The organism is Belliella alkalica (assembly GCF_022549785.1).
In the GTDB taxonomy this organism is placed as follows: Bacteria; Bacteroidota; Bacteroidia; order Cytophagales; family Cyclobacteriaceae; genus Belliella; species Belliella alkalica.
This window is the reverse complement of record NZ_JAKZGO010000027.1, coordinates 1-43,903: the sequence shown is the minus strand read 5'-3', so window position 1 is coordinate 43,903 and position 43,903 is coordinate 1. Positions and strand designations below refer to the sequence as shown.

36 protein-coding genes are annotated in these 43,903 nt (G+C 35.0%); 20 read left to right on the top strand and 16 right to left on the bottom strand.

Annotated features, from left to right (window positions below):
- Window positions 1-198: 198 nt before the first annotated feature.
- Together MM213_RS19380 and MM213_RS19375 are read right to left on the bottom strand one after the other, a co-directional pair.
- The gene (locus tag MM213_RS19380; protein WP_241414541.1) at window positions 199-897 is read right to left on the bottom strand and encodes an SOS response-associated peptidase; all 699 of its coding nucleotides are present in this window, start codon (window positions 895-897) and stop codon (window positions 199-201) included.
- 21 nt (window positions 898-918) lie between these two features.
- Window positions 919-1,878, bottom strand: coding sequence for a YheT family hydrolase (locus MM213_RS19375; RefSeq protein ID WP_241414540.1), 960 nt, complete (start codon window positions 1,876-1,878; stop codon window positions 919-921).
- A 123-nt stretch (window positions 1,879-2,001) separates the two neighbouring features.
- Between MM213_RS19375 and MM213_RS19370 the strand changes: the two genes are divergently transcribed.
- The 6 genes from MM213_RS19370 to MM213_RS19345 all read left to right on the top strand — a co-directional run bounded on the left by MM213_RS19370 (window position 2,002) and on the right by MM213_RS19345 (window position 7,305).
- Window positions 2,002-3,717, top strand: coding sequence for a pyruvate dehydrogenase complex dihydrolipoamide acetyltransferase (locus tag MM213_RS19370; RefSeq protein WP_241414539.1), 1,716 nt, complete (start codon window positions 2,002-2,004; stop codon window positions 3,715-3,717).
- 228 nt (window positions 3,718-3,945) lie between these two features.
- Window positions 3,946-4,488 carry an ATP-dependent protease subunit HslV gene (hslV, locus tag MM213_RS19365; protein WP_241273614.1) on the top strand — a complete coding sequence of 181 codons (543 nt, stop codon included), beginning with the start codon at window positions 3,946-3,948 and terminating at the stop codon, window positions 4,486-4,488.
- A 135-nt stretch (window positions 4,489-4,623) separates the two neighbouring features.
- Window positions 4,624-4,857 carry a hypothetical protein gene (locus MM213_RS19360; RefSeq protein WP_241414538.1) on the top strand — a complete coding sequence of 78 codons (234 nt, stop codon included), beginning with the start codon at window positions 4,624-4,626 and terminating at the stop codon, window positions 4,855-4,857.
- A complete protein-coding gene (locus MM213_RS19355; protein ID WP_241414537.1) occupies window positions 4,858-5,154 on the top strand; it encodes a type II toxin-antitoxin system RelE/ParE family toxin in 297 nt (98 codons plus the stop codon).
- Between the two features lie 155 nt (window positions 5,155-5,309).
- On the top strand, window positions 5,310-5,975 hold the full coding sequence (locus MM213_RS19350) for a TetR family transcriptional regulator C-terminal domain-containing protein (RefSeq protein ID WP_241414536.1): 666 nt from the start codon (window positions 5,310-5,312) through the stop codon (window positions 5,973-5,975).
- 10 nt (window positions 5,976-5,985) lie between these two features.
- Window positions 5,986-7,305 (top strand): ABC1 kinase family protein, encoded by a 1,320-nt coding sequence (locus MM213_RS19345; protein WP_241414535.1) that lies wholly within the window; start codon window positions 5,986-5,988, stop codon window positions 7,303-7,305.
- A gap of 215 nt (window positions 7,306-7,520) precedes the next feature.
- Here MM213_RS19345 and MM213_RS19340 read toward each other — a convergent pair whose 3' ends face one another.
- From MM213_RS19340 to MM213_RS19325, 4 genes are all read right to left on the bottom strand, one after another.
- A complete protein-coding gene (locus tag MM213_RS19340) occupies window positions 7,521-8,162 on the bottom strand; it encodes a hypothetical protein (protein ID WP_241414534.1) in 642 nt (213 codons plus the stop codon).
- A gap of 125 nt (window positions 8,163-8,287) precedes the next feature.
- Entirely contained in the window at window positions 8,288-9,016 is a 729-nt protein-coding gene (locus MM213_RS19335; protein WP_241414533.1) for a carboxypeptidase-like regulatory domain-containing protein, read from the bottom strand.
- A 33-nt stretch (window positions 9,017-9,049) separates the two neighbouring features.
- The gene (locus MM213_RS19330) at window positions 9,050-9,523 is read right to left on the bottom strand and encodes a carboxypeptidase-like regulatory domain-containing protein (protein WP_241414532.1); all 474 of its coding nucleotides are present in this window, start codon (window positions 9,521-9,523) and stop codon (window positions 9,050-9,052) included.
- Window positions 9,524-9,940: 417 nt separating this feature from the next.
- Window positions 9,941-11,032 (bottom strand): PQQ-dependent sugar dehydrogenase, encoded by a 1,092-nt coding sequence (locus MM213_RS19325; protein ID WP_439647572.1) that lies wholly within the window; start codon window positions 11,030-11,032, stop codon window positions 9,941-9,943.
- A 124-nt stretch (window positions 11,033-11,156) separates the two neighbouring features.
- Between MM213_RS19325 and abc-f the strand changes: the two genes are divergently transcribed.
- Together abc-f and MM213_RS19315 are read left to right on the top strand one after the other, a co-directional pair.
- Complete coding sequence (abc-f, locus tag MM213_RS19320; protein WP_241414530.1) at window positions 11,157-13,085, top strand: ribosomal protection-like ABC-F family protein; 1,929 nt, start codon at window positions 11,157-11,159, stop codon at window positions 13,083-13,085.
- 222 nt (window positions 13,086-13,307) lie between these two features.
- A complete protein-coding gene (locus MM213_RS19315) occupies window positions 13,308-14,576 on the top strand; it encodes a type IX secretion system plug protein (protein WP_241414529.1) in 1,269 nt (422 codons plus the stop codon).
- 514 nt (window positions 14,577-15,090) lie between these two features.
- Here MM213_RS19315 and cas6 read toward each other — a convergent pair.
- The 5 genes from cas6 to MM213_RS19290 form a co-directional block, all read right to left on the bottom strand.
- A complete protein-coding gene (gene cas6 / locus MM213_RS19310; RefSeq protein ID WP_241273605.1) occupies window positions 15,091-15,966 on the bottom strand; it encodes a CRISPR-associated endoribonuclease Cas6 in 876 nt (291 codons plus the stop codon).
- A gap of 105 nt (window positions 15,967-16,071) precedes the next feature.
- On the bottom strand, window positions 16,072-17,169 hold the full coding sequence (gene ychF / locus MM213_RS19305) for a redox-regulated ATPase YchF (RefSeq protein WP_241414528.1): 1,098 nt from the start codon (window positions 17,167-17,169) through the stop codon (window positions 16,072-16,074).
- Between the two features lie 10 nt (window positions 17,170-17,179).
- Window positions 17,180-18,262: an AI-2E family transporter gene (locus MM213_RS19300; RefSeq protein WP_241414527.1), complete on the bottom strand. Its 1,083-nt coding sequence runs from the start codon at window positions 18,260-18,262 to the stop codon at window positions 17,180-17,182.
- A gap of 122 nt (window positions 18,263-18,384) precedes the next feature.
- Window positions 18,385-18,714: a DUF3276 family protein gene (locus MM213_RS19295; protein WP_241414543.1), complete on the bottom strand. Its 330-nt coding sequence runs from the start codon at window positions 18,712-18,714 to the stop codon at window positions 18,385-18,387.
- Between the two features lie 179 nt (window positions 18,715-18,893).
- On the bottom strand, window positions 18,894-19,241 hold the full coding sequence (locus tag MM213_RS19290) for a 4Fe-4S binding protein (protein ID WP_241414526.1): 348 nt from the start codon (window positions 19,239-19,241) through the stop codon (window positions 18,894-18,896).
- Window positions 19,242-19,394: 153 nt separating this feature from the next.
- On the opposite strand from MM213_RS19290, the gene MM213_RS19285 reads away from it, so the two are divergent.
- Window positions 19,395-20,408, top strand: a complete 1,014-nt coding sequence (locus MM213_RS19285) for an acyl-CoA reductase (protein WP_241414525.1) — start codon at window positions 19,395-19,397, stop codon at window positions 20,406-20,408.
- On the opposite strand, the gene MM213_RS19280 is transcribed toward MM213_RS19285, so the two are convergent.
- Window positions 20,403-22,172 (bottom strand): sensor histidine kinase, encoded by a 1,770-nt coding sequence (locus tag MM213_RS19280; protein ID WP_241414524.1) that lies wholly within the window; start codon window positions 22,170-22,172, stop codon window positions 20,403-20,405. The two genes, MM213_RS19285 and MM213_RS19280, sit on opposite strands and share 6 nt — an antisense overlap.
- Window positions 22,173-22,309: 137 nt before the next feature.
- Here MM213_RS19280 and MM213_RS19275 point away from each other — a divergent pair, with 137 nt between their 5' ends.
- From MM213_RS19275 to MM213_RS19260, 4 genes are all read left to right on the top strand, one after another.
- Window positions 22,310-23,608 (top strand): TIGR00366 family protein, encoded by a 1,299-nt coding sequence (locus tag MM213_RS19275; RefSeq protein ID WP_241414523.1) that lies wholly within the window; start codon window positions 22,310-22,312, stop codon window positions 23,606-23,608.
- A 328-nt stretch (window positions 23,609-23,936) separates the two neighbouring features.
- A complete protein-coding gene (locus MM213_RS19270; RefSeq protein ID WP_241414522.1) occupies window positions 23,937-26,198 on the top strand; it encodes an aconitate hydratase in 2,262 nt (753 codons plus the stop codon).
- A gap of 93 nt (window positions 26,199-26,291) precedes the next feature.
- On the top strand, window positions 26,292-27,515 hold the full coding sequence (locus MM213_RS19265; RefSeq protein ID WP_241414521.1) for a porin: 1,224 nt from the start codon (window positions 26,292-26,294) through the stop codon (window positions 27,513-27,515).
- A gap of 137 nt (window positions 27,516-27,652) precedes the next feature.
- The gene (locus tag MM213_RS19260; protein WP_241414520.1) at window positions 27,653-30,610 is read left to right on the top strand and encodes a PAS domain-containing hybrid sensor histidine kinase/response regulator; all 2,958 of its coding nucleotides are present in this window, start codon (window positions 27,653-27,655) and stop codon (window positions 30,608-30,610) included.
- Between the two features lies 1 nt (window position 30,611).
- On the opposite strand, the gene MM213_RS19255 is transcribed toward MM213_RS19260, so the two are convergent.
- Window positions 30,612-31,562: a tetratricopeptide repeat protein gene (locus MM213_RS19255; RefSeq protein WP_241414519.1), complete on the bottom strand. Its 951-nt coding sequence runs from the start codon at window positions 31,560-31,562 to the stop codon at window positions 30,612-30,614.
- The gene (locus tag MM213_RS19250) at window positions 31,537-32,619 is read right to left on the bottom strand and encodes an AI-2E family transporter (protein WP_241414518.1); all 1,083 of its coding nucleotides are present in this window, start codon (window positions 32,617-32,619) and stop codon (window positions 31,537-31,539) included. Before MM213_RS19250 ends, MM213_RS19255 begins: the two co-directional genes overlap by 26 nt.
- A 113-nt stretch (window positions 32,620-32,732) precedes the next feature.
- Here MM213_RS19250 and MM213_RS19245 point away from each other — a divergent pair, with 113 nt between their 5' ends.
- The gene (locus tag MM213_RS19245; RefSeq protein WP_241414517.1) at window positions 32,733-33,737 is read left to right on the top strand and encodes a cation diffusion facilitator family transporter; all 1,005 of its coding nucleotides are present in this window, start codon (window positions 32,733-32,735) and stop codon (window positions 33,735-33,737) included.
- 357 nt (window positions 33,738-34,094) lie between these two features.
- On the opposite strand, the gene MM213_RS19240 is transcribed toward MM213_RS19245, so the two are convergent.
- Both MM213_RS19240 and MM213_RS19235 read right to left on the bottom strand, forming a co-directional pair.
- Window positions 34,095-36,122, bottom strand: a complete 2,028-nt coding sequence (locus MM213_RS19240) for a M3 family metallopeptidase (RefSeq protein ID WP_241414516.1) — start codon at window positions 36,120-36,122, stop codon at window positions 34,095-34,097.
- A gap of 77 nt (window positions 36,123-36,199) precedes the next feature.
- Window positions 36,200-36,847: a sulfate ABC transporter permease gene (locus tag MM213_RS19235; RefSeq protein WP_241414515.1), complete on the bottom strand. Its 648-nt coding sequence runs from the start codon at window positions 36,845-36,847 to the stop codon at window positions 36,200-36,202.
- An 80-nt stretch (window positions 36,848-36,927) separates the two neighbouring features.
- On the opposite strand from MM213_RS19235, the gene MM213_RS19230 reads away from it, so the two are divergent.
- From MM213_RS19230 to MM213_RS19205, 6 genes are all read left to right on the top strand, one after another.
- A complete protein-coding gene (locus tag MM213_RS19230; RefSeq protein ID WP_241414542.1) occupies window positions 36,928-38,130 on the top strand; it encodes a tetratricopeptide repeat protein in 1,203 nt (400 codons plus the stop codon).
- 211 nt (window positions 38,131-38,341) lie between these two features.
- Window positions 38,342-38,824, top strand: coding sequence for an Lrp/AsnC family transcriptional regulator (locus MM213_RS19225; RefSeq protein ID WP_241273591.1), 483 nt, complete (start codon window positions 38,342-38,344; stop codon window positions 38,822-38,824).
- Window positions 38,825-38,895: 71 nt separating this feature from the next.
- Window positions 38,896-39,435, top strand: a complete 540-nt coding sequence (locus MM213_RS19220; RefSeq protein WP_241414514.1) for an NUDIX domain-containing protein — start codon at window positions 38,896-38,898, stop codon at window positions 39,433-39,435.
- Window positions 39,436-39,463: 28 nt separating this feature from the next.
- Complete coding sequence (locus MM213_RS19215) at window positions 39,464-40,810, top strand: MATE family efflux transporter (RefSeq protein WP_241414513.1); 1,347 nt, start codon at window positions 39,464-39,466, stop codon at window positions 40,808-40,810.
- A 435-nt stretch (window positions 40,811-41,245) separates the two neighbouring features.
- Entirely contained in the window at window positions 41,246-41,797 is a 552-nt protein-coding gene (locus MM213_RS19210) for an acyl-CoA thioesterase (RefSeq protein WP_241414512.1), read from the top strand.
- Window positions 41,798-41,800: 3 nt separating this feature from the next.
- Window positions 41,801-43,153 carry a M24 family metallopeptidase gene (locus tag MM213_RS19205; RefSeq protein WP_241414511.1) on the top strand — a complete coding sequence of 451 codons (1,353 nt, stop codon included), beginning with the start codon at window positions 41,801-41,803 and terminating at the stop codon, window positions 43,151-43,153.
- The last annotated feature ends 750 nt before the right edge of the window (window positions 43,154-43,903 follow it).

Genomic DNA, 43,903 nt, shown 5'->3' with positions numbered 1-43,903 from the left:
ATATTTCTCGTTTAATCGGTAAATATTCTACAGCAACTTGTTTCTATGGTATAGGTCAAAGTTATCTATACTACTGCGCAAAAGCTATCGCAGCTGATTGAAATGAATTAAAATTTTGTTATAAATGGATCCTGTTAAAAAGCAATTATACAGATACAATTTTTAGTAATCAATATTTCAAATGCATTATATTTATCGCTAACCGAAAAGGGTATAGTTCCCAAACTGATCCATGGGTGATGTTTTCTTTAGGACTGAAGGTGTGTCATTATTGACTTGATTAACCAGTGGAGATACTGAGTAAGTTATCATTTCTGTAGCTTTGTAGGGAATTAACATATCTATCAATTCTTCCTCTGTAGTGTATGGGTCTAGCCACTTTTTTTCATCTTCTTTTTTAAGAATCACTGGCATTCTATCATGAACATCTTTCACTAAGCCATTAGCTTCTGTTGTCAATATCAGAAATGTGTGGTTGGATTCCCCTTTGTCATTCTCAAACTCTTCCCATATTCCTGCAAATGCAAAAAGACTTTCATCCGATAAGGTAAATCTGTAAGGAGTTTTAGTTTTTTTTCCAACTTTTTTCCATTCAAAAAAGCCATCCGCTGGGATAAGACATCTTCTTTTCTCAAAAGACGACTTAAAAGATATTTTTTGGTTAACGCTTTCTGCTCGGGCATTGATGAGCTTTTGGGAGACAGGTTTATTCTTCGCAAAATCAGGAGTGATTCCCCAATAAAAAAACGAGAACCCTTTTGGACTTTCTGATGTCAATACTGGAAGTAGCTGGGTGGGCGCTATATTGAATCGTGGTTTGAAATCTCCTAACATTTCTGCCTGAAATCTTTCTTCTAGCTCTATTTTACTTTTACTGAGTGAGTATCTTCCGCACATGGATTTGATATTTTGATAAATTTAAAGATCTGTATTCATAAATTCAAATGCCCTCTTTTCTGACCAATATATTTCTGAACGATTTCTAGGGCTAAATCCAACATGGCCTCCATGTTTCGGGAATTCCATCCAAATGTTTGGCAAGGACTTTCCCTTATTCACAGGGAAACATTTTTCACTTAAGAATGGATCGTTTTGTGCATTCAATATCAATGTGGGGATTTCTATTTGGTCTATGAAATAAAGGGATGAATTTTTTTCATAATAATCATGGGCGTCCTTAAAACCGTGTATCGGACCTGTGAAAAAATCATCAAAATCTTTTAATGTTTTAATTTTTCTCAATAGACCAACAGGGATTTCATCTGGAAAAACGAGTGATTTTTTGATGATTTTTTCCTTTAAGGTATTCAGAAACCTTTTTGAATAGACGATGTTTTCTCTCGAAGAAATTTTCGTACAAGAACTTTCTAAGTGCAAAGGGACAGAGATAGCCACAGATTTTTTCAACTTTGGATTTCTAGCTCTTTTTTCACCCAGATACTTGAGTGTAAGATTTCCACCTAGACTAAATCCTACCAAATAGATTTCATCATATGATGTAGCAGCATGATCTATCACAGTATCAAGATCATAGGTCGCTCCAGAGTGGTAGAATATTGGTTTGTGGTTCATTTCTTCACTACATCCACGAAAATTCCAATTCACTACATCAAAACCTTTTCCGTAAAATTGATTTGCCATTCCCAACATATATGGTCTTTTACTATTTCCTTCAAGACCATGACTAATTATCACAAGTTTTTTACTTCCTTTTCTTAACCAATCCAAGTCCAAGAAATCACCATCTAGCGTCGCAATCCTTTCTCTTTCAAAAGGTAACGAAATCGCACTTCTAAATAAACCAGGAATGATTGTTTGCAAATGTCCGTTGAATAACCATTTGGGATTAATGTAATCTATCTCTTTAATAAGGGGCATTTTTGTCTCTTCTCGATAATTTGATTTTTCTAATCATGAAAATACTATTATTAAATTTGAATAAAGACAATTTAAGAACTATTTTTGACCTGCTTAAAAATTGACTAGGATACTAAAAAGCTTATGGCCGAAATAATAAGAATGCCCAAGATGAGTGACACCATGGAAGAAGGGGTGATCGCAGCGTGGTTGAAGAAAGTAGGAGATGAAGTGAAACCAGGTGATATTTTAGCTGAAGTGGAGACTGACAAAGCTACTATGGAACTTGAATCTTACGAAGAGGGAGTTTTGCTTCACATTGGTGTGGAAGAAAAAGACGCAGTACCTGTAAATGGTGTGATTGCGATAATTGGTGAAAAGGGAGAAAACATTGACGATTTGCTAAAAGAGGCAAAAGGTGAAGGTGGTTCTTCTTCATCTCCAAAAGAAGATAAGAAAGAAGACAAAGAAGAAGAAGTCAAGGAGAAGGACGAAAAGAATGGGAAAGAAGACTCCAAAACTGAGGATAATTCAAAAGGGGAGAAGATAGATACTTCCGATATCAATGCTCAGGTGATCACAATGCCTAAAATGTCTGACACGATGACAGAAGGTGTGATTGCAACATGGTTGAAGAAAGTAGGTGACGAAATCAAGGCTGGAGATATCATTGCCGAAGTAGAGACTGACAAAGCTACAATGGAGCTTGAGTCTTACGACGATGGTATTTTGTTGCATATAGGTGTTGAAGCTGGTGAAGCAGTAGAGATTGATGGAGTGATCGCTGTAATAGGTGAAAAAGGAGCTGATTTTGAGACATTGATCAAAGCCCATAGTTCTAAGGGAAGTGATTCTAAGGAAGCTCCAAAGGAGGAAAAGAAAGAAGAAAAAGCTCCAGAAAAGAAAACTGAAGAAAAGAAATCAGAGGATAAAAAATCAGAAGAGCCGACTAAATCCAGTACTTCGGATAGCAATGGTTCTGATGATGGAAGATTGAAGGCATCTCCACTAGCCAAAAAATTAGCGTCTGAAAAAGGTGTTGACATCAAATTAGTGAAAGGTTCTGGTGAAGGTGGAAGAATAGTTAAAAGAGACGTAGAGAGTTTCGATCCAGCTTCTGTCAAGGCACCAACACAAGAAAAAGCAACTACCACTGCTGCAGCACCTGCTATAGGTCAAGAATCTTTCAAAGAAGAGAAAGTTTCCCAAATGCGTAAAGTGATTGCAAAAAGATTGGCTGAAAGTAAGTTTAATGCACCTCATTTCTACCTTACCATGGAAATCAACATGGATAAGGCCATAGAAGCAAGAAAAAGCATGAATGAAGTCTCTCCAGTGAAAATTTCTTTCAACGATATGGTGATCAAAGCGGCAGCTGCGGCTTTGCGCCAGCATCCAAAAGTGAATTCTTCATGGTTGGGAGATAAGATCAGGTACAATGATCATATCCATATCGGTATGGCTGTGGCTGTAGAAGAAGGTCTATTGGTGCCAGTGATCAGGTTTGCCGATAGTAAGTCTCTTTCACAGATTTCCAATGAAGCAAAATCTCTTGGAGGAAAAGCTAAAACCAAAGAATTGCAACCAAAGGATTGGGAAGGCAATACCTTTACGATCTCTAATTTGGGGATGTTTGGAATCGACGAATTTACTGCGATAATCAATCCGCCAGATGCATGTATCATGGCAGTAGGAGGGATCAAAGAAACCGTAATTGTGAAAAATGGCCAAATGGTAATAGGCAATCTTATGAAGGTAACATTGTCATGTGATCATAGAGTAGTGGATGGAGCTGTAGGTTCAGCATTCCTTCAGACTTTCAAAGGTCTATTGGAAGATCCAGTGAGAATACTGATCTAATCGATAAAAATTTAATATGTCAAAAAGTCCTGTTTCGCAGGACTTTTTGGTTTTTGTATAGTTATTGAATAAAAAGGATTAGAAATATAATTGAAATAAAGTTGAAATAAGATTGCTGCAAAATTGATAAACCACCTATTAGGAACGGTTTACATTTTTAATACAGAAAACATGTATTTTGGTTTTCTAATCTTAAATCTTACGTCTAGTGTCTTACATCTAAAAAAAATGGAAAAATTAAAATCAACCACCGTAGTGGCAATCAAGCATAACGGAGAAGTAGTGATCGGTGCAGATGGTCAAGCTACTTTGGGAAATACAATTGCAAAAAGCAGTGTCAATAAAATCAGAAGACTTCAAGGAGGAAAGATTGTGACAGGATTTGCAGGATCTACAGCAGATGCATTTACGCTTTTAGAAAAGTTTGAAGAGAAGCTTGGAGCTTTTGGGAATAATATGAAAAGAGCTGCAGTGGAACTTGCCAAAGAATGGAGAACAGACAGAATGCTTTCCAAACTCGAAGCGATGATGATAGTAGCAGACTCTCAGGATATATTGATTATTTCAGGGACAGGAGATGTTATTGAGCCTGATATGGAAATAGCCACGATAGGTTCAGGAAGCATGTATGCGCAGTCTGCGGCTAGAGCTTTGAAGAAGTTTGCTCCACAGCTGACGGCTGAAGAAATGGTAAGGGAAAGTCTTGGGATAGCTGCAGATGTCTGTATCTATACCAATCACAATTTGGTGGTGGAGAAAGTAATTGGTTAATGTTTTTTAGTTCTTTTGGGGAAAACATCACTTGTTTTTCTCAAAAGAACGGATGTTTTTAAATTTCTGAAGGAAATAAATGAAATAAACCTAACCAAAAAATCATTAACTTTAAGGATAATAATACCCTAAGAGATGGATATTGCAATCAAGTATAAAATCATATCTGAAATCATCAAGAGTAATGATGAGCGAGTTTTGAATGAGGTGAAATCACTTTTAAACATTGAAGATGAAGTGGATTTTTGGCAAGAATTGAGTGCCGATGACAAAAAGGCAATTAATGAGGGGTTGGAGCAGTTGGAAAAAGGCCAATTTGTTTCCCATGAATCAGTCCGTGATGAGATAAGAAGAAAATTCAATTTTTAGATGAAACTACCGATCCGATATTCCCTTCGGGCGAAACATGAAGAGATAGAGTTGCTGGAATATATTTCTCTGAAATTCAGTCTTGATAAAGCAAAGGAAATTTATTTGAAAATCGAAACTACATTAGAGCAAATATCGAAATCTCCAGAAATTTATCGAGAATCTAGTAGGAAAAAAGGATTGAGGAAATGTGTGTTTAGCAGACAAACGAGTATTTATTATCGAATTAAGGAAGATTACATAGAGATAGTGAGCTTTAGGCCCAATCGCATTGACCCTAAGAGTTACAAGCTTTAAAATGCGAAATGAAATCTGGAATGACAAAGTTTAATTTTCAATATCGCTTCTTAACCGTACTTTACAATTTCAGATAATCAAATTCATTTATTTTATCTTTTATTTTAAACCTAGAGTGTCTTTTTCGGGTTAACATGATAGCAAATAAAAGCATCATGGAAAAAACAACCGCTAAGAAAACTACAAAAATAGATATCAAAGGTAAAATTGTATCGGGCTACGTTAATCATGTTTTGGAACATGGGTACGAACCTGTATCTGTTTTCAAATTTGCAAAGGATCTTAAGATGAAGGAGGAAGATTTTTATAATTACTTCACTTCTTTTGACTCGATCAAAACTGCGGTTTGGTCACAGTTGTTTGAGGCTACTGTAGAAAGTATAGAATCTCAGGAAGTTTATAGAGAGTACTCTGCAAGAGAGAAATTGCTAAGCTTTTTGTTTACATGGATCGAGGAATTGAAGAAAAACAGATCTTACCTTTTGTCTTTGTACGGCAGCAAAAAGGATATCAAAAGTCTTTTACCCACCGAAGTGAAAATCTTCAAATCAAAATTTAAAGATTTTGCCAACGAGATTATTTTGGAAGGTAAAGAAACCGAAGAAATTGCAAGCAGACCAATTTTGAGTGATCGCTATGACGATGCGTTGTGGTTTCAGGTTTGGTTTGTATTTCAATTTTGGCTGAATGATACATCCCCAGCTTTTGAGAAAACAGATGCAGCCATTGAGAAATCAGTGAATTTAGCATTTGATCTGATGGGAAAAAGCGCATTGGACACGTTTATAGATTTTGCAAAATTCATGTATCAAAACAAGTAATCTAGGAATTATGGAGAGTAAGGTAAAAGAGCAGCAAAGTATTCCTACATCAAAGGTACAGAGAGCGGCAAAGTTTATTAGTACAGGCGCCAAAGTAGGTGGTAATTATGTAAAGCATTATGCAAAAAAAGTTGTGAACCCTTCAATGACAAAGGAGGAGCTTCATAATAACAATGCAAATGATATTTATAACTCATTGAGTGAACTGAAGGGTTCGGCGCTAAAAGTGGCTCAAATGATGTCTATGGATAAGAATATCCTTCCAAGAGCATATCAGGATAAATTTACAATGGCACAATACAGTGCCCCACCATTATCTTACCCGCTTGTAGTAAAGACTTTCCAAAAGTATTTTGGCAAGACGCCAGAGTCAATTTTCGATACTTTCACCAAATCTGCTGTAAATGCAGCTTCCATTGGGCAAGTACATCAAGCTACACAAAATGGTAAGAAATTGGCAGTAAAAATCCAATATCCTGGAGTGGCTGACTCAGTAAGTTCCGATCTGAAATTAGTACGCCCATTTGCATTGAGATTACTAAATATGAATGAAAAGGAACTAGATCATTACATGGAAGAGGTTGAGGAAAAACTGCTCGAAGAGACAGATTACACCTTGGAGGTAAAGCGCTCAAAGGAAATTTCCAAAGCCTGTTCTCATATCAAAGATCTAAATTTCCCGGATTATTATGAGGAGTTCAGTGCAGAGCGAGTGATTACGATGGATTGGATCGATGGTAAGCATATCAAAGAATGGCTTGAAACCAATCCTTCTCAAGAAGATAAAAACAGAATAGGTCAAGCCTTGTGGGACTTTTACCACCATCAAGTTCATAACCTAATGCAAGTGCATGCAGATCCCCATCCTGGGAATTTTATTATCCAGAATGATGGAAAATTAGGTATCATAGATTTTGGTTGTGTTAAAGTGATTCCAGAGGATTTCTATAAAGGTTATTTTTCATTGATCAAAAGAGAATTGTTGATCAACGAAGATGAACTCAATGAAATTTTCTATGGATTGGAATTTATCAGTGATAAGGATACTCCTGAAGAAAAGATTTATTTCAAAGGTGTGTTTAAGGAAATGATTTCTCTTTTGGGGAAACCTTTCCACGTCGAAACCTTTGATTTTGCCAACAATGAATATTTTGAGCAGATATTCAAACTGGGTGATAGGATTTCCAATGATAAGATGTTCAGAAAATCAAGACAAGCTAGAGGTTCGAGACATGGTCTTTATATAAATAGAACCTATTTTGGAGTTTATAATTTACTTAACCAGCTGGAAGCGAATATTGTCACCACAAAACCTGAATGGTTAGAGTAGGAATTTGAATATTGGAATTTAAAAAACATGATTATCCGTAATCATGCCACTAATTAATTAAACGATTGTTTTTTGGCAAACTGATACTAATAGATATTGGATATTTATTGATATTAGTTCGAAATCACAGTTTAATTCAATTATTTAGATTCTACTGGTATGAAAATAGATATACATATTAAAAAATAAAAGGCGACCATTTTAGGTCGCCTTTTTTAATTCACCAATCCTTCTTTTCTTAATTCTTTTTTCAATGCATCCACATATTCTCTAGCAAATCCACTGATATCGTCAGGATTCAATGTTCTTGATTGTGCGGACCAAAGCAATTTTAGGGATTCTGAATCATACAGATTTGTTTCCATAAAATATTTTTTGTCAGTTGTATAATATCCCTGATTCCATCCAGCACCATGCCAGTGATTAAAGTATCCTCCAAAATTTCCATAATAACCGAACCTGCCCATTGGAGCAAAACCAGGGCCGATTGGGCCACCTTGAACGTAACGTTCTTCTTCTTCTACATCGATCAATGTGATCGTTAGAATAGCTTCAGAATTATTGGTTTGCATTGCTTCAAGGATTTGATCCTTACTTGGTTCGCTGGAATCAAAGAAGTCAGGAGAAAGTACGTCCAAGCTTTTTGTTGTAACAACAGCACGGTTTTGTAGCCTTGAAGCAAATTCATTTTCTAGGTTTTGCCGTATTTGCAAATCTTCTGACAATGCTGCTATAAATATATTGGAGTAATTTGTTTTCGCTTCATCAGCTTTCCAACTTGCGGTAACTTGAGTGGTGGGTGAGCATCCCCAAAGCATAATTATACTTATTAGGGCAATCATTATTGACTTTTTCATGGTAGTAGTTAATTGATTAAACAAATGTTTTTTCAATAGTGCTACTCAAAAAAGTGCAAACCCTATTCCAAAATGTAACTTTGGAAGGAAAATAGAGTAATAATTGGAATTAGTAGGAGAGTGGTTTATATTTTTTTTTTCCAGAACTGCCACCATCTTTTTCTGTTTTGTATTATGATAATCTCGCCAATCAATTCCTCTTTGGATTCCTCCATTTCAAAGTCTTGAAATACTGGGAGTTGATCTTTTTTAAATTTCATTGAAATAGTTTCATAACCAATGAAACGAACTTCTATTTCATTTTTTTTTCTTTTCAAGTCATTTGGGATATCAATTTTAAACTTTCCTTCAATACTTGATGTGGTTCCTACTTGTGTGTTTTTAAGCAAAATCACTGCTCCAGGTATTGGCTCTCTTGTAATTGCATCAATTACTTTACCTGAAATAAAGCTTTCTGAATTATTATTTTTTAGAACTTGAAAATCTATCCTGAGCAATTCTTGAGAAGTCTGTCCTATAGTATAATTTTTATCTTGAGGAATTTGATTTTTGGCGTTGATTTTATCAGTCCCAGTAAATAGAAATAATCCTGTTATTACTTTAAATGCTAAAGAGTGCTTATATGTTCTCGCTGCATCGAAAAGATGACTTTTATGATGTTTGTTTATTTTCCCACAAACTTTTTGATTGCTTTTGTTCATGTATTTAAGAATTTCTTCATTCGATAAATTTGTAAAATCGAGTACTGTCGTTTTACATTTTGAACAAAATCCACCATTTTCATTGATAGAAAGAGAATCCCATTTTTTATCACAGGGGTTCTTGATTGATATTTTTAGATTTTTATTCGCCACAATTATTGAATTTTTGTCACATTCTAAAAATCTTTATCTTTTTACTTTCTTTTTATTAAATTGATCAGGAACAGCTAGATTAAATTCCCCATTTTTACTAGTAACAGTTCCAACAACAGATTTTTGAATTAGTATAGCGACACCTTGAAGGGTTTTTTTTGAATGGCTATCTACAACTATACCTTGAATTTGACTTTCCGTATTGTTATTTTTAAGTACTTGAAATTCTAAATTGTCATAATTTTGATTTATTATGAAGCTATTGGTATGTGTAAATTGATTTTTTGCAATTGATTTTTTAGATCCCACAAACAAAAAAAATCCTGCTAAAATTATAAAAGTTAGAGAATGTCTGTAAGTCCTTACCACATCATAAAAAAGATTGTTTTGATGTTTGCTTAATCTTTTACAAACCTCTTGATTTCTAGCTTTTTCATCCAAAGAAAAAGAATCATATATTTTATCAAAAGGCTTCTTTCTGAGTATTTTGACGTTTCTATTGTCCATATTTTTTTAATTTTTGTTAGTATTTCCTCCTGAAATTATTTGATACTTTTTTTATTGATTTCTCTTTATTTCCGTTAGCCATTCAATTGCCTCCCGATAAAGATGCGGAACAGGCTTTTCAGGGCAAACATATAATTGAATTCTTTTTAGACACCGGGTCATGACCCGAAGCTTGGATCATAAGTCCCTCCAGGGCATGTTCTCGGTTCTTGATTCTCTTTTCACACTCTTGTCTCAAACACTAGCCTCTCGTTTCTCTGACTCTCGCTTCTCGTCTCTCTTGCTTCTTGTCAGAGATTCCTCTCATTTCCCATATCTCACATCCTAATCCCTCAATAACCTAATTTACTGATAGATTTCTATCAAGAAATCATTGTCGTTCTAAATCTTAATTCTTCAATCTACATTCTATAATCATCACTTCTTATAACTGATCCTATAGATACAATTAGACATGTCATCAGACACCAAGATGCTTCCATCAGCGAGTTGAAGCACATCCACTGGTCTTCCCCAGACTTCTTGGGAATCTTTATCCAGCCAACCTTCAGCAAAGACTTCTTCTTTCACAACTTTATTTTGGCCATTAATAGTTATGTGTGTTAGTTGATACCCTACTTTCTTGCTTCTATTCCATGATCCATGTTTGGCTACAATGATATTATTTCTGAATTTTTCAGGAAATTGTGAACCAGTGTAAAAGCGCATTCCCAAAGGAGCAGTATGTGCACCCAGCTTTGCAGCAGGGGCAGTATAAGCATTTTTTTCTTTTCCTTTATTTCCAAATTCAGGATCTTTGACATCTCCTGCATGCCAATATGGATAGCCAAAGTGCATTCCTTTTTGTGGAGCATGGTTAAGTTCGCAATCAGGGATATCATCACCCATCATATCACGCCCATTATCTGTAAACCATAATTCTTTTGTGACAGGATGCCAATCAAAACCTACCGAATTACGGACACCTTTTGCAAATATCTCTGGCTTGATGGAAGCTGAATTCACATCGATTCTTGTGATGCTGGCAAATATTTCATCTGGTTCACAAATGTTACATGGTGCTCCAACAGGGACATATAATTTCCCATCAGGCCCAAATGCGATAAATTTCCAACCATGATGTGCTTTGTCGGGAAATTGGTCAAAAATCACCTCTGAACTTGGGTTTGAGAGGTTTTTTTCAATGTTTTTGAATCGATGAATTTTGCTCACTTCAGCCACATATAAATCTCCATCTTTGAAAGCAACTCCATTTGGCATTCTAAGTCCTTTTGCCAAAATGAATTTTTCATCGGCCTTTCCATCTTTGTTATTATCCCTGAGTGCATATACTTTGTCTCCCTGTCTATTTCCTACGAACACGGTTCCGTTATCACCCAAAGCCAGAGACCTTGCATTAGGGACATCCTCAGCCCACACCGAAATTTCAAAATTTGGAGGCAGTTTTATGGTTTCTAATTGGATATAATTATTTTTATTTTGACCATTACAAGCTATGGAAATCATCATAGCAAGTAGGAGAGGGATGTTTTTGAGCATGGTTAGTTGATTTGCTTTGATATTAAATATCATCATTTTCTTTAAATTTTCCAGCATCTTTCTATATCAATGGTAGATTGCCTATTTTTGCGCCATGTTATCTATCAATAATCTTTCGTATTTCATCGGAGGCAGGGCACTCTACGAAAATGCTTCTCTACATATAAAACCAAAAGACAAAATAGGACTAGTTGGTCTCAATGGGACAGGCAAGTCAACTTTGCTAAAAATCATCAATGGTGACTATCAACCTTCCTCAGGCGAAATTCAAAAAGCCAAGGATTGTACCATCGGTTTTTTGAACCAAGATTTGCTCTCTTACCAATCTGAAGACTCAATTTTGGATGTAGCTTTGGAAGCATTTAAAGATACTTTGAAGTTACAAGAGGAAATTGATGCTGTTCTAAAGCTTATGGAAACAGATTATTCTGATGATGTAATCAATAGACTGGCTAAGCTTCAGGATCAATTTGAAGCCAATGAAGGCTACACAATCAAAGCAAAAGCTGAAGAAGTCTTGGAAGGAATAGGTTTCAATACAAAGGATTTGCAGAGACCACTTAAGACTTTTTCTGGAGGTTGGAGAATGCGTGTGATGCTCGCTAAGCTTCTTTTGGAAAAGCCTTCTCTATTGATGCTTGATGAACCTACCAACCACTTGGATTTACCTTCTATTCAATGGGTAGAAAATTATTTAAAAACTTACGAGGGTGCGGTGATTGTTGTATCTCACGATCAGGATTTTTTAGATAATTGTATAGAATCCACTGTAGAGGTTTCGCATGGTAGCTTGACTCTTTATTCTGGAAATTATTCATTCTATAAAGAGGAGAAAAAGGAAAGAATGGAAATCCAGCAAAATGCTTATGAAAACCAACAGCAAATGATCAAACAGACGGAAAAGTTCATTGAGCGTTTCCGTGCCAAAGCCACTAAGTCTAATCAGGTGCAATCCCGTGTCAAAGCACTGGATCGGTTGGATAGGGTAAATGAAGTTGTTGATGATAATATTTCTGTGAATTTCAAATTCAAATTTTCCCAGAAATCAGGGAGAGAATTAGTTTCCTTGGAAAATGTCTCCAAATCTTATGGAGATTTAGTCATTTTGAAAAATTCTACCGCAAGAATTGAGAGAGGTGATAAAATAGCACTGATAGGTGCCAATGGAAAAGGAAAGTCAACTTTGTTAAGAATTGTGGATGGTACCGAACCGATAGAAGGAAAGCGAGAACATGGTTTCAATGTAATCAAGTCCTTTTATGCGCAGCATCAATTGGAGGCTTTGAATGTCAACAATGAAATTCTTCAGGAAATGGGTCAAGCAGGCTCAAAGAAGACAGAACAAGAGTTAAGAGGTGTTTTGGGTTGCTTTTTGTTCTCAAATGATGATGTATTTAAAAAAATCAAGGTTCTGTCAGGAGGCGAAAAATCAAGAGTAGCCCTAGCAAAAACCTTAATTTCAGAAGCAAATTTTCTGCTTCTCGATGAGCCTACCAACCATTTGGATATGCAATCTGTCAATATATTGATCCAAGCTTTGGAACAATATGAGGGTACATTTATCACTGTTTCCCATGATAGGCATTTTATAAAAGGTGTGGCAAACAAGATTTGGTACATTGAAAACCATGAAATAAAAGAGTACTTAGGGACGTATCAAGAGTATGTGGACTGGAAAGAAAAGCAGGAAGCTACCAGCTTACCAAAACAAGTGAAAGTTGATGCTCCAAAGGTCGAACCAAAGAAACGTGAAGTTAGCAGTCCTGAATCCAATCTCCTAAAAAAGGAGTTGAAGAAAAAAGAACAGGAATTGGAGAAAATCGAAATTGAAATATCCAAGCTTGAAGCTATGAAATTAGCTTTGGAAGCCGAAATGGCCAAGCCGGAAGTATACTCAGATATTGAAAAATTAGAGAAGTTGAATCAGGAGTATACCAATCTGAAATCAAGAGAAGCTTCTCAAAATAAAGACTGGGAATATTTGGTTGAAGCGATCGAAGATCTTCAGGAGCAAGTTTCATGATAGAATTTTTTCATATCAAGACAATGTGTTGGATCGAGAATAAAACGTAATTGAAAATTTTATTTAATGCCAAATTCCTGTTCTGGAGTTTGGCATTATATTTTCCTATATACTTTACAATTATTATATTTTCCTGATTTTTGTCAAGAAACAAACAAATGTTTACATTGGATAAAACTGTAAAGAAGATGTAATCAATAGATTAAATTAAATAAACAGAAGATGCTAAAAAAAATCCTACTATTCACTTTTTTAATTGTTTCAATCTCACAAGCGATAGCACAAGATGTTTTGGTTGACAAAGTATTCGAAGAAAACATTCAGTCGGTTAGGCTTTTCCCTCAAACACAAGACTTTGGTAGCCAAATGAGTTCGCCTGCGATCTCTTTGCAAGCTGCGACGCCACTATTGTTGTCATTTGATGATATTGCTTATGATCCTGATATGTATTCCGCCAGGATTATCCACTGTGATATGGATTGGACACCATCCGATTTGAAGGAGAATGATTATTTGGATCAATTTAATGAGTTCAATGTCAACGATTACAGTTATTCCATAGATACAAGGATTCCGTATATACATTTTAATTTTGTATTGCCGCGCGTAACCAAAAGTGGCAACTATGTAGTGCAAGTATATCGAGCAAGAGATACAAATCAGACGATTCTTACGAAGAGGTTTATGGTTTTTGATAATTCCATACAAATAGGAGCAAAGGTCGTACCTCCTAGTCAAACGGAATTTAGGAGAAAACAACAGCAGATAAATTTAAATATCAACTATAAGGCAAGGGAAGTCTTGGATCCCAGAAATAGCCTAAAGGTATTGATTCGTCAAAATCAAAGATGGGATAATGTAAAGACAGATCTTGTTCCAACGATGGTTCGAGAGGATTTGAAGTCTATGGAGTATCAACTTTTTGATGGGACAAATGCTTTTTTTGCAGGAAATGAATTTAGATTTGTAGATCTACGCTATGTCCGCGCAAGAGGTAATAATGTGGCGAAGATTGAAATGGAAGAAGATGCAGTATTTGCCGAGGTCTTGACTGAGAAAGCTAGGCCTACTGCTGTCTATTCCCAATACATGGATCTAAATGGTCAGTATGCCATTTTTAATTTCGAGAGACAAAATCATGACTTGGAAGGAGAGTATATTTTGGCTACGTTCAACCTTGCTTCAGAAGGGATAAAAGAAACCCCGTATTTGATTGGAAGTCTTACAAATTGGGGGTTCCATCCTGATGCAAAAATGGAGTTGAATTCAAAGACAAAAACCTATCAGACAACTTTATTATTGAAGCAGGGGTGGTATGATTATCAATTTGGATATTTGACAGAGGAAGGGTGGAACATGTCACCAATAGAAGGAGACCATTTTGAGACAGAAAATGAATACGAAGTTTTTGTTTACTTTAGAGATGTAGGCTCTAGGTATGACGAATTGGTAGGATACGTCAATGTCAATCCCAATAAAAGGAGACTTTGAATAGAAAATTCAAGACGCAAGAGTCAAGACTTGAGACACAAGATGCAAGTAACGAGTTTCTACAACTACGTCACCTCGACGACAGGAGAGGTCTCGTCCCTATTGGAAACTGGAAAGTTATAATTGAAGTTGGGGTGTGGTATTCAGTATTAGATTTCGCCCTTTAGTCGAAATGACTTCCCTATAAAAAGAGAGGTTAAGTAAAAAAAAGTGTTAACTAATTTCAGGACGTGACAAAGACTTGAAATTCAAGACATCAATATTCATTCAACCACGAAGTGCCTGCCTGCTGCAGGCAGGGTTAAACTTTAAATAGCTCCGTATGAAATGCGGGGGAATGAAGATGATGGAGAGGAACCCACAACCCCAAATTGGTTGAACTCCTCCAATTGAAGGCAAAAGTGTCAATTAATTTCAGGACGTGATAGGTTTTAGAATTTAATGTGTTATTCTGGATTTTTACCTCAACAAAAAAAATAGCCCAATCGATTGATTGGGCTATTTAAGTTAGCAATTAAGCTTCTTCGGTTCCTTGTTCTCCTTCTCCTTCTTGAGGTTTTACTCTTTCTTGAGCTTTGTAAGGAATAAATCCTTCTCTCTTGAATTTGTAAGGTTCAGTTCTTTGGTTATGACCGTGGTTTGCTAAGTCTAGCATTCCAAAGCCCTTGTGGGTGAAAGCACCCAAGCCACATTTGAACACGAAATCCTGTACTTCTGGAGCAGCATATAATGTGAAAGGAAGTGTATATCCTCTTACTTCATACTTGACATCCATGTCGTAAACAGAATAGATTCTAGCAAATTTCTTTTGCTGTTCTCTTAGCTTATTTACATAGTTCATATCAGGAACGACTTGAAACTTGTAGAACGATTCCATCTGCTCTTGGGAATACCAACCTGATCTTTCCATTCTGGTCAAAGTAGATTCATAAAGCAGATCAGAAAATTCATCTGAATCTGGATTGATAAATCTTTTACCTGACTCGTCATTGAATGATGGGGTCAATAGTACCAAAGGAGAGATACAAACGAACTTGTTTGAAGTCTCTAATTCTGGCTCTGTCTCTTGCTCCGTGTATTCAGGAGAGATAACAAGATTTCCAAGCTCAATTTTCGGAGTTGCAAATACTTGCTCAAGTAGATAGTCAATAAATTCTTCATTGGGTGATGAAAGCACTAGAGTGACTAAGCTCGAGTAATAATGTAATCCGCTTCTACTTACTTTAGTCTGACCTTTTAGGCCAGAGAAGTTGAAGTAATTGTAGTTGAAAAACTCCTCACGTCCACCTTTTACGATAAGACCCTTGAGAAATTGCGCCAGAATGTACTGGTGGTGAAATGGTAAATAAGCACCTTTGTTTTTTAACGAAAATATTAATCTTATTCTCACAGTTTTTAAAAATAAAATTGAAACAATTAATTAATTTGACTTGATATTATAATTGTATTTTAATTACGGGTTCTTGCAAAAGTACAAATTTTTTTCAAAGTTTTATCATACATTGAACCTAAAATGCATAATATCACCATCTTGGACTATATATTCTTTTCCTTCAATAGCGATTTTACCATTTTCCCGACATGCAGCTTCTGTTTTAAACTTTTCATATTCAGGTAGTTTGATGACTTCAGCCTTGATAAAACCTCTTTCGAAGTCAGTATGAATCACACCAGCTGCTTGAGGCGCTTTCCAACCTTTTTTTATCGTCCAAGCCCTAACTTCTTGTACTCCTGCCGTAAAATAGGTGATTAAATTAAGCAAAGAGTAAGCTCCTGCTATCAATCTGTTCAATCCGCTTTCTTCCAGTCCATATTCTGAAAGAAACATTGCTTTCTCATCTGCATCTTCAAACTCTGCAATTTGAGCCTCCAACGCTGCACACAAAATGATTACTTCCGCATTTTCTTCTTTGACATCTTCTTTCAGTTTTTCAACAAACTCATTTCCTGTCAAGATACTTTCCTCGTCAACATTGGCGACATATAGTACAGGTTTTATAGTCAAAAGATGCAAGTCTCTCACAGCTTCCAAATCTTCTTTTTCTACGTCAACAGCCCGGGCGTTTTTTCCCCCTACCAGTGCATTTTTGAAAAGCATCAATGTTTCCAATTCTTTTCTAGCTTTGGCATCTCCTGATTTTGCGATTTTTTCAACCTTCTGGATTTTCTTTTCTACAGACTCCAAATCTTTCAATTGAAGCTCTGTATCAATCACTTCTTTGTCAAATACAGGATCTACACCACCAGCTACATGCACAATGTTGTCATCATTGAAACATCTGATTACGTGAATAATTGCATCAACTTCTCTGATGTTTGCCAAAAATTTATTGCCAAGTCCCTCACCTTTACTAGCTCCTTTTACAAGTCCCGCAATATCCACAAATTCAATCACAGTAGGCAATACCCGTTGTGGAGAAACAAGGTTTTCGAGAATTTGAAGTCTTCTGTCGGGAACTGTTACGACGCCAACATTTGGTTCGATTGTACAGAAAGGGAAATTTGCTGCTTCTGCTTTTGCACTTGATAAAGCATTGAATAGGGTTGATTTTCCAACATTGGGTAGTCCAACGATGCCACACTGTAAAGCCATTATGAATTTTTTATAATTTAAATATTTTATATGCTTTATACCCTTTGTAGAATTCCATGATGGCTACTCTAAATACGGTATAAACTGGTATTGCGAAGATCATTCCGGGAATACCGGCGATTTTTGCTCCCGCAAAGATAACAACAAAAATCTCAAGTGGATGCGCTTTTACAGATTTAGAAAAAATCAAAGGCTGTAAAATGATGTTGTCAGTCAATTGAACTACCGAAAAAACTGATAATACCTTGATGATGAACAATGTGACATCTGTTGATTCTCCAAAACTTGAAGTAGTTAACCCAACTATAACACCAAATGTAGCCCCCAAAATTGGACCGGCATATGGAATTAAATTGGCAACTGCTGCAAAAAAAGCTATTGTCAAGGCATACTCAATTCCCAAAATTGATAAACCTACTGATGCAATGGTAAAGATTGCTGACATCTGTATCAGTAATCCTATCAAATAGTAGGATAGCAACATTTCAATTTTATTGAATGTAGATACATAAAGTTCAAAATATGAATTAGGTACCAAATTAATGATATTTCTCCTGAGTAATCCGTTTTCGAGTAGTAGGAAAAAAGTAATAAAGGTGATTGCCATTACTCCAACCAATATGCTGCTTGTAGTATTTAAGACAGTATTTACAAAACCTTGGATGTTAATTATATTAAAATTTGAAATCAAATTTTCTCTTACTTGTTTTATCAAAAACCCTGGTTCACTATTGATCAATTGATATCTTATGAGTAAATCTTCAACTTTACCCGCAGGATTCTGAATCTGTTCATACAGAAACTCCAAATCATACGTGGCAATAACTTGAATTTGTGTGCTTATTAATGGTACAAATAAAAGCCCAACGATAACAATGAAATTTACGATCACAAAAAAGGAAACGATAATTGCAAACCACCTAGGGATATGCCTTCCCATCAGATGTATGGAATTTATTCTGTTTGTTAGGGGACGTAAAACTGCGGATAAGATTATCGAAAAAATGATGTAGAATGCAATATTAGAAAAGTACCAACCTATTATAAACAATAGAATGGTAAAAAATGAAACATAAATGAATACTTTTTTCATGGATCAAAATAAAAAAGAGAAAGAAACAAATGAAAGATGAGGGTGCATCTTCCTAATATAAACAATTTAATTGTTTATTGTTAGTTTCTTTCTCGGTTATGATTTGAGTGTTCAGAAGAGGATTAATCCCACTTCAGTTCATCATCATATTCTGATTCTGTCTCTTGCTCATCAAACTGAGAGAAATCAAAATCAGGTAAAAGGTCATTTTTCACATGATCTACAGCACCTTGCAAAGCTTCGATAAACTTCCCGAAATCTTCTTTGTAAAGGAAAATCTTGTGTTTTTCAAAAGTGAATGATTCACCATTCATTCTTCTTTTACTTTCTGTGATGGTAAGATAATAATCGTTTGATCTGGTTGATTTTACATCAAAGAAGTAGGTTCTCTTACCAGCCTTTACTCTCTTAGAGAAGATCTCTTCTCTGTCATTTCCTCTGTTGTCTTCCACAGCCCTAAGTTTTTGTTGTTTGTATTTAGGAATTAAATCAAGAGGCAAGATAAATGAATTCATCATAGAAATTCAATAGCTAAAACAGTTTTTTTAGATAACATGCTGATTTTTATCTATAAACTGTTAAAAATCAATTGAATCTGCCCAAAATCAAAAAAGAGGATCTAGTCCTCTTTTTATTCTCCATGCATGAAAACTTTCTTTTCAAGTAGTGTTTCCTCAGATTCACGGTGGTCAGGATCATCTACGCAGCAATCAACAGGACAAACTGCTGCACATTGCGGCTCTTCGTGAAAACCTGTACATTCAGTACATTTTTCAGTAACGATGTAATAAAATTCATCTGATACTGGCTCTTGTTTCTCAGTAGCATCTACTACCGAACCATCTGGTAGTGTGACTTCCTTTAATGTTGTACCACCTGCCCAGGTCCATTCAATTCCACCTTCATATATTGCTGTATTCGGACATTCTGGTTCACATGCACCACAATTGATGCATTCATCCGTAATCATTATTGCCATGGCTTACTTTTGTTTTTTATTATTATCATTCAAAATTAATACGCAAATAACATAACCACCAAAAAAAAGTTGTCATGCTAAATAATTTATATTTAATCTAACTAAGATTTTTTTCTCTTAAATAAGATAACTTTGCGCTTCAAAGATAGTGAAATGACATTAGAAGAAAGAATTTTAGCCTTCGATCAATTAGGAAAAAGAATAATTAATCTCGAATCTCAGGAGTTTGAAGCTTTGGCGTGGAGAGTTGAGAATAATAATAGCTGGTTTACTGCCGAACATACAAAGTCCGCTTTAGATGGGCTAGTGGTTTTTTTGGATCTAGAGAATCTTCATAAATGGCTTCAAAAATATCCAATCGATGAAATTCAGTCGCAAAAAGAAGTAGGGATTCTTATGGCAGGTAATATTCCAGCAGTTGGTTTTCATGATTTTTTATGTGTTTTGATTTCTGGTCATAAAGCTGCCGTAAAGCTTAGCTCTTCAGATTCTGTTTTGATTAAATGGCTTGCAAATGAACTGATTGCAATTCAGCCGTTGTTTGAGAATTTCATAAGTTTTGAGGAAATGCTCAAGCATAAAGATGCCTATATTGCTACAGGAAGTGATAATTCAGCTAGGTACTTTAATTATTACTTTGGGAAATATCCTAGTATAATTAGAAAAAACAGGACTTCCATTGCTGTTTTGGATGGAAGTGAAAAAACTGAAGATTTTGTTGCTTTGGCTAAAGATATATTCCAATATTTTGGATTGGGTTGTAGAAATGTGTCAAAAATTTATGTGCCTAATAAAAATATTTTAATTGATTTTTTGGATGCAATAGATGGCTTTCAGATCATAGCTAGCAACCATAAATATATCAATAATTATGACTACAATAAGTCTATTTACTTGGTGAATGGTGAACACCATTTAGATAATGGATTTCTTTTGTTGAAGGAAAGCAAGGATTTGGTTTCTCCAATTTCAGTTTTGTATTTTGAAATTTATGATAATTTGGATTCGTTGAATTCAGATCTTTCGTTGATTAAAGATAAAATCCAATGCATAGTAAGTAAAGATGCTTGGTATCTTGGAAGCTCAGGCTTTGGGAAAGCGCAGAATCCTGACCTTGATGATTATGCAGATGGAATTGATACATTGAAATTCTTGACAGAACTATAATTTAACTTTCTCACTGAAAAGTGGCAAAGAAAATTCAAACTTACTTCCTTGATTCAATTCACTTTCTATAATTAAAACACCACCGTTTTTTTTGATGTAGTCTCTCACGAGAATCAAACCTAAGCCAGTCCCTGTTTCATTTCTCAGCCCTGTGGTGGTAAAACTTAATCCTTTTTCAAGTTTTTCTAGATTTTCTTTAGCTATACCTGCACCTGTGTCGATGATTTTCACTTCTACTTCATTTTCTTTTTGGGTAGCTTGTATGGCAATCAAATCACCGTTATTCGAAAATTTCAATGCATTGCTGATTAAATTTCTAATGACGAGATCTATCATATGCTTATCAGCATATACTAAGAGATCATTTTCTACCTTAATTTCAAATTCAATATTTTTTTCTTTTGCCAAATTTTCGAAGAGCAAATATTGTTGGTTTATAAGATTTGTGAGGTTAAACTTTTTCTTATCGACATACTCTCCCTTTAGTTGGGTAGAAGTCCAGGCTAATAAATTTTCCAGCAGGAGGGAGACAGAGTCCATGTTTTTTGAAACTTCTGGTAGAATGTTGATGAATTCTTCTTGGCTTATAGTACCATCAGCTGTCAGTTTGATCAATTCTCTTACTCCCAAAATTGGTCCTTTCAGATCGTGAGAAATAATTGAGAATAATTTGTCTTTTAGATTATTTAATTTTTGAAGCTCTTCAGTTTGTTCCATCAATTTCTCTTTGATGTTTTTTTCTTCAGTTACATCATCAAACTGAAGTAGTAAACCACTGAAAATGCTCTGTTTATTAAATAAAGGAATGAATTTGATGTTAAAATTCCTTTGTGTAAATGAAAAGTGCATACGTAAATCAATTACACATTTTTTTTGGGCATTTGCTCTGTTGATTATTTCTTCATAATCACAAAAAATTGTATTTATCGACTTGCCTATCAGATTTTTTTTGGGTTTGCCCAATATCCTCAACATGGATGGGTTGAAATCTATAACCCTATTCTTTGGATCAAGCACCATTATACCTGTGGTCATTGCATAAATTACACGGTCTCTTGCTATAGGTTTGATATCAAAAAGGTCAAATTTCAAGAGTCCAATGCCTATTATGATATATAGAAACAAAAAGGAGTAGGGAGTCAAATCAATGTGCTCAAAAGGCCTGTAACCTAGAAGGTACATCATATTGATAACCCATGGAAAAAGACCACTTGCGATGATGACATAAGTTTGATTTTGAAAGATTGGCTCTGTGTTTTTAAATCTTTTGAACAAAATAATATTCCCAAGTGCTAAGGCTATGTAGAAATAGATCGTGTGAACATAATACCAAAAGCCAGGGGTGATTTTTAATAAAGGGAAGGGGCCATCAAAAGAGACTTCTACATTTGCATAATGCATGTTGTGATATTCATTTGTGAATACCATAATATAAGTTGTCAATGGAATTACAGAAATCAAGAAAAACACATTTTTTGTCTGCCATTTTTCTAATCCTGAATATTTGAAGCAGAACCATAACCAAGATGCTGGAACCAATGATATACCGATGTATTCGATTTTTATCCAAAAAAGCATAGATTCTAATGAAGTACTCGCAAGTTCAAAGCCATATGCTATCGACCAAGTTGAAACAAATAGCATCGTAAATGCAAACCATCTTATATAATCGTTCAGCCTAAAAATAATTATTGAAGATAAGACCGTTACAATCAGACCAGAAATCAGGAGAGTTAAAGAAAAAACATTGAAGTCTAGGTTCATTTATTCTTAATAGAATTATATAATTCTTTTTAGGGGCTAATTTACGATAATTTTTTATTGTTAGTTTTAATTTTAATTTTTAAGATTATTTATCATTCAATAATTTCTTTTAACTTTTAGCTAAAAATAATCAGACCTTGAACAATTCACTGAAAACATCTTTATCTCCAACATTTGTAATAGCGCTGATTCTAAGTCTGATCGTACTTGTACTAGCGGTAGGATTCACCCAACCGCAAGAATTTTCGACAATTTCATATACTTTAGAAGTTTTGAAATTTTGGCAAAAAGGATTTTGGGGGTTACTAGAGTTTACTTTGCAAATGGTGCTTATTCTTGTTTTTGGGCATACTTTAGCGATATCAAAGCCTGTAAATAGGCTTTTGATAAAGATATCAAAAAAAGTAAAAACTAATACGCAAGCTGTGCTGATTACTGGTATTACAGCAATGGTTGGAGGTTATATCAATTGGGGTTTTGGACTAATTCTCGGAGCCGTTTTAGCTAGGGAAATAGGAAACAGAGCAAGAGATTCTGGGTTACAGATCAACTATCCCTTAGTCGCAGCTTCAGGCTACTTGGGAATGCTGGTCTGGCATGGAGGACTTTCTGGTTCTGCACCTTTGAAAGTAGCCGAAACGGGACATTTTCTCCAAGATCAAATCGGAATCATATCAATTGGAGACACAATCTTTTCCAAATCCAATTTACTGATTAATTTAATTCTTGTAATTGTGATTGGAATAGTCCTTTTGATTCTCTCCAAAAGAAAAGTTCAGAAACTGTTTTATCCAATCAAAACTGAAAATAATGTTTCAGCAAATGGCAAAGATAGTTTAGGTCTATTCCTAGGTTTATTTATTTTACTGCTGGGGATTTCTGATTTTTTTCTCTCTCCTCAAGCATTGGTTTTTTTTGATTTGAACTATGTGAATTTTATGCTTTTTGGCGCTGGATTGCTACTTTTCAAAAGTCTTTCTTCATATATTGAAGCTATAAAAATCGCATTGAGCGGAGCCGTAGAAATAATTTTGCAATTCCCTTTCTATGCTGGGATATTAGGTGTCTTGCAGTTTTCCGGCCTTTTGGTTTTATTTTCAGAGTGGATGATCGGTGTTTCGACAGGAGAGACATTTCCTTTACTTTCGTTTGTGAGTGCAGGATTGGTGAACCTTTTCATTCCATCGGGTGGTGGCCAATGGGCTATTCAGGGTCCAATTATAATGGATGCGGCCGTAAAATTGGGACTCAAGCCAGCCAATTTGGTGATGGCATTTTCCTATGGGGATCAGATTAGCAATATGCTCCAGCCATTTTGGGCTTTACCACTTTTGTCAATAACTGGGGTTGCTGCAAAAGAAATTCTACGCTATACTTTTTTCTTCTTTTTAGCAGCATTGATTGTTTTTGGTGTTGCTGTTTTCTTTTTATTGTAATTTTCCTTGATGATGATTTTAGAAAGCCTGTCTAGATTATAGCTTTGAAAAGCTGTAAAGTAGCTTAAATGATCACCTAAATTTCAAAGGATTTTTTGCACCAAAAATCAGAAATTAAGGCTTTACAGTGTTGAGTTGAATCAAGTAGATTATTTTAAACATTGGACTTTTATTTCCTGAAATTAAAGGATAGTCTAATTTAACCCTTTTTTATAGTCTATATAAATTACCAACTCTAATTTCATTTTGCTTCTATTTTTGCCCTAATTTTTTATCTTTGCGATCGATTTAAATAAACCTTATCAACACTCTAAACCATACATTTCCAATGGCATTTGATATAGAAATGATTAAGGCGGTCTATGACAAATATCCTTCAAGGATAGCAGCTGCTAGAAAAGCGGTAGGAAGACCTCTTACATTGACAGAAAAAATATTATACGCTCATCTCTCTGAGGGTGAGCCAAAATCAGCTTATGAAAGAGGAGTTTCCTATGTTGATTTTCAGCCAGATAGAGTTGCTATGCAAGATGCAACAGCTCAAATGGCACTTTTGCAGTTTATGCAAGCTGGACGGGATCAAGTAGCAGTACCTTCTACTGTACATTGTGACCACTTGATACAAGCTGAAGTCGGAGCAGTAGCTGATTTGACAAAGGCAAAAGACAAAAACAGAGAGGTTTATGAATTTTTATCCTCCGTTTCGAATAAATACGGTATAGGTTTCTGGAAGCCAGGAGCTGGAATTATCCACCAAGTAGTACTTGAGAATTATGCTTTCCCAGGAGGCATGATGATCGGTACTGATTCACATACACCAAATGCAGGTGGACTTGGAATGATCGCAATAGGTGTAGGTGGTGCAGATGCATGTGATGTGATGGCGGGTCTACCTTGGGAGCTGAAGTTTCCGAAATTGATCGGTGTGAAGTTGACAGGTAAATTGTCTGGATGGACTTCAGCGAAAGATGTAATTTTAAAAGTGGCTGGTATTCTAACTGTTAAAGGTGGTACTGGAGCTATTGTTGAATATTTTGGTGAAGGAGCAAATTCCCTTTCTGCAACAGGAAAAGGAACAATTTGTAACATGGGTGCTGAGATCGGTGCGACAACATCTATTTTTGGTTATGATGAAAAAACAGCAGCATATCTAAATGGAACTGACAGAGCAGATATCGTTAGCTTAGCAGATGGTATCAAAGAATATTTGAATGGAGATGATGAAGTGTATGCAAACCCTGAGAAATATTTTGACCAAGTAATTGAGATTAATCTTTCTGAATTGGAGCCGCATGTCAATGGTCCATTTACACCAGATTTGGCTTGGCCATTGTCTAAATTTGCTGCTGCAGTGAAAGAAAATGGATGGCCTGCAAAATTGGAGGTAGGTCTGATCGGTTCTTGTACTAACTCTTCTTATGAGGATATTTCCCGTGCAGCTTCATTGGCACAGCAAGCAGTAGACAAGAAGTTGGTAGCAAAGTCTGAATATACAATCACACCAGGTTCTGAGCAAGTAAGATTTACTGTAGAAAGAGATGGTTTCTTAAGTATTTTTGATCAAATGGGTGGTGTAGTATTGGCGAATGCTTGTGGCCCTTGTATTGGTCAGTGGGCTAGACATGGTGCAGAAAAGCAGGAGAAAAATTCAATCATCACTTCTTTCAATAGAAATTTTGCAAAGAGAGCTGATGGAAATCCAAATACACATTCATTTGTAGCTTCTCCAGAGATCGTAACCGCTATGGCCATTGCGGGTGATTTGACTTTCAACCCAATGACTGACTCTCTTACAAACGAAGAAGGTGTACAAGTGAAGCTTGAAGAGCCATCTGGCTTGGAACTTCCTACAAAAGGTTTTGCTGTAGAAGATGCAGGATACCAAGCACCGGCGGAAAAAGGATCTGAAGTGAGTGTAATTGTAGATGTCAATTCTGAAAGACTTCAACTATTGGAGCCATTTGCTCCTTGGGAAGGTACCGATTTGACTGGTTTGAAACTTTTGATCAAAGCTAAAGGAAAGTGTACTACTGATCACATTTCTATGGCTGGTCCTTGGTTGAGATTTAGAGGTCACTTGGATAATATTTCCAACAATATGTTGATTGGTGCTGTAAACTACTTCAACGAAGAGACTAACAAAGTTAAAAACCAACTTAACGGCGAATATGGTGAAGTACCTTATGTACAGAGACAATACAAGCAATTTGGTGTAGGTTCGATCGTAGTCGGAGACGAAAATTATGGTGAAGGTTCTTCAAGAGAGCATGCTGCTATGGAACCAAGGTTCCTAGGTGTGAGAGCGATTTTGGTGAAGTCATTTGCACGAATTCACGAAACCAACTTAAAAAAACAAGGAATGTTGGCTTTGACTTTTGCAAATCCAGCTGATTATGATTTGATTCAAGAAGATGATAACATTGATATCGTAGGTTTGGATTCTTTTGCGCCAGGATTACCATTGACGGTGGTCTTGAACCACGCTGATGGAAGCAAGGATGAAATCAAAGTGAACCATACTTACAATGCAGGTCAAATTGGTTGGTTTAAGGCAGGTTCTGCTTTGAACTTAATCAAAGGAGAAGCGTAAGATTCAATAGTTTTATATATTAGTAAAAAAGCTGTGGGTGACCACAGCTTTTTTATTTGCTTATTCGCTTTAAATTTGAAGAAAATTACAGCTATGGAAAAATACATTCTGGATAGAAAGGTTTATATTTTTATGTTATTTATTTTCACTGTTTTTAGTGGGAGTAAGCTTTTTTCTCAGACAGTTGAATCTGATGAGAGAGCACTATTGAATGTCGATGAAGGGATTAAGTTTTCCAAAGATTCTTTGTTTCAAATGAACCTTAGGTTTAGAATGCAAAATCGTGCAGGTTTCAATTCAATTTATAATGGTGATAACTTAGGTGTCGAACAATTTGAAATGAGAGTGAGGAGGTTGAGGTTAAGATTAGATGGCTATGTGCTTAGTCCAAAATTTCAATATTACATCCAATTAGCATTTTCTAAAGCCGATCTAGATTTAGAAACTGGAGATATTGCACAGCCAGTTAGAGATGCTATACTGTATTATACAATAAACAAAAACTTTTATTTAGGTTTCGGCCAGTCAAAATTGCCGGGAAATAGAGAAAGGGTCATTAGTTCAGGGAACTTACAATTTGCTGATAGGTCAATTGCAAATAGCCTTTTTACCCTTGATCGAGACTTCGGTTTGTTTGGGTATTATACTTTGAGGACGAAGTCAGAGGCGATTTTTCTTTTGAAAGGTGCGATTTCCTCTGGTGATGGAAGAAATGCTTCAGCGATAAACAATGGTCTTTCTTATACAGGAAGAGTGGAAGTTTTACCTTTTGGGGTTTTTAGCAATAGTGGAGATTATTCAGAGGGGGATTTGGAGTTCGAACCTCGTCCTAAGTTATCAATAGGTATGACGCTTTCTGAAAATCAAAAAGCTGTTAGAACAGGAGGGCAGCTTGGTGCTGATCTTTTTCAGGCAAGAACACTCAATAGTATAATAGTCGATGCAATGTTTAAATATAAAGGTTGGGGATTGATGTCTGAGTACATGAGTAGATCTACAAATGATCCCATTACAACAAATGAATTAGGAGATGTGCGATTTGTCATTGTAGGAAAGGGAATGAACACACATGTAAGCAGGATGGTAGGACCAAAATCAGAATTGGCGTTAAGGTATGCTTTTGTAGTACCAGATGCTTCAATCGATACATATTTGGATAGGGTGGACGAATCGTTGATTGGCTTTACACATTACTTAAATGGGCATAGGATAAAAGTACAAGCAAACATTGGTTACAGATGGTTGGAAGGTTTGTACCAAATCGAAAATTCAGGGAATTCTTGGACAGGTATGTTTCAGGTTGAATTTGGGATCTAAAATTTATTTGACCTTAATGATTTTTAACGTCAAAAATATTGTTGTGAAAAACAAATTATTGTATGTTTACGCATCAGAAAATTTTAAATGCTGTTTTTCACCCAGATAGGCATCCAAATTTCCTCTGATTTGCATTTATGAAGGAAAGGGGATTAAATAATACATTCAAGAAAATCGTTTATGAATCTTCCGAGATGGTTTTTCTCGTGAATGATACTTATCCTTATAATATTTTTTACTCTAATGTTCAATTTGATACACTTATTGGAAGTAGATTGCCAGAGATGAATCTTATTGAGCTTGGTTTGGATATCAATTCTTATATTTTTAAGGAAGAATTAATAATAAAATTTAAAGAAAAAGAATACTCTTTTCAATTGGAGCTGCCTCAAGAAAATGGATCTAACTATTTTCTGTTTTACAAAGGAAAGGAAATTGCAGATAGTATTTTACCACCTAAAGAGGATTTTAAGCATTTTTTTCGCAGTAGTTTAGATCTTTTTGCTATTGGTGAAGAGAATTTTTTAACTTGGACTAGTGATTCTTTTAATAAAATACTCGGGTATGAACCTGCAGAATTGATAAATACTGAATTGTGTAGATTTTTTTATAAAGATGATTTAGAAATAGCTAGGGATTTTCTGAAAAATGTTAAACAGGGGCTAGATGTAACTCAGTTTACAGTAAGAATTTTGGCTAAGGATGGTCTATACAAATCTATAAATTGGTATGTAAAGTTCAATGAAGGTAAATTTTATGCCACAGGTAGAGATGTCTCGGAGACGCAGTTTGAGGTTTTGCAGCAAGATAAGCAGATTGAACTCTATCGTCTAGGTGAACAAGTTGCGAAAATTGGTGTTTGGGAAATTAATTTATCGATAAATTCAGTTTATTGGAGTGATGAAGTGTATGCTATCCATGATGTATATGATATTTCAAAAACAGTCAATATAAATTCAGCACTTGAATTTTATCATCCTGTATTTAGACCCATAGTTCAAAAGTCCCTAGAGAATTGTATAAAGTTTGGAAACGATTTTGATCATACAGTCAAGATAAAAACCAATAAAGGAATAGAAAAGTGGGTTAGAGTCCTTGGAAAGGCTTCAATTCAAGATAGTAAAGTTGTTCGTGTGTTTGGAACATTCCAAGATGTTTCTCAAGAAAAACAGCTTGTTGAAGAATTAAGCTTGTTTAAGGAGCTTTTTGATTTATCTCCAGAGTCTATAATGATTGTAGATTTAAATGGTAGCATAATATACTCCAATCAAGAAGCCAATAAACGACTCGGTATTTTTGACGGAAATATATCTCGACCAAAAATCAGCTTGTATGATCAAAAATTTCAATATTCAGAAAGCTGGAGCCTACATGTCAAACAACTTGAAAAAGAGAAAAATCTAAGGTATAAAAGTGAACTTATACATAGAAATGGAAAAAAAATCCCTTTAGAGGTAAGCTGTAATTTAATAGAAGTACAAGGTGAGCTATACATCATTTCATTCTCAAGAGATATTTCAGAAAGGATCCAGCTTGAAAAATCACTTCAAGATTCTTCTGAATTTCTACTCCATTTGACAGAACAAGTACCTGGAGCGCTTTACCAATTTGTATTAGATAGGGATGGAGTTATGAAATTTTCATACTTAAGTCCTGGTATCAAATCAATTTTTGATTTGGGACAAAAGGAAATCAGTGGTATGGATGATATTGGACTCATTATCTCTAAAATTCACCCAGAAGATATTGCAAAGGTATTGATGTCATCAGTTTCATCTGCCAAGAAGTTGACACCTTGGTCCTGTCAGTTTAGGGTAAAGGAAGTCGAAGGAAAAGGATATAATTGGGTGTTGGGAGCTGCAAAACCCGAAAAAATAAATACAGGTGACGTAGTTTGGTATGGGTATTTATCAGATATCACAGAACAAAAAGAATTTGAAGATTCACTTAAGGCCGCAAGAGAAGCAGCAGAAAAAGCGAGTAAGATCAAATCGGAATTTTTATCAATGATAAGCCATGAGTTGAGAACGCCACTCAATGCTATATCAGGATCTGTGTATACTTTGTTGCAAGATGAACATTCCTTGCCACAGAAAGCGGCCTTAAATACCATAAATTTTGCTGTAGACAATCTGATAATCATGATCAATGATCTATTAGATTTTCAGAAAATTGAAGCAGGCAAATTGAATATGGAATTGAATCCTATCAATATTGTTGAAGTGATACGTCAGGTGGTGAACGGACTTGAGTTTCACGCAAGAGATAGTGAGAATACTTTGAATTTATATATAGATAGTTCAATCAATTTTGAAGTCATAGGAGACAAGGTTAGGCTTGCTCAGGTTTTAAATAATTTGATTACTAATGCGCTAAAATTTACAAAAAATGGCACTGTTGATGTATCCGTAAAACTAAATTCCGTGATTGGAAATACCGCTAAGATATATTTTGAAGTAAAAGATACTGGTATAGGCATTGCTAAAGAGAATTTAGATAAAATCTTTGAAGATTTTGATCAATTACATCACTCATTTAGTAAAAAATATGGCGGGACTGGTCTTGGTCTCTCAATTACGAGGAAGTTACTCAAAAGAATGAATAGTGATATTCATGTAGAATCCGAGGTTGGTGTCGGTACTTGTTTTTATTTTGAAATTGATTTTGAAAAGATTTTTATAGAGAATGGTCAAAATTTGGGGTATGTGCAAAAGGAAACTGTCGATTTCTCTTCTTTAAGAATTCTAATGGCTGAAGATAATGATGTAAATGCACTCGTTTTAGGAAAAATAATCAAGAGGTGGGGCTTCCAATGTGAGCGGGTAACGAATGGTAAAGAAGCTTATGAATATGTAAAGGAAGGTGATTTCAATTTAGTCTTAATGGATATTCAAATGCCAATAATGGATGGTTTTGAAGCTACGCAAAAGATCAAATTAGTGTCAGATATCCCTGTAATTGCATTGACAGCAGCAGCAAAGTTGGAAGTCATAGAAGATATAACAAAAAGTGGATTTGATGGATTTGTTTCAAAGCCAATCGATGCTACAGAATTATTGAAAAAAATAAAAGAAGTTTTGATGATTGAGTCATGATTTAAAGTTCTTTGGAAAGTCTAAAGTATTCATTTGCCAAAGGCATTTCAGGTTCATTTTTTAAAGCGTCATCTAAGTATTTTAAAGCCAGACTTTTTTCACCTTTGAAATAATAATAAATCCCTTTATTTCTCCATGCAAATGCATTTTTAGGATTTTGTTTAAGGCTAAAGTTTATATCATCTAAGCCATTTTCCAAATCATCTACAAATAATCGATATAGACCTCTATTGTTATAAAAATATGACTCTTTGGAATTTAGCTGTATGGCTTTCTCTACCCACTCTAAAGCTTCTTGATACATTTTTTTCTCAAACGAAATCATCGATCTAAGATTGTAGATGTTTGATTCCTTCGGATTGTTTGATTCTGCTTTTTCAAGTAATGAAATAGCTTCGACCAATTCATTTTGATAATAATGGATTGTTGCTTTGTTTACCAATAGGTCATTGTTAGTTGGATTCAACTCGATTCCCTTTTCAAAAGCTGCTAAGGCTGAAGAATGGTCTTTGAGCTGTTCATGAACTAGGCCAAGTAAAAAGTATGATTTCCAACTGTTGGGGTTATTGTTTTCTAACTTTTTAGCATCATCCAGCGCTTTGTAATATTCGCCATTATCCAAGTAGGCAATTCCTCTTTGAAAATACACCAATGTGTCGATTTCTGATCCATTGGTCAAAATCTGGGAATAATCCCTTATAGCAAGGTCAAAATTATTTTGCTTTTCATAGACTATGGCACGATTGAGTAAGGCATCATTAAATTCAGAATCAATCTTCAGGGCTTCAGAATAATATTCCAAAGCCCCTTGAAGATCATTTTCTTTTAGTTTTTCATTTCCTTTCAATAAAAAACGACCTTTTCGGTCTTCCTGTGAATCACATCCGGAAACTACGATTAGCAATACTAAAACATTTAAAATAGGGCTAATCAGACTTTTTATTTTCATCATATGATTTTTCTTCTCCAAATAGTAAGGCATAAGGTTTTGTAGCTTCACTTAATTCAAATATTTTTCTCAAAACAGCTAAAGTTGGAATGATAAGTATCATACCTATTACACCCCAAATTGATGCTCCTACTAGTAACCCAATGAAAGTAACAAATGCATTAAGATTTACATTACTACCAACAATCTTTGGAGTCAAAAAGTTACTTTCTATGATTTGGATTATTTGGAAAGCTACTACTACAGCAACAGGGTAAAACAAACTATCCTTTGTAAGGAAAGCGAATATGGTAGGGAGAACTGCTCCCAATAATGGCCCCAGATATGGAATAATATTCAGTATTGCCGCAAAAATTGCAAAAAATACTGCATGTTTGATTCCTAAACCCAAAAGCACACCAACATTCATTACAGCCAGTATTGCCATTACCTTTAGAATCCCGATAATGTAATTTTGAACAACCTTTCTAAGGTCTCTTATTTCATTTTTTATATGAGTCTTATCTTCTTCCTTGAATAGTTGCACAATGAAATCTGTCAAGTGATCTCTATACACCAAAAAGAAGAATATAAAAACTGGTAAAAGAATTATCCCTGAAAGGGAACCTAATGTATTAAGGATAAACTCTGCCAAACTGGAACTGTTGGATTGAAGCAGCTCTACAAAATATTCTTGGTCGATTCCATTTCCTATACCTGACTCAATTTGAAATTTATCGTAAATCCAAGAATCAATATCACTGAGATATTTGTTCAACCTGTCACCTACATTTTCTAAATCCTTAGTAAAGCTCGCAACCTGCATTATCACAAAAGTTAGAAAGCCTAGCAATATCAACAATGCGGATACCAAAGAAATAATGGCGCTTATCATTCTCGATATTTTTCTCTCCTCAAGCCAATTCCCAACTGGTGTCAACAAAATCGCGATAAAGCCTGCCAGAAACAGGGGAACCAAAAGACTCTTACCTACGATGAGAATGTATACAATGATGATTATCAACATCAAAACTAGCAAAGCTTTGATGTAAGAAGGAAGTATTAACTTTTTCTCGTTCATAATTTAAAAGTTGGCTTAGGTAATTTCTTTAAAATAAACTCCAATATTGAAATTATTGACGAGTTTTCAATAAAATAAGCCCTATTTTTGAGTTTCAATCATAGTATATTTCAGTGAACAAGGAAAAATCAAAGTGGATAATCATTTCTTTTGTAGTGAGCATCATCTTGCTGATGGTTAAATTTTACTCTTACTACATTACAAATTCCACTGCGATATTGACAGATGCTTTGGAAAGTATAGTCAATGTAGTCACTGCAAGTTTTGCTTCTTACAGTATATATCTGAGCTCTTTACCTAAAGATGATAACCATCCATATGGCCATGGTAAGATTGAATTTTTTAGTGCAGGTATAGAAGGGACTTTGATAATTTTGGCTGGTTTGTTTATTATTTATCAAGCCATTTATAATTTTTTCTTTCCTCAGGAATTGGAGATGCTTCTAGAAGGTATAGCATTGATTGGTTTTTCAGGATTGGTCAACGGCTTTTTGGGTTTGAAACTCAAGAAGGAAGGAAGTAGGCTAAATAGCCTAACCCTTGTGGCTAACGGTAAACACTTGATAACAGATACTGTGTCTAGCTTTGTTTTGGTGGTAGGTGTTGGAATTATTTATTTTACTGGTTTAAACGTGCTGGATTCTGTATTCTCGGTCTTGTTTTCTTTCTATATCATTTATTCAGGGTATTTCTTGGTCAGAAAATCTGTTGCGGGACTTATGGACGAAGCTAATCCTGAGGCTGTGATGGACACTGTTACTGTTTTGAATAAGGAAAGAAAGGATTCGTGGATTGATATACATAATATGAGAGTTCAGCAATATGGAGCTGATAGGCATATAGATTTACACTTGACTTTGCCTTACTACTATAACCTAAGAGAAGTTCATGAAGAGGTGGAAAAAGTCGAATCTGCTCTTGAAAATGATTTTAAGGGAGTAGTGGAAGTTTTTGTCCACTCTGATCCATGTATTCCTGATAAGTGCTGTCATTATTGCCTAGTTAAAAATTGCCCTGTCAGGAAATTTGAAAACAAAACAAGAATAGTATGGACTGCAGGAAATATGTCCAAAAATCAAAAGCATTATCACGATCTGGCTGAGGATAAAATTTCTTGACCTTATTCTAAATAGTTTGATTATCTATAGAAAAAGAAACGACTTTGAACGCTAAAATTTTTGTCGTTTACGAAAAAACCTAGCTTTTATTGTATAGTTTCGGAGAAATTATCGAAATTTTAATGGAAATTGTTGAAATTCAGCATATAATAATGTATATTCAACAAAAAAACGATCATGAACGAGGATAGACAATTTCGAGTATTATTGGCGATTTCGTCAATAGTATGGTTAGCCTTGGTAGGATTTATAATAGTAATGTAAGTCAATGGCTATAATGCATAGTGGTCTGTAATAAACAGTATTTTTTAGTGTTTTAAAAAAAAAGAGGATGCATGAACCGCGCATCCTCTTTTTTTACAATAATCCTGCTCTCTTTAGCAAAGCTTCTGGCTTTGGATCTCTTCCTCTGAATCTCTTATACAGAATTGACGGATGCACTTTTCCGCCTGATTCCAAAATATTCTCCCTAAATGAATTTGCAGTTACCGTATCAAAAACCCCATTTTCTTTAAATAATTCAAAAGCATCAGCATCCAAAACTTCAGCCCATTTGTAGCTATAATATCCAGCAGCATATCCACCTTGGAAAATATGTGAAAATGAAGTGCTCATCAATGTATCAGACACTTCAGGGAGCAAAGAAGTTTCTTTCATTTGCTCTTTTTCGAATGCAACGATATCTGAAATCAAAACTGGGTCTGTACTATGATAGGCCATGTCCAATAATGCCAGACTTATTTGTCTTACAGTTTGATAACCTTGTTGGAAATTTGAAGCATTTTTAATTTTTTCAATCAATTCAGAAGGTATGGTTTCACTAGTTTCATAATGTTTGGCAAAAAGATCTAGACATTCTTTTTCAAAACACCAATTCTCGAAAATTTGCGAAGGTAATTCTACAAAATCCCAAAACACACTCGTACCTGTCAGTGACTCGTATGTACCTTTAGCGAGCATTCCATGAAGTGCATGACCGAATTCATGAAAGAGTGTTGTTACTTCATTGAAAGTCAAAAGTGATGGTTTTGTCCTAGTGGGCTTTGTAAAATTGCAGACTATGGATACGTGAGGTCTTTGATCTTTCCCTTCAATCAATTTTTGACCTCGGTAACTTGTCATCCATGCACCATTTCTTTTTCCCGGCCTTGGAAAGAAATCAGCATAAAAGATAGCTACGTGATTATCTTCTTTGTCAGTAACTTCATAAGCTATCACATCTGAATGATATACTTCAATCTCTTTATTGGCTTTGAATCTTAAACCAAAAAGTTTTTCAGCTGTTTGGAAGACACCATCAATAGTATTCTCAAGCTTAAAATATGGACGAAGAAGTTCGTCATCTACTTCAAACTTCTCTTTTTTCAGTTTTTCGGAATAGTACGTAAAGTCCCATTTTTCAAGCTGATCAATGCCATCTAGTTTTTTTGCAAATTCTTCAAGTTCCTGTACTTCTTCCTGTGCCTTAGGTTTGGCTTTTTCAAGTAGGTTTTTGAGAAAATCTAAAACAGCAGAGCCACTTTTTGCCATTCTTTCTTCCAATACAAAATCTGAATAAGAATTGTATCCCAAAAGTTTCGCTCGCTTTGCTTTTAACTCTAACATTTCTTTGATGAATTGTTTGTTGTCCAAGTCATCACCTTTGGAAGCTTTTGTGTTGTAAGCCAGAAACAATTCCTTTCTCAACTCCCGATCATCGGCATAAGTCATAAATGGAAAATAGCTTGGGAAATCCAAAGTAAAAGCCCATTTGCCCTTATATCCTTTTTCCTCTGCTGTTTGTGAAGCTCCTTCTTTGATAGATTCGGGAAGTCCTGATAGTTTTGATTCATCTTCTACGAGAAGTTGATATTTGTTTGTTTCTGCCAAAACATTTTCGCCAAACTTTAGACTGAGTTGTGAAAGATTTTTATCAATTTCTCTTAACTGGATTTTTTGCTCTTCATTTAACTTCGCACCATTCCTAACGAAAGATTTGTATGTTTTTTCAAGAAGTGTTTGCTGTTCTTCATTCAGTTGAAGTTGATCTTTTTGATCATAAACTTGTTGAATCTTTTCAAACAATATTTCATCCAACAATACATCATTGCTATGTGAAGTGAGCAAAGGAGATATTTCTCTTGCCAAAGCTTGTATTTGTTCATTTGTTTCAGCGGCATTTAGATTATAGAATATTCCTGAAATAATATTCAATCTGTCACCTGCATGATCTAATGCAACAATTGTATTATCAAAATTATTTTTTTCATTGCTTTTGATAGCTTCTATATCCGACTTTGCCTGGTCAATGCCTTCTTTTATAGCTGGTAAAAAATGTTCTGTTTTGATGTTTTCAAAAGGTGCTGTCTCAAAAGGAGTTTTGAATTTTTCCAATAGTGGATTCATATTCATTTTTTAATTTGGTAATGCTACTGTTAATGATTCTAAAGAAACAAAGTTAAAAATCAATCTTTTGGTTCATTTTATTTATACACTAAAATGTAAAAGAATAACCACAGGAACAGAATCAAAACATAACCTACAAATACAATCATACTTGATTCCTTCAGACTTCTTTTGCTAAAAGTGTGAACTCCAAGTGTCAACAACCCCCAATAAACGATTTCAAACAAGTTGATAGTTTGAAGAGGGTAGAAGTATTTCCTATGAATTTCGGAAGTATCCAAAATACTCATAAGGGATAAAGGGTAATAATCTTTGATTTCTTGAAAAGTCAAATTGTCTGCTGGATTCAGAAAAATAAACAATTTGATCAATTCAGGAAAAACAAAAATGATTTCTGCCACCAAAGTAAATTTCCAAAGATCCCTATATGAAATTTTGTATCCAAGGACAAAAGCACCTGTCCAAAGAATAAATGCTGTCAGTGTAAATTTCCAAAGAAGGGCAAAAGGAGTCCAGACGTAATGCAGCGCATTGAAAATGTGAAAAAAAGTAAGAGAACCATCTTGGGATAACTGTTCGTGCCCTGGAATGGCTTCTAGAATTATTTCGTTTGTAATATACCTGATAACAATAAAAATCAAAACAAGGAAGATAAAAAATACTCTTTTATCGAAATTAATTACGTCTTCAATACGTTGTGCAATTTGAGATTTGGGTTTTACCATTCAAGCAGAAATTAAATTTTATCAAATGTAAATTTTTGTTTGGAATACCTGATAGTTTTGCATTAAAATTAACATTAATGATGAAGTTGAAAATATTTGTATTCAGTTTGCTATTACCTTTTTTTATTGGGACCACATTAGCGCAGCAAAATGAAGAGAGGGAATCTTCAAATCCTAATTCAGCTACATCAGAATATTTACTGCTAGACAAAGGGCTTCAGTTTAGAATTACTGAATCGGTTAATAGCCTATATAATTTTGATTTTGAAGTAGCAGAAAGAGGTTTCAAAGTTATCCAATATCAATATCCTGAGCACCCATTGCCATATTTCTTGATGGGATTGAGTACATGGTGGAAAATAGCACCTGATCTCGAAAACAAGCGCTATGATGCCATTTTTATCAAACAAATGGACGTGGCAATAGAAAAAGCAGAAAAGATCTATAAAAAAGATCCAACAAATAAGGAAGCAGCTTTCTTCCTTTCAGGAGCATATGGTTTTCAAGGAAGGCTTTACAGTGAAAGGAGAAGTTGGACCAAAGCCACTTTTGCAGGAAAAAGTGCAATGAAATATCTCAACCTTAGTAAAGGTGATGATGAATTGAATCCAGAGCTGTTGTTGGGGGATGCTTTGTTCAATTACTTTTCTGTGTGGATTCCAGAAAACTACCCGTTATTGAAGCCAGTAGTTGCATTTTTTCCAAAAGGAAATAAATCACTCGGATTACAGCAGTTGGAAGATGTTGCAAAAAATGCATTTTATGCAAGAGTAGAAGCACAGTATTTTTTATTTAGACTGTATGCATCCGAAGAAAAGCAACCATACAAAGCGCTTGAAATTACTGATTACTTAGTGCAAAAATATCCAAACAACCCTTACTTTCATAGATCACATGCAAGACATTTGTATGCTGTAGGAAGGATAAATGAAGCCAATACTGTATCCCACGAAATATTGAAGAGAATTGAGGAAAAATGGACTGGCTATGAGTCCAATAGCGGTAGGTATGCAGCGTTTTATATTGCTCAGTATAATGATCGAATCAATAATAAGCCAGAAGCTAAAAAGTATTATGAGAAGACGTTGTCTTACGGAGAAGAATCAGAAAGCCAAGAAAGTGGATACTACTTATATTCTTTAATTGCCTTGGGTAAAATCGCCAATGAACAAAAAGATAAGAAAAAAGCCAAGCAATATTTTAATCTCGTTAAAAAATATGCTAAGAGAAAGCATCCCGCACACAAGGAAGCTAGAGATTATATTAAAAAGAATAAACTTTAATCAGAAATTAACGTTAAGCATTACTTAAATTCAGGAGATAATTTGAATATCGTCATGATATTTAAGTTTATCAGTTGATTTGTTTCTTCAAATACGATTAAAAAATAACAATATTTTGTAGGAGCGGTCGTTTTTTGTTGAAATAGTCTTTAAAATAAATTCAAATTATATTAACTTTGCGCAACATAAAATTTTGCAAATTCTTCATATTATGGATAACAGCATCAGAATTAAATTCGATAAAATAGATAGAAAGATATTAGAAATCCTTCAAGCAAACGCTAAAATCACAAACGCTCAGCTTTCTAAAGACATAGGGCTATCACCTGCTCCGACTCTAGAAAGAGTAAAAAAACTTGAGCAATCAGGTATTATAAAAAGCTATCACGCAAAGTTAGATCCAGAAAGAATTGGTCTTGGTGTAAGTACTTTTGTTTTGGTAAGCCTTATTGGGCATAACAAAGGTAACATAGATGCATTCATGAAAGAAATCAACGATATTCAAGAAGTTATTGAATGTCATCACATTACTGGTACAGGTGATTTTATATTGAAGATAATTGCTAAAGATATTACAGCTTATCAAAAATTGATGCTAGAGAAAGTAAGTGAGATTAGGGAAGTTGATTCAATGCAGTCAATGGTTATTCTTTCTACATTCAAGGACAGTAAAGTTCTTCCTATTCCGGCTTAAGTTTTTTTGAAAAATCATTCAAAAGGGAGTCTAGAAATAGACTCCCTTTTTTCTTGAACCTATAATTTACTATGAAAAATCCTTGGAAAACAAAAAGCATTAAAACTATCCATGAAAACCCATGGATTAGATTGGAACATCATGAAGTCGTTATTCCATCCGGTAAAGACGGTATATATGGCAAAGTATGTTTCAAAAATAAAGCAATTGGCATCATACCCATAGACAGTGAAGGAAATACATGGCTTGTCGGCCAATTCAGATATACATTGGATGCATATTCTTGGGAAATCCCAATGGGTGGAGGACTGTTAGGTGATGATTATTTGGATAGTGCCAAAAGAGAACTCAAAGAAGAAACAGGTTTTTCAGCTGAAAAATGGACCAAAATCATGACCATTCATACTTCCAATTCTGTGACTGATGAGGAAGGATTTGTATATTTGGCGGAAAATTTGACTCCTGGAGATACTGAGTTTGAAGAAACAGAGCAAATAGAAGTGATGAAATTGCCACTTAAGGAAGCAATTCAAAAAGTGATGGATGGTGAAATAACTGACGCAATTTCTATAGCAGGCCTTCTCAAAGTAGCTAAAATTTTCAATATCTGAAGCTAGAACATAATTTTGAATTTTACCAATGACTAAGTATAATTTTAAAGATCATTTCTCCAAAACATTCATTTTAGCTTATCCAGTAATGTTGAGCCAGTTAGGGCAAGTTTTGGTAGGTGTGGCTGATAGTATGATGGTAGGACGATTGGGAGCTGAGCCTTTAGCTGCTGCATCATTGGCAAATAGTATTTTCTTTGTTTTGTTGATGTTTGGAATAGGGGTGTCTATGGCTATAACACCACTAGTTGCTATGGCTGATGGTAAAAATAAGAGTAGCAGGATAGGAAGACTTTTTAGACATGGGTTTACTATAAATATGGCTACTGGCATGGTCTTGTTTATGGTAATTATATTATTTTCACCGCTACTCAAATACATGAATCAGCCTCAGCAAGTTGTTGAGTTGGCCATTCCTTATTTGGCCATTATTACTCTTTCTATTTTGCCTTTTATGTTTTTCCAGACATTTAAGCAATTTGCCGAAGGTTTATCCCAAACCAAGCAAGCCATGTACATAACCATAGTTTGTAATGGTCTTAATGTCTTTCTAAATTGGGTAATGATTTATGGAAACTTAGGTTTTCCGGCTCTGGGCTTGAATGGTGCTGGATGGGCAACTTTGATTTCAAGAGTATTAATGGCAATCGTTATTGCTTATTATGTATTTAAATCAAAAAGATATAAGATTTTTGATCTTGGTTTTAAGATCAAAAGATTTTCATTTCCTATGGTTTCGAAAATCCTTAGAATTGGAGTTCCGACCGGTTTTCAGTTTATCTTTGAAGTGGGAGCGTTTAGTGCGGCAGCCATTATGATGGGTTGGATAGGTGTTTCGGCATTGGCAGCGCATCAAATAGCAATAAACCTTGCATCAATCAGTTATATGATGGCCTCTGGTCTTTCGGCAGCAGCAATGGTAAGGGTTGGTAATCAGCTTGGTAAAAGAGATATTAAAACGCTTCGCGAAGCAGGTTTTACAGTATTTGGAATGACTGCCATTTTTATGTTATGTGCTGCTGTTTTATTCATTACCATGAGAGAGTTTCTTCCGTCTTTATATATTGATGATGTTACAGTGATCCAAATGAGTGCAAGTTTGTTGGTCATAGCTGGAATATTTCAATTATCAGATGGTATTCAGGTAGTTGGTTTAGGAGCCTTGCGTGGTATGTCTGACGTGAAAGTTCCTACTTTAGTAACATTGGTTGCATATTGGGTGATAGGTTTGCCTTTGGGATATTTCTTTGCTTTCGTACTCGATATGCAAGAGAAAGGGATTTGGTATGGGCTATTGATAGGACTTACAGTTACTGGGTTTATGCTTTTGTATAGATTTCATTCATTGAGTGCAAGATTACTTAAGAAATACTAAAGTGATAAATAGACCTATTTGATATTTAGGATAAGTTATTTTTTAGTTAGTAGATATGCTTTACTATCAGTAGTTATATGTAATGATGTATGAAGTACATTTCAATTAGCAGTGGTTGGATGCTGACTGTTTACGTTATTTCGTTTAGATAAAGGTGATAAACTTTCCTACTTGTGTTTTTGTGCAAATCATATTGTTCTTTTATATGTATCAACTTCCATATCGGTAGCCAAACAAGATGATATGTTTTAAATTAATTGGCGCAATGATAGCTTTTGTACTAATATCGAATGGCGATTATCCATTTGAACCTGTCTATTAATTTAGCTTCTGGTGTTATTGCTGAAATTATATTGTTTTTTTAATCGAAGTAGGGGTTCATGGAATTTTCATTTTTTTATTCTTGCTATTATCTTTAATTTGAGAAAAAAAATAATGATAGCATCACGTCCAGCCAGTTTTTCACGAGTAGTAATTACAGAACTGATGATCCCATCTTACGCTAATTTTGGAGGAAAAATTCATGGTGGAATATTACTTTCCCTTATGGATAAAGTAGCTTATGCTACAGCCTCAAAGCACAGTGGTGCATATTGCGTCACTGTCTCTGTGGATACAGTAGATTTTTTGCAACCTGTGGAAGTAGGGGAATTGGTTTCCTTGATGGCTTCAGTGAATTATGTAGGGAATAGTTCTATGGTGATAGGTATCAAAGTGATATCGGAAAATGTCAAAACAGGTGAGGTAAAGCACACAAACACTTGTTACTTTACCATGGTGGCCAAAAATGATGAAGATAAACCTACGACTGTTCCAGCCTTAATTTTAGAGAATAAGACTGATGTAAGAAGGTTTGTTGAGGCTATTTTTAGAAAAGGCTTCAAGAAAGATTACGAAGCTAATCTTAACAAAATCAAAAAATCTTGGGATAAACAAGAAATTGCAAGCTTGCTTGAAAATGAACGCTGCGTCAACCAATCCAAATAAAGAATGAGAAAAGTTTTAGTGATTTATGTGCTGATTACATTTATTGGACATTTTGCCTTTGCACAGAGCCCGGCAGTCTTGTCAAAAAAAGAACAGGCTGTAGTGATTGATAATTGGCTTGAAGAAAGAGTCCAAAATTTACTTCCCAAGTTAATGGAAAGGGAGGAAGTGGATATGTGGTTGATTATATCAAGAGAATATAATGAAGATCCAGTAATTCGTACTTTTTTGCCATCTACGTGGTTTGCGGCCAGAAGACGAACCATGCTTTTGATTTACAAAGCAGAGGGTAGCGAAAAGGTTGAAGCACTAGCGGTAGCGAGGTATGATGTTGGTAAGTCGTTTAAAAGAGCTTGGGACCCAGATTTGGAGCCAGATCAATGGAAAAAACTTGTAGAATTGATTCAAGAAAGAAATCCGAAGAAATTAGCAATCAATATTGGAAAAGATTATGGACATGCCGATGGACTGAATGTTAGTGAATATAATACACTTTTAGAATATTTAGATGAAAGCACGAAGTCAAAAATTGTATCAGCCCAAAACTTGGCAGTTGCTTGGTTAGAAACAAGAACTCCTTCAGAAATGGCTACTTATAGACAATTACAGACTATTGCAAATAGTATCATAGCTGAGGGACTATCAGAAAAAGTAATCACACCTGGCATCACCACTACAGACGATGTTATTTGGTGGTATAGAGAACGAATCGCAGAAATGAAGTTGGACACTTGGTTTCATCCTACTGTAGATATCCAAAGACCTGACCCCGCCTCACAAGAGCATTTGAGATCCTTCGCCATTAAGCCAGATTCTCAAATTATCATGCCAGGAGATTTATTGCATATAGATTTTGGGATTACATACTTGAGACTGAATACAGATACACAACAGTTGGCATATGTTCTAAAGCCTGGGGAACATTCAGTACCAAAATATCTCAACGACGCTTTGAAAGTTGGCAATAGATTGCAAGATCTCTTAACATCTAATTTTGTAACCGGAAGAACAGGCAATGAAATCTTGAGAAATACGAGGTCAATGATGGAAAAAGAAGGGATTCAAGGAAGTATTTATTCACATCCTATGGGCTATCATGGACATGCTTCTGGACCAACTATTGGTATGTGGGACAATCAATTTGATACACCTGGAGCAGGGGATTATCCATTATATCCAAATACCGCCTATGCCATAGAACTGAATGCTGTTGTATTTGTGAAAGAGTGGAATAAAGAAATAAGAGTGATGTTAGAAGAGGGAGCCTTTTTTGATGGAGAAAGAGTGGTGTATCTTGATGGTAGACAAAAAGAAATTCTTGGGATCCCAAGAGAAAGGAAATATTTGGGAAATTGATATTTTGTCAGAAAGCTAACTTCTGTAAATGCTCGTTCCAATTTCATCTATTTCAATTTTGGAAATTTATCAAGAAAGTTTCTAAACAATAAAAAGGAGTATTGTATCTTATTGATTTAGGATTACTTTATATGTATATCCGCAATGAGGTCAGTAGGAAAATAAAGCAATTCGATCAAGCGTATAATCGTCGACTATTGACTGTCGACAGTTGACAGCATGAATTCTAGGTGTGTACCTAAATGTGGATAGTGGTGCTATTGCGGATATAAATATTACTTTATGTGTATATCCGTTTTCATACCAGTAGAATCTAAAAAACAACCGTTTAATTGATTAATGGCATGATTGCGGATAATCATATTACTTTATATGTATATCCGCTTTCTTATCTGTTTCACCAGAAAAATGACGTGTTTTATGTCCGTTTATTCATCTAAAACTAATTAACCCATTACCCTTGCGCGCTACGCCTAGGAGCACAGGTATGTTGTAAACAGCGGTTGAACTAAACCTCCTTCGTCGGTAGTATTTACATTATCTTCAAGTGGTTGATTTTTTGGTATTTATCGTAAATTTACACCATGTTAAATCATTAATTTATATCATCATGGAAAAAAAAGTTTGCGTCAAAGGATGTATGAAGAGATGTCTTATCGGCATTACTCTCCAAGAAGTATCAAGACATATCTAAGTCTTGTAAGTGTTGTTTCAGGTCACTTCGGAAAGAGTCCCGATTTGATCAGTATT

Coding starts and splice junctions, on each gene's coding strand:
- MM213_RS19380 (WP_241414541.1), bottom strand. CDS start 897: ATGTGCGGAAGATACTCACTCAGTAAAAGTAAAATAGAGCTAGAAGAA.
- MM213_RS19375 (WP_241414540.1), bottom strand. CDS start 1,878: ATGCCCCTTATTAAAGAGATAGATTACATTAATCCCAAATGGTTATTC.
- MM213_RS19370 (WP_241414539.1), top strand. CDS start 2,002: ATGGCCGAAATAATAAGAATGCCCAAGATGAGTGACACCATGGAAGAA.
- hslV (WP_241273614.1), top strand. CDS start 3,946: ATGGAAAAATTAAAATCAACCACCGTAGTGGCAATCAAGCATAACGGA.
- MM213_RS19360 (WP_241414538.1), top strand. CDS start 4,624: ATGGATATTGCAATCAAGTATAAAATCATATCTGAAATCATCAAGAGT.
- MM213_RS19355 (WP_241414537.1), top strand. CDS start 4,858: ATGAAACTACCGATCCGATATTCCCTTCGGGCGAAACATGAAGAGATA.
- MM213_RS19350 (WP_241414536.1), top strand. CDS start 5,310: ATGGAAAAAACAACCGCTAAGAAAACTACAAAAATAGATATCAAAGGT.
- MM213_RS19345 (WP_241414535.1), top strand. CDS start 5,986: ATGGAGAGTAAGGTAAAAGAGCAGCAAAGTATTCCTACATCAAAGGTA.
- MM213_RS19340 (WP_241414534.1), bottom strand. CDS start 8,162: ATGAAAAAGTCAATAATGATTGCCCTAATAAGTATAATTATGCTTTGG.
- MM213_RS19330 (WP_241414532.1), bottom strand. CDS start 9,523: ATGGACAATAGAAACGTCAAAATACTCAGAAAGAAGCCTTTTGATAAA.
- MM213_RS19325 (WP_439647572.1), bottom strand. CDS start 11,032: ATGATGATTTCCATAGCTTGTAATGGTCAAAATAAAAATAATTATATC.
- abc-f (WP_241414530.1), top strand. CDS start 11,157: ATGTTATCTATCAATAATCTTTCGTATTTCATCGGAGGCAGGGCACTC.
- MM213_RS19315 (WP_241414529.1), top strand. CDS start 13,308: ATGCTAAAAAAAATCCTACTATTCACTTTTTTAATTGTTTCAATCTCA.
- ychF (WP_241414528.1), bottom strand. CDS start 17,169: ATGGCTTTACAGTGTGGCATCGTTGGACTACCCAATGTTGGAAAATCA.
- MM213_RS19300 (WP_241414527.1), bottom strand. CDS start 18,262: ATGAAAAAAGTATTCATTTATGTTTCATTTTTTACCATTCTATTGTTT.
- MM213_RS19290 (WP_241414526.1), bottom strand. CDS start 19,241: ATGGCAATAATGATTACGGATGAATGCATCAATTGTGGTGCATGTGAA.
- MM213_RS19285 (WP_241414525.1), top strand. CDS start 19,395: ATGACATTAGAAGAAAGAATTTTAGCCTTCGATCAATTAGGAAAAAGA.
- MM213_RS19280 (WP_241414524.1), bottom strand. CDS start 22,172: ATGAACCTAGACTTCAATGTTTTTTCTTTAACTCTCCTGATTTCTGGT.
- MM213_RS19270 (WP_241414522.1), top strand. CDS start 23,937: ATGGCATTTGATATAGAAATGATTAAGGCGGTCTATGACAAATATCCT.
- MM213_RS19265 (WP_241414521.1), top strand. CDS start 26,292: ATGGAAAAATACATTCTGGATAGAAAGGTTTATATTTTTATGTTATTT.
- MM213_RS19260 (WP_241414520.1), top strand. CDS start 27,653: ATGAAGGAAAGGGGATTAAATAATACATTCAAGAAAATCGTTTATGAA.
- MM213_RS19255 (WP_241414519.1), bottom strand. CDS start 31,562: ATGATGAAAATAAAAAGTCTGATTAGCCCTATTTTAAATGTTTTAGTA.
- MM213_RS19250 (WP_241414518.1), bottom strand. CDS start 32,619: ATGAACGAGAAAAAGTTAATACTTCCTTCTTACATCAAAGCTTTGCTA.
- MM213_RS19240 (WP_241414516.1), bottom strand. CDS start 36,122: ATGAATCCACTATTGGAAAAATTCAAAACTCCTTTTGAGACAGCACCT.
- MM213_RS19235 (WP_241414515.1), bottom strand. CDS start 36,847: ATGGTAAAACCCAAATCTCAAATTGCACAACGTATTGAAGACGTAATT.
- MM213_RS19230 (WP_241414542.1), top strand. CDS start 36,928: ATGAAGTTGAAAATATTTGTATTCAGTTTGCTATTACCTTTTTTTATT.
- MM213_RS19225 (WP_241273591.1), top strand. CDS start 38,342: ATGGATAACAGCATCAGAATTAAATTCGATAAAATAGATAGAAAGATA.
- MM213_RS19220 (WP_241414514.1), top strand. CDS start 38,896: ATGAAAAATCCTTGGAAAACAAAAAGCATTAAAACTATCCATGAAAAC.
- MM213_RS19215 (WP_241414513.1), top strand. CDS start 39,464: ATGACTAAGTATAATTTTAAAGATCATTTCTCCAAAACATTCATTTTA.
- MM213_RS19210 (WP_241414512.1), top strand. CDS start 41,246: ATGATAGCATCACGTCCAGCCAGTTTTTCACGAGTAGTAATTACAGAA.
- MM213_RS19205 (WP_241414511.1), top strand. CDS start 41,801: ATGAGAAAAGTTTTAGTGATTTATGTGCTGATTACATTTATTGGACAT.